The sequence below is a fragment of the Streptomyces sp. NPDC025784 genome, from assembly GCF_055558435.1.
This window is the reverse complement of record NZ_JBVHMN010000001.1, coordinates 1-57671: the sequence shown is the minus strand read 5'-3', so window position 1 is coordinate 57671 and position 57671 is coordinate 1. Positions and strand designations below refer to the sequence as shown.

45 protein-coding genes, 1 tRNA gene and 1 pseudogene (1 of these 47 running past the window's edge) are annotated in these 57671 nt (G+C 71.9%); 25 read left to right on the top strand and 22 right to left on the bottom strand.

Going from position 1 to position 57671, the window contains the following annotated elements; genetic code table 11:
* On the top strand, positions 1–1858 hold the 3' portion of the coding sequence (gene qcrB / locus ACZ4IF_RS00235) for a cytochrome bc1 complex cytochrome b subunit (RefSeq protein WP_467558170.1). 44 nt of this gene lie to the left of the window's left edge; only the last 1858 of its 1902 coding nucleotides appear in the window; the start codon falls outside the window, past its left edge; the stop codon is at positions 1856–1858.
* On the opposite strand, the gene ACZ4IF_RS00230 is transcribed toward qcrB, so the two are convergent.
* Both ACZ4IF_RS00230 and ACZ4IF_RS00225 read right to left on the bottom strand, forming a co-directional pair.
* Positions 1833–2852, bottom strand: coding sequence for an acyl-CoA dehydrogenase family protein (locus ACZ4IF_RS00230; RefSeq protein ID WP_467558168.1), 1020 nt, complete (start codon positions 2850–2852; stop codon positions 1833–1835). The genes qcrB and ACZ4IF_RS00230 overlap by 26 nt on opposite strands.
* A complete protein-coding gene (locus tag ACZ4IF_RS00225; protein ID WP_359491177.1) occupies positions 2852–3997 on the bottom strand; it encodes an acyl-CoA dehydrogenase family protein in 1146 nt (381 codons plus the stop codon). Before ACZ4IF_RS00225 ends, ACZ4IF_RS00230 begins: the two co-directional genes overlap by 1 nt.
* Positions 3998–4057: 60 nt before the next feature.
* On the opposite strand from ACZ4IF_RS00225, the gene ACZ4IF_RS00220 reads away from it, so the two are divergent.
* The 3 genes from ACZ4IF_RS00220 to ACZ4IF_RS00210 all read left to right on the top strand — a co-directional run bounded on the left by ACZ4IF_RS00220 (position 4058) and on the right by ACZ4IF_RS00210 (position 6749).
* Positions 4058–4849 carry an SDR family oxidoreductase gene (locus ACZ4IF_RS00220; RefSeq protein WP_467558165.1) on the top strand — a complete coding sequence of 264 codons (792 nt, stop codon included), beginning with the start codon at positions 4058–4060 and terminating at the stop codon, positions 4847–4849.
* 93 nt (positions 4850–4942) lie between these two features.
* A complete protein-coding gene (locus ACZ4IF_RS00215) occupies positions 4943–5554 on the top strand; it encodes a TetR/AcrR family transcriptional regulator (RefSeq protein ID WP_467558163.1) in 612 nt (203 codons plus the stop codon).
* Between the two features lie 37 nt (positions 5555–5591).
* A complete protein-coding gene (locus ACZ4IF_RS00210) occupies positions 5592–6749 on the top strand; it encodes an acetyl-CoA C-acetyltransferase (RefSeq protein WP_359491172.1) in 1158 nt (385 codons plus the stop codon).
* 130 nt (positions 6750–6879) lie between these two features.
* Here the strand turns inward: ACZ4IF_RS00210 and ACZ4IF_RS00205 are convergent, their stop codons facing one another.
* From ACZ4IF_RS00205 to ACZ4IF_RS00190, 4 genes are read right to left on the bottom strand one after another with little or no spacing between them, the layout of a single operon-like run.
* Complete coding sequence (locus ACZ4IF_RS00205; protein ID WP_345643887.1) at positions 6880–7944, bottom strand: NAD(P)H-dependent flavin oxidoreductase; 1065 nt, start codon at positions 7942–7944, stop codon at positions 6880–6882.
* The gene (locus ACZ4IF_RS00200; protein ID WP_467558161.1) at positions 7944–8693 is read right to left on the bottom strand and encodes a CoA-transferase subunit beta; all 750 of its coding nucleotides are present in this window, start codon (positions 8691–8693) and stop codon (positions 7944–7946) included. The genes ACZ4IF_RS00205 and ACZ4IF_RS00200 overlap by 1 nt, the downstream gene beginning before the upstream one ends.
* A complete protein-coding gene (locus ACZ4IF_RS00195) occupies positions 8690–9556 on the bottom strand; it encodes a CoA transferase subunit A (protein ID WP_467558159.1) in 867 nt (288 codons plus the stop codon). Before ACZ4IF_RS00195 ends, ACZ4IF_RS00200 begins: the two co-directional genes overlap by 4 nt.
* Positions 9553–10305 carry an enoyl-CoA hydratase family protein gene (locus tag ACZ4IF_RS00190; protein ID WP_467558157.1) on the bottom strand — a complete coding sequence of 251 codons (753 nt, stop codon included), beginning with the start codon at positions 10303–10305 and terminating at the stop codon, positions 9553–9555. The genes ACZ4IF_RS00195 and ACZ4IF_RS00190 overlap by 4 nt, the downstream gene beginning before the upstream one ends.
* Positions 10306–10397: 92 nt before the next feature.
* Between ACZ4IF_RS00190 and ACZ4IF_RS00185 the strand changes: the two genes are divergently transcribed.
* Together ACZ4IF_RS00185 and ACZ4IF_RS00180 are read left to right on the top strand one after the other, a co-directional pair.
* Positions 10398–11150, top strand: coding sequence for an SDR family oxidoreductase (locus tag ACZ4IF_RS00185; RefSeq protein WP_467559899.1), 753 nt, complete (start codon positions 10398–10400; stop codon positions 11148–11150).
* Positions 11147–12061, top strand: a complete 915-nt coding sequence (locus tag ACZ4IF_RS00180; RefSeq protein ID WP_467558155.1) for an SDR family oxidoreductase — start codon at positions 11147–11149, stop codon at positions 12059–12061. Before ACZ4IF_RS00185 ends, ACZ4IF_RS00180 begins: the two co-directional genes overlap by 4 nt.
* 756 nt (positions 12062–12817) lie before the next feature.
* Here the strand turns inward: ACZ4IF_RS00180 and ACZ4IF_RS00175 are convergent.
* Together ACZ4IF_RS00175 and ACZ4IF_RS00170 are read right to left on the bottom strand one after the other, a co-directional pair.
* Positions 12818–13546, bottom strand: a complete 729-nt coding sequence (locus ACZ4IF_RS00175) for an ankyrin repeat domain-containing protein (protein WP_467558153.1) — start codon at positions 13544–13546, stop codon at positions 12818–12820.
* A gap of 92 nt (positions 13547–13638) precedes the next feature.
* Positions 13639–14535 (bottom strand): hypothetical protein, encoded by an 897-nt coding sequence (locus ACZ4IF_RS00170; protein WP_345643904.1) that lies wholly within the window; start codon positions 14533–14535, stop codon positions 13639–13641.
* A gap of 221 nt (positions 14536–14756) precedes the next feature.
* Here ACZ4IF_RS00170 and ACZ4IF_RS00165 point away from each other — a divergent pair, with 221 nt between their 5' ends.
* The 3 genes from ACZ4IF_RS00165 to ACZ4IF_RS00155 all read left to right on the top strand — a co-directional run bounded on the left by ACZ4IF_RS00165 (position 14757) and on the right by ACZ4IF_RS00155 (position 19308).
* The gene (locus tag ACZ4IF_RS00165) at positions 14757–15539 is read left to right on the top strand and encodes a S1 family peptidase (RefSeq protein ID WP_345643907.1); all 783 of its coding nucleotides are present in this window, start codon (positions 14757–14759) and stop codon (positions 15537–15539) included.
* 109 nt (positions 15540–15648) lie between these two features.
* A complete protein-coding gene (locus ACZ4IF_RS00160; protein WP_467558150.1) occupies positions 15649–16122 on the top strand; it encodes a GNAT family N-acetyltransferase in 474 nt (157 codons plus the stop codon).
* A gap of 105 nt (positions 16123–16227) precedes the next feature.
* Positions 16228–19308 carry an endo-alpha-N-acetylgalactosaminidase family protein gene (locus ACZ4IF_RS00155; RefSeq protein ID WP_467558148.1) on the top strand — a complete coding sequence of 1027 codons (3081 nt, stop codon included), beginning with the start codon at positions 16228–16230 and terminating at the stop codon, positions 19306–19308.
* Here the strand turns inward: ACZ4IF_RS00155 and ACZ4IF_RS00150 are convergent.
* Positions 19194–21014 carry a glycoside hydrolase family 35 protein gene (locus ACZ4IF_RS00150; RefSeq protein ID WP_467558146.1) on the bottom strand — a complete coding sequence of 607 codons (1821 nt, stop codon included), beginning with the start codon at positions 21012–21014 and terminating at the stop codon, positions 19194–19196. The genes ACZ4IF_RS00155 and ACZ4IF_RS00150 overlap by 115 nt on opposite strands.
* Positions 21015–21110: 96 nt before the next feature.
* Between ACZ4IF_RS00150 and ACZ4IF_RS00145 the strand changes: the two genes are divergently transcribed.
* The 6 genes from ACZ4IF_RS00145 (at position 21111) to ACZ4IF_RS00120 (ending at position 28859) form a co-directional block, all read left to right on the top strand.
* Positions 21111–21995, top strand: coding sequence for a helix-turn-helix domain-containing protein (locus ACZ4IF_RS00145; RefSeq protein WP_345643919.1), 885 nt, complete (start codon positions 21111–21113; stop codon positions 21993–21995).
* A gap of 11 nt (positions 21996–22006) precedes the next feature.
* Positions 22007–22351 carry a chorismate mutase gene (locus tag ACZ4IF_RS00140; protein WP_095933631.1) on the top strand — a complete coding sequence of 115 codons (345 nt, stop codon included), beginning with the start codon at positions 22007–22009 and terminating at the stop codon, positions 22349–22351.
* 193 nt (positions 22352–22544) lie between these two features.
* A complete protein-coding gene (locus tag ACZ4IF_RS00135; RefSeq protein WP_467558143.1) occupies positions 22545–23084 on the top strand; it encodes a response regulator in 540 nt (179 codons plus the stop codon).
* Positions 23085–23200: 116 nt separating this feature from the next.
* Complete coding sequence (gene pepN, locus ACZ4IF_RS00130) at positions 23201–25690, top strand: aminopeptidase N (protein WP_467558141.1); 2490 nt, start codon at positions 23201–23203, stop codon at positions 25688–25690.
* 365 nt (positions 25691–26055) lie between these two features.
* A complete protein-coding gene (locus tag ACZ4IF_RS00125) occupies positions 26056–27444 on the top strand; it encodes a pyridoxal phosphate-dependent decarboxylase family protein (RefSeq protein ID WP_467558139.1) in 1389 nt (462 codons plus the stop codon).
* Positions 27441–28859 carry a lysine N(6)-hydroxylase/L-ornithine N(5)-oxygenase family protein gene (locus tag ACZ4IF_RS00120; RefSeq protein ID WP_467558137.1) on the top strand — a complete coding sequence of 473 codons (1419 nt, stop codon included), beginning with the start codon at positions 27441–27443 and terminating at the stop codon, positions 28857–28859. Before ACZ4IF_RS00125 ends, ACZ4IF_RS00120 begins: the two co-directional genes overlap by 4 nt.
* 120 nt (positions 28860–28979) lie before the next feature.
* On the opposite strand, the gene ACZ4IF_RS00115 is transcribed toward ACZ4IF_RS00120, so the two are convergent.
* Positions 28980–30782: a bifunctional metallophosphatase/5'-nucleotidase gene (locus ACZ4IF_RS00115; RefSeq protein ID WP_467558135.1), complete on the bottom strand. Its 1803-nt coding sequence runs from the start codon at positions 30780–30782 to the stop codon at positions 28980–28982.
* A 138-nt stretch (positions 30783–30920) separates the two neighbouring features.
* Between ACZ4IF_RS00115 and ACZ4IF_RS00110 the strand changes: the two genes are divergently transcribed.
* Both ACZ4IF_RS00110 and pyk read left to right on the top strand, forming a co-directional pair.
* Complete coding sequence (locus tag ACZ4IF_RS00110; protein ID WP_359491136.1) at positions 30921–31643, top strand: SIMPL domain-containing protein; 723 nt, start codon at positions 30921–30923, stop codon at positions 31641–31643.
* A gap of 188 nt (positions 31644–31831) precedes the next feature.
* The gene (gene pyk, locus ACZ4IF_RS00105; RefSeq protein WP_467558133.1) at positions 31832–33268 is read left to right on the top strand and encodes a pyruvate kinase; all 1437 of its coding nucleotides are present in this window, start codon (positions 31832–31834) and stop codon (positions 33266–33268) included.
* 314 nt (positions 33269–33582) lie between these two features.
* On the opposite strand, the gene ACZ4IF_RS00100 is transcribed toward pyk, so the two are convergent.
* Positions 33583–33657: transfer RNA gene (locus ACZ4IF_RS00100), tRNA-Leu, on the bottom strand.
* Positions 33658–33757: 100 nt separating this feature from the next.
* Here ACZ4IF_RS00100 and ACZ4IF_RS00095 point away from each other — a divergent pair.
* Positions 33758–34414: an ANTAR domain-containing response regulator gene (locus ACZ4IF_RS00095; RefSeq protein ID WP_359491132.1), complete on the top strand. Its 657-nt coding sequence runs from the start codon at positions 33758–33760 to the stop codon at positions 34412–34414.
* A gap of 118 nt (positions 34415–34532) precedes the next feature.
* Here ACZ4IF_RS00095 and ACZ4IF_RS00090 read toward each other — a convergent pair whose 3' ends face one another.
* The 6 genes from ACZ4IF_RS00090 to ACZ4IF_RS00065 all read right to left on the bottom strand — a co-directional run bounded on the left by ACZ4IF_RS00090 (position 34533) and on the right by ACZ4IF_RS00065 (position 41248).
* Complete coding sequence (locus ACZ4IF_RS00090) at positions 34533–35249, bottom strand: ABC transporter ATP-binding protein (RefSeq protein ID WP_028803100.1); 717 nt, start codon at positions 35247–35249, stop codon at positions 34533–34535.
* Positions 35246–36142, bottom strand: coding sequence for an ABC transporter ATP-binding protein (locus ACZ4IF_RS00085; protein ID WP_037765489.1), 897 nt, complete (start codon positions 36140–36142; stop codon positions 35246–35248). The genes ACZ4IF_RS00090 and ACZ4IF_RS00085 overlap by 4 nt, the downstream gene beginning before the upstream one ends.
* Positions 36143–36147: 5 nt before the next feature.
* Entirely contained in the window at positions 36148–37917 is a 1770-nt protein-coding gene (locus ACZ4IF_RS00080) for a branched-chain amino acid ABC transporter permease (protein WP_467559897.1), read from the bottom strand.
* A gap of 5 nt (positions 37918–37922) precedes the next feature.
* Positions 37923–38855: a branched-chain amino acid ABC transporter permease gene (locus ACZ4IF_RS00075; RefSeq protein WP_359491126.1), complete on the bottom strand. Its 933-nt coding sequence runs from the start codon at positions 38853–38855 to the stop codon at positions 37923–37925.
* A gap of 110 nt (positions 38856–38965) precedes the next feature.
* Positions 38966–40189: a branched-chain amino acid ABC transporter substrate-binding protein gene (locus ACZ4IF_RS00070; protein ID WP_199791461.1), complete on the bottom strand. Its 1224-nt coding sequence runs from the start codon at positions 40187–40189 to the stop codon at positions 38966–38968.
* Between the two features lie 396 nt (positions 40190–40585).
* On the bottom strand, positions 40586–41248 hold the full coding sequence (locus ACZ4IF_RS00065; RefSeq protein WP_467558129.1) for a hypothetical protein: 663 nt from the start codon (positions 41246–41248) through the stop codon (positions 40586–40588).
* 228 nt (positions 41249–41476) lie between these two features.
* On the opposite strand from ACZ4IF_RS00065, the gene ACZ4IF_RS00060 reads away from it, so the two are divergent.
* Positions 41477–42019: an RBBP9/YdeN family alpha/beta hydrolase gene (locus tag ACZ4IF_RS00060; protein ID WP_467558127.1), complete on the top strand. Its 543-nt coding sequence runs from the start codon at positions 41477–41479 to the stop codon at positions 42017–42019.
* Between the two features lie 238 nt (positions 42020–42257).
* On the opposite strand, the gene ACZ4IF_RS00055 is transcribed toward ACZ4IF_RS00060, so the two are convergent.
* Entirely contained in the window at positions 42258–42719 is a 462-nt protein-coding gene (locus tag ACZ4IF_RS00055; RefSeq protein ID WP_467558125.1) for a PaaI family thioesterase, read from the bottom strand.
* A 61-nt stretch (positions 42720–42780) separates the two neighbouring features.
* On the bottom strand, positions 42781–45057 hold the full coding sequence (locus ACZ4IF_RS00050) for an FdhF/YdeP family oxidoreductase (protein WP_467558123.1): 2277 nt from the start codon (positions 45055–45057) through the stop codon (positions 42781–42783).
* A gap of 172 nt (positions 45058–45229) precedes the next feature.
* Here ACZ4IF_RS00050 and polA point away from each other — a divergent pair, with 172 nt between their 5' ends.
* Positions 45230–47956, top strand: a complete 2727-nt coding sequence (polA, locus tag ACZ4IF_RS00045; protein WP_467558121.1) for a DNA polymerase I — start codon at positions 45230–45232, stop codon at positions 47954–47956.
* 624 nt (positions 47957–48580) lie between these two features.
* A complete protein-coding gene (locus tag ACZ4IF_RS00040) occupies positions 48581–49375 on the top strand; it encodes a hypothetical protein (RefSeq protein ID WP_467558119.1) in 795 nt (264 codons plus the stop codon).
* On the opposite strand, the gene ACZ4IF_RS00035 is transcribed toward ACZ4IF_RS00040, so the two are convergent.
* Positions 49278–50150, bottom strand: coding sequence for a DUF4184 family protein (locus tag ACZ4IF_RS00035; protein ID WP_467558117.1), 873 nt, complete (start codon positions 50148–50150; stop codon positions 49278–49280). The genes ACZ4IF_RS00040 and ACZ4IF_RS00035 overlap by 98 nt on opposite strands.
* A gap of 342 nt (positions 50151–50492) precedes the next feature.
* Between ACZ4IF_RS00035 and ACZ4IF_RS00030 the strand changes: the two genes are divergently transcribed.
* The 3 genes from ACZ4IF_RS00030 (at position 50493) to pgfA (ending at position 53545) form a co-directional block, all read left to right on the top strand.
* Positions 50493–52196, top strand: a complete 1704-nt coding sequence (locus ACZ4IF_RS00030) for a lytic transglycosylase domain-containing protein (RefSeq protein WP_467558115.1) — start codon at positions 50493–50495, stop codon at positions 52194–52196.
* A 139-nt stretch (positions 52197–52335) separates the two neighbouring features.
* Positions 52336–52470, top strand: a complete 135-nt coding sequence (locus ACZ4IF_RS00025; RefSeq protein ID WP_345643982.1) for an SPW_0924 family protein — start codon at positions 52336–52338, stop codon at positions 52468–52470.
* Positions 52471–52552: 82 nt separating this feature from the next.
* A complete protein-coding gene (pgfA, locus tag ACZ4IF_RS00020; protein ID WP_467558113.1) occupies positions 52553–53545 on the top strand; it encodes a cell envelope lipid trafficking protein PgfA in 993 nt (330 codons plus the stop codon).
* Positions 53546–53549: 4 nt separating this feature from the next.
* Here the strand turns inward: pgfA and ACZ4IF_RS00015 are convergent, their stop codons facing one another.
* Together ACZ4IF_RS00015 and ACZ4IF_RS00010 are read right to left on the bottom strand one after the other, a co-directional pair.
* On the bottom strand, positions 53550–56249 hold the full coding sequence (locus tag ACZ4IF_RS00015) for an ATP-dependent RNA helicase (protein ID WP_467558111.1): 2700 nt from the start codon (positions 56247–56249) through the stop codon (positions 53550–53552).
* 82 nt (positions 56250–56331) lie between these two features.
* Positions 56332–57288 (bottom strand): methyltransferase domain-containing protein, encoded by a 957-nt coding sequence (locus tag ACZ4IF_RS00010; RefSeq protein WP_467558109.1) that lies wholly within the window; start codon positions 57286–57288, stop codon positions 56332–56334.
* A 227-nt stretch (positions 57289–57515) separates the two neighbouring features.
* Between ACZ4IF_RS00010 and rpsA the strand changes: the two are divergent.
* Positions 57516–57671 (top strand): annotated as a pseudogene (gene rpsA, locus ACZ4IF_RS00005) (30S ribosomal protein S1); the annotation flags it as partial.

The following is a 57671-nucleotide window of genomic DNA, read 5'->3' as shown; positions in this document are numbered from 1 at the left end:
GGAGGTCGGGACACCACGCACCGGCGCGTCCGGGGCCGCGGGGTCGGGGCCGGTCGGCGCGGGGAACGGGACGGCCGGGTCCGCGACGCCAGGCACCCGGAACGGGGCAGCCGGGCCCACCACGGGCGGCACCCGGAACGGGGCAGCCGGGTCCACCACGACCGGCGCCGGGGACGGGACGGCGCGCGCCGCGACCGGGACGACGGCCTCCCGGCCCGTCGCGCCCGGAGCCGGCACCTCCCGGGCCGGGCGGGCGGCCGAGCCCGCCAAGGGCGAACGGCTCGCGGACTGGGCCGACGGGCGGCTCGGCATCTACGCGCTGGCCAAGGCCAACATGCGCAAGGTGTTCCCGGACCACTGGTCCTTCCTGCTCGGCGAGATCTGCCTCTACAGCTTCCTGGTGCTGATCCTCACCGGCGTCTACCTCACCCTGTTCTTCGAACCGAGCGGTGTCGAGGTCGTCTACCACGGCTCGTACGAGCCGCTCAACGGCGTCATCATGACGAGGGCCTACGAGTCCACGCTCGACATCAGCTTCGACGTGCGCGGCGGGCTGCTGATCCGGCAGATCCACCACTGGGCGGCGCTCGTCTTCCTCGCCGGAATGCTCGTGCACATGATGCGGGTGTTCTTCACCGGTGCGTTCCGCAAGCCGCGCGAGGTCAACTGGCTCTTCGGGTGGACCCTGCTGATGCTCGGCCTCATCACCGGGCTGACCGGCTACTCGCTCCCCGACGACCTGCTGTCCGGCACGGGCGTCCGGTTCGCGCAGGGCGCCATCCTCTCGGTCCCGGTCGTGGGGACGTACCTCTCCTTCTTCCTCTTCGGAGGGGAGTTCCCGGGGCACGACATCATCTCGCGCTTCTTCCCGATCCATGTGCTGCTGCTGCCCGGCATCATGCTCGGCCTGGTCGTCGCCCACCTGATCCTGGTCTTCTACCACAAGCACACGCAGTACCCCGGCCCCGGACGGGACGAGAAGTCGGTCGTGGGGATGCCCTTCATGCCCGTCTACATGGCCAAGGCCGGGGGGTTCTTCTTCCTCGTCTTCGGCGTGCTGTCGATCGTGGGCGCGATCGCGACGATCAACCCCGTGTGGGCCTTCGGCCCCTACCGCCCCGACCTGGTCACCACCGGCGCGCAACCCGACTGGTACCTGGGCTTCTCGGAGGGCCTGATCCGGGTGATGCCGGGATGGGAGATCAACGCCTGGGGACACACCCTCCAGTTGGGCGTCTTCATCCCCTTCATGCTCTTCCCGCTCATCATGACCGCGATCGCCGTCTACCCCTTCGTCGAGGCGTGGATCACCGGCGACAGGCGCGAGCACCACATCCTGGACCGGCCGCGCAACGTGCCCACGCGCACCGGGCTCGGCGTGGCCTGGCTGACGCTGTACGCGGTGCTCCTCGTCGGTGGCGGCAACGACCTGTGGGCCACCCACTTCCACCTCTCGATCAACGCGATCACCTGGTTCGTACGGGTGGCCGTCTTCGCCGGTCCCGTGCTCGCCTTCGTCGTGACCAAGCGGATCTGCCTGGGGCTGCAACGCCGGGACCGCGACAAGGTGCTGCACGGGCGCGAGTCCGGGACGATCAAGCGCCTTCCGCACGGCGAGTACGTGGAGGTCCACGAACCGCTCACGCCGGCCCAGCGGTTCACGCTCACCCAGCACGAACAGGCGCCGCCCTACGAGGTGGGGCCGAGTGTCGACGCGAACGGGGTCACCCGGCGGATCCCCGTCCCGCACCGGCTGCGGGCACGACTGGCCCGCGCACTGTACGGGCCCGGGACACGGATACCCAAGCCGACGGCCGAGGAGTACCGGGAGGTCACGAGCGGGGACCAGCACCACTGAGCCCGCGCAGGACCTCCGCGCGGCACTCGGCCGGAGTGCCCCACGCGGTGCGCAGCGCACGGGCCTTGGTCAGCCAGAGGGAGAGGTCGTACTCCGCCGTGTAGCCGATCGCGCCGTGCAGCTGCAGCGCGGACCGGGCCGTCGTCCAGGCCGCCTCGCAGGCCGTGACCTTGGCGGCCGCCACGTCCGCCGGGATCATCGACAGGGCGGCGCCGAACAGCAGCGGACGCGCGAACTCCAGGGCGATCCTCGCGTCCGCCAGCCGGTGCTTGACCGCCTGGAACGAACCGATGGGCACACCGAACTGGGTGCGCCGCCCGACGTGGCCGACGGTCCGGTCGAGGAGGGTCTGTCCGACGCCGAGGGCCTGGGCCGCGGTGGCGAGACGGGCCCAGTCGAGCGCACGGGCGGCCGCGTCGGCCACCTGGGGTCCGCCGGCGAGGCGTTCGCCGCCGGAGCGGGGGAGAGCCAGCCGGCGGGCGGGGTCCAGGGAGGTCCGCGTGAGGCCGGTCCCGGCGGCGGCCCGGGACGACCCCCGCAGCTCCGCCGCCGCGCCGGTGCCGCGCACCGTCAGGTGCAGGTCCGCCACGTCGCCGTCCAGTGCGAAGGGGCCTCCGCCCGGTAGGACCAGCGTCGTCATGGACTTGCCCGACACGATCGCCGGCAGGAGCCGCTCGGCCGGCCCCTCCTCGCCGAGAGCGGCGAGGAGGGCGGCCCCCGCCACCGTCTCGGCCAGCGGTCCCGGCACGGCGTGACGCCCGAGCTCCACGAAGGCGACGGCGATGCCGACGGGCAGCGGGCCCACCCCCTCGTACGCCGCGGGTGCCGCCAGCGCGAAGACCCCCGCGTCGGCGAGCCGGGACCACACGGCCCGGCCCGGTCCGTGGTCGCCCGAGGCCCAGGCGCGTACGACGGCCGGCGTGTCCGCGGACGACAGCATCGCGTCGAGCGAGGCGGCGAAGGCACGCTGTTCGGTGTCGAGCAGGAAGCGCATCAGCGGCGGCCCTTCGGCAGGCCGAGCAGCCGCTCGGCGATGATGTCGCGCTGGATCTCGTTGGTGCCCGCGTAGATGGGGCCGGCGAGGGAGAACACGAACCCCTCGGACCATTCGGTGTCCGCCTGCTCGCCGGCCGGGCCGAGCAGGTCGAGTGCCGTCTCGTGCAGAGCGATGTCGTACTCGGACCAGAAGACCTTGTTCAGGCTGGACTCCGGCCCGACGGTCTCGCCGTCGAGGAAGCGGGAGGCGTGGGCGTAGGTGAACAACTGGTAGGCGCGGGCGCCGATCACCGCGTCGGCCACCCGGTCGCGCAGGGCCGTGTCCGAGGGATCGGCACGGTCGCGCCACAGGCCCACCAGCCGGTCGGCGGCGGCCAGGAAGCGGCCCGGTGAACGCAGGGTCAGCCCGCGTTCGTTGCCCGCCGTCGCCATGGCGACCCGCCAGCCCGCGCCGGGCTCGCCGATCACGTCCGTGTCCGGGACGAACACGTCGTCCAGGAACAGCTCGGCGAAGGCCGGCTTGCCGTCCAGCCGGCCGATCGGGCGGACCGTCACCCCCGGCGCCCGTAGGTCGAACATCAGGTAGGTCAGGCCCTGATGGGGCTTCGGGGTGTCCGGTTCGCTGCGGAACAGGCCGAACGCGCGGTCGGCGAACGCGGCCCGTGACGACCACGTCTTCTGCCCGCGCAGCAGCCAGCCGCCGTCCGTGCGCACCGCGCGGGAGGTGAGCGAGGCCAGGTCGGAACCCGCCTCCGGCTCGGACCACGCCTGCGCCCAGACGACCTCGCCCGTGGCCATCGACGGCAGCACGCGCGCACGCTGCTCCGCCGTCCCGTGGTCGAAGAGCGTCGGGGCGAGCAGGCTGATGCCGTTCTGGCTCACCCGGCCCGGGGCGCCCGCGGACCAGTACTCCTCCTCGAAGACCAGCCAGCGCACCACGTCCGCGGCGCGCCCGCCGTACTCCTCGGGCCAGGACACCACCGACCAGCGGTCCGCGGCCAGTTCGGCCTCCCAGGCCCGGTGGGCGGCGAATCCCTCCGCGGTCTCCAGGGAGGGCAGGGGGACGGCCGGGACATGGGCGTCGAGCCAGGCGCGGGCCTCGGCGCGGAACGCCTCGTCGGCGCGGGAATGGGCGAGATCCATCGGCGGCACCTTCCGGCGGCAACCTTCCCTAACAAGTGTTTGGTAGGTTAGCGTGGAGCCATGAGCGACGTCGAGAGCCCGGCGTACGTCCCCGGGCACGGGCTGCTGGAGGGACGCACCGCCGTCATCACCGCCGCGGCGGGTGCGGGCATCGGCGGGGCCACGGCGCGGAGGTTCCTGGAGGAGGGGGCGCGCGTCCTGATCAGCGACGCCCACACGCGCCGGCTCAAGGAGACCGAGCAGGACCTCGCCGCGGAGTTCGGCGCCGATCGTGTCGCCGCACGGCCCTGCGACGTCAGCGACGAGACCCAGGTCCAGGCGCTCTTCGAGGCGGCCACGGACCTGCACGGAAGCCTGGACGCCGTCGTCAACAACGCCGGGCTGGGAGGCACTTCACCCCTCGTCGACATGACCGACGAGCAGTGGTCGAAGGTCCTCGACGTGACACTGACCGGCACCTTCCGGTGCACCAGAGCCGCCCTGCGGCTGTTCCGGGCGCAGTCCGGCGGGGGAGTCCTCGTCAACAACGCGTCCGTCGTCGGCTGGCGCGCCCAGGCCGGCCAGGCCCACTACGCCGCCGCGAAGGCCGGGGTCATGGCGCTCACCCGCTGCGCGGCGATCGAGGCCGCCGCCTACGGAGTGCGGGTCAACGCCGTCTCGCCGAGCCTCGCCATGCACCCCCACCTGGCGAAGGTGACCACCCCCGAACTGCTGGAGGAACTGACCGGACGCGAGGCCTTCGGGCGGTACGCGCAACCGTGGGAGGTGGCGAACGTGATCGTCTTCCTGGCCTCCGGCTACTCCTCGTACCTGACGGGTGAGGTCGTCTCCGTCAGCAGCCAGCATGCCTAGGCGCCGGCCCGACGCGATGCGTCGGACGGGCACCGCCCGCGCAGCGGTCCCCGGGGTGCGGGCCCCCGCGGCCCGCGGGACCACAATGGACCTGTGCCTACCAAGAAGAAGCCCCAGGTGACCGCGACACCGGAGCGGCGCCGCGAACTGCTCGACACCGCCGCCGAGGTCTTCGCCGAGCAGGGCTACAACGCCACCACCGTACGCAGGATCGCGGACGAGGCCGGGATGCTCGCGGGCAGTCTCTACTACCACTTCGACTCCAAGGAATCGATGTTGGAGGAGATCCTGCGGACCTTCCTGGACGAGCTCTGGAGCGGGTACGACGCCGTCCTGGACGCCGGCCTCGGTCCGCGCGAGACCCTGGAGGCACTCGTCACGGAGTCCTTCCGGGAGATCGACCGGCACCGGGCGGCCGTCGCGATCTACCAGAAGGAGTCCCGGCAGCTCGCCGCGCAGCAGCGCTTCGCGTTCCTCGCCGCATCGCAGCGCAACTTCGAGAAGGCGTGGCTGAGCACACTGGAACGCGGCGTCGTCGCCGAGGTCTTCCGGGCCGACCTCGACATCCGGCTCACCTACCGGTTCGTGCGCGACACCGTGTGGGTCGCCGCGTCCTGGTACCGGCCCGGAGGACAGCACAGTCCCGAGGAGATCGCCCGGCAGTACCTGTCGATGGTGCTGGACGGCATCTCCGTACGGGAGTAGCCGTACGCCAACACCCCCTGTCTGCCAAGGAGTCGCCATGGCCGAGGCCTACATCGTCGAAGCGGTCCGCACGCCCGTCGGGCGCCGTGGGGGAGGCCTGGGCGGTGTCCACCCGGCCGACCTCGGCGCGCACGTCCTGAAGGCCCTGATCGAGCGGTCCGGCATCGACCCGGCCGCCGTCGAGGACGTCGTCTTCGGCTGTCTGGACGCGGTGGGACCGCAGGCGGGCGACATCGCCCGCACCTGCTGGCTCGCCGCCGGACTCCCCGAGGAGGTGCCGGGGGTCACCGTCGACCGGCAGTGCGGGTCCTCCCAGCAGGCCGTGCACTTCGCCGCGCAGGCGGTGCTCTCCGGAACCCAGGACCTTGTGGTCGCGGGCGGAGTGCAGAACATGACCCTCATACCCATCGCCTTCGCCTCCCGGCAGGCCGCCGAACCGCTCGGCCTGACCGAGGGACCCTTCGCCGGCAGCGAGGGCTGGCGGGCGCGCTACGGCGGCCTTCCCGTCAACCAGTTCCACGGCGCCGAGTCGATCGCCCGGAAGTGGGGCATCGACCGGCGCGCCCAGGAGGAGTTCGCACTGCGCTCGCACCGACGGGCGGTTCGCGCGCTCGACGAGGGCCGCTTCGCACGCGAGACGGTGCCCTACGGAGAGGTGACGGCCGACGAGGGCCCGCGCCGTGACACCTCGCTGGAGAAGATGGCGGGACTGAAACCCGTCGTCGAGGGCGGCACCATCACCGCCGCCTGCTCCTCGCAGGTCTCCGACGGCGCCGCCGCGGTCCTGCTCGCCTCGGAGCGCGCGGTGCGCGAACACGGACTGACGCCGCGTGCCCGCGTGCACCACCTCTCCGTCCGGGGCGAGGACCCCATCCGGATGCTGTCGGCCCCGATCCCCGCGACGGCGTACGCCCTGAAGAAGACCGGCATGTCGCTCGACGAGATCGATCTCGTCGAGATCAACGAAGCCTTCGCCCCGGTCGTCCTCGCCTGGCTCAAGGAGACCGGAGCCGACCCGGACAAGGTCAACGTCAACGGCGGCGCGATCGCACTGGGCCACCCGCTCGGCGCCACCGGAGCGAAACTGATGACGACGCTCCTGCACGAGCTGGAGCGCACCGGCGGCAGGTTCGGCCTCCAGACCATGTGCGAGGGCGGGGGACAGGCCAACGTCACCATCGTCGAACGGCTCTGACCTGCCCGGAAGTACACCGAAGGCGCGTCACCCGGGCCGGGGCGGGCCGGGTGACACCCCAGCCGGGGTTCCAGCCGGACGCTTCCCGCACCGAAGACACCGAGGCCCCACGGCTCGTTGATCGACCGACTCACGCGGGCATTGAAGCACCGGGGTCCGGCAGGGCGCCGAGGGTTTCGTGCGCCTGGGCCATCACGCGGGTGACCAGCTCGGCGCACGACGGCAGGTCCTCGATGACTCCCGCGACCTGCCCCGACGCCATCACCCCCAGATCCGTGCGCCCCTCCACCATCGACGCCCGCAGCAGCATGGGGGTGTTGGCGGCGAGCAGGACCTGGCTCCATGTCAGGTCCCGGCCGTGCTTCATGGCCAGGCCGTCGCGGATCATCCGCGACCAGGACAGCCCGGACAGCCGCCGGAAGCCGGCCGCCCGGCGCACGGCCCGGACCAGCGTCCGGGCACGGCCGGACCGCTCCAGCGAGTCGACGAGCTCGCTGCGCAGCATGCGGTGCGGCAGACCGTCGACGGCCCTGGTCACCGTGACGTCCTTGACCGTCGCCGCCAGGTACCTCGCCTTGACCGCGTCGGGGACGGTGGAGTCCGAGGTGAGCAGGAAACGAGTGCCCATGGCGATGCCCGCCGCGCCGTACGCCAGCGCGGCCACCAGGCCCCGCCCGTCGTGGAACCCGCCCGCGGCGACGACCGGTATGCGGACCGCGTCCACCACCTGAGGCAGCAGCACCGTCGTCGCCACCTCTCCGGTGTGGCCGCCGCCCTCGCCGCCCTGCACGATCACGGCGTCCGCGCCCCACGCGGCCACCTTCTCCGCGTGCCGCCGGGCGCCGACGGACGGGACGACGACCACGCCGGCCTCCTTCAGCTCGGCGATCAGTTCGCGTGAGGGGGCGAGCGCGAAGGACGCGACGCGGACGCCCTCGTCGATGATGATCCGCACCCGGTCTCCCGCGTCCCCGGCGTCGGCGCGCAGATTCACCCCGAACGGCTGGTCCGTGCGGGACTTGACCTCCCGCACGGCCTCCCGCAGCCGGTCGGGTGTCATGGTCGCGGAGGCCAGGACGCCCAGCGCACCGGCGTTCGCCGTCGCCGAGACCAGTCGGGGGCCCGCCACCCAGCCCATCCCGGTCTGCACGAGGGGGTGGCGGACCCCGACGAGCCGGGTCAGCGCGGTCTCCATCAGCGCCCGCCCCGCCCCGCCGGGGGGACCTCGCGGTCCCGCGCCCCGGTCGGATCGATGACCTCGCGGATCAACTCCAGCTCCCGATCGGTCGGTTCGCGGGTGGCCGGCACCTCGTCGGGGACGGTCAGCGTGAAGCCCGTGGCCGCCCGCACCTCGTCGACCGTGACACCCGGGTGCACCGAGGCCAGCCGCATCGAACGGTCGGGCGTCGCGAAGTCGAGCACGGCGAGATCGGTCACCACGCGCGGCAGGCGGTGGTAGCGGGCGGCGCTCGGACCCGCGGCGGCGGCGCGGTCGTACCCCACGCCGCAGACCATGTCGACCCGCTCGACGAAGACGCGCGGGGAGTGCTTCGGGATCCAGTAACTCGTCGGGTTGTTCAGAGTGTTGACCGGGGCGCCGCGCACACCCAGCAGCTGGCGTGCGGGGCGCCCCGGGTCGCCGATGCAAGAGATGTTCTGGTTGCCGAAGCGGTCGATCTGGCTCGCGCCCATCATCACGTGACGGCGTCCGCCGGTGACCGCCGTCAGATGCCGGCGGTAGGGCAGCCAGCCCTCGGGCGTGCCGTCGGGGCCGACGAGCATGGCCTCGCCGTCGGTGAGCAGCAGGTCGGGCGAGAAGGTGCGCCGGGCGAGGCGGGCGGCGATGGAGGGGATCAGGCCCATGGGGCTGGCGAGCACCTCACCGTCTCCCCGCCAGGTCTCGGCGCAGGCGATCACGCAGTACTCGGCGCGGGTCGTCCTCACGGGGTCCCTTCCTTCTGCCAGGCCTGGACGGCGCGTTGATAGACGTGTTCGTCGCCGCTCAGGAAGCGCTCGGCGAACTCGGCGTGCCCAGAGGCCGCGTACAGCTTCTGGAAGGCCTCGTCGCGTCCGTAGTCGGGAGCGCAGGAGGTGAAGTGCGCGCCGTTCGGTGTCTCCACGACGCCCGTCACGCTCGACCGCTGGAGCAGCAGCGTCTGCGGGGCGGCCTCCTTGACGAGGTCCGCCGTGTCGACGATCCGCTCGCAGGAGACGTACGCCGCGTCCGCCGCCTCGCAGAACAGGTCGTCGAAGTACGGGTCGGGGCCCAGATACTGGCCGTTGCCCAGGCGGTCCGCGCGGTTCATGTGGACCAGGGCCGCGTCGAGGCGCAGCGCGGGCATGGCGACGAACTCCTCGCGCACTCCCGTGGACGGGTCGGCGTACGGCGAGGTGACCGTCCGCAGGCCCCGGTCGGCCCGCAGGACGTCCGAGCCGAGTCCGGCCCGCACCGGCAGGAACGGCAGCCGGTTCGCGGCGGCGTGCAGCCCCCACATGAACATCGCCTCGTCGACCTCCGTCAGCTCGATGGCGCCGCTCTCCCGCACCGCGCGGTAGTGCGGTTCCAGGGGGATCGAGTCGAGGGTGACGAAGGCGGTGACGAGCTTGCGGATACGTCCGGCGGCGGCCAGCAGGCCCACGTCCGGGCCGCCGTACGACACGACGGTGAGGTCCGTGACCTCGGTACGGAGCAGGGCTCTGACCAGAGCCATCGGCTTGCGGCGTGCGCCCCAGCCGCCGATGCCCAGGGTCATCCCGCTCTCCAGGCGGGCGACTGCCTGGTCCGCGGACATGGTCTTGTCGGTCACTGGACGGCCTCCTTGCCGAAGGTGCCGCGGACGCGGTCGGCCACCCCGCTCAGGTTGGCCTCGAAGGTGAAGCCCTGCTCGAAGCGGTAGCTGCGGCGCACGTCGACGGGGTCGATGCCGTTGATCGCGGCCTTGGCGAGGCGGATGAGCCGGCCGTCCTTGGCGGCTATCTCGCGGGCCAGCTCCAGCGCGGCGGCGCGCAGCCGCTCCCGCCCGACGACCCGCCACACGGAGCCGTGCGCGTGCAGTTCGGCCGCGCTCGCCGTGCGTGAGGTGTAGTACAGCGCGCGCATCAGATGCTGCGGGACCAGCCGGGCCAGGTGCGTGGCCGCGCCGAGCGCGCCCCGGTCCAGCTCGGGGAGGCCGAAGGTGGCGTCCTCGCTGGCCACGATCGCGTCCGCGTTCCCCACGAGGCCTATGCCGCCGCCCAGGCAGAAGCCGTGCACCGCGGCCACGACCGGGACCTCGCACTCGTACACCGCGGCGAAGGCCTCCGCACAGCCGCTGTTGGCGCCGAGGAGTGCGCTGTGGCCGTCCCGGTCGCGCTGCATCTCCTTGATGTCGACTCCCGCGTTGAATCCGCGTCCCTCGGCCGCCAGCACCACACAGCGATGGCCGGGGTCGCGACCCGCCGCGCGGATCGCGTCGGCCAGGGCGAACCAGCCGCTGACCGGCAGCGCGTTCACCGGGGGGAAGTCGACCGTGACGACGGAAATCCCCTTTTCCGGGGACGAGGTGGAGACACCCATGGGCGCATCAGCTACCTTTCCACCAAACGTTTGTTAGGTGCAATCTCGAAGCTAGCAGCGAATGCATCCGCGCGGGAGGCCCTGTGGACAACCTGGATCGCGACGGCAGGACGGTCGTCGTCACCGGCGGCACCCGTGGTGTCGGGGCCGGGATCGCGCGGGCCTTCGCACGGACCGGCGCACGGGTCGTGGTCTGTGCCCGCAGACCGCCCGAAGTCCCGCTGGAGAGCGCCGAGTTCGTCCCCGTCGACCTGCGCGACACGGCCGCCGTCCACGCCTTCTTCGACGCCCTGCCACGACTCGACGTGCTGGTCAACAACGCGGGCGGCGCCCCCTACCGGCCGCTGGCGCAAGCGGACGCGGCACGGCACGCCCGGGTGATCGAGCTCAACCTCACCGTGCCGCTCACCGCCTCGCTCGCCGCGTACGAGCACCTCAGGCGGGCCGGGGGCTGCATCGTGATGATCGGCAGCGTGAGCGGGACACGCCCGTCACCCGGCTCGGCGGCGTACGGCGCGGCCAAGGCGGGTCTGGAGAACCTCGCCCGCTCGATGGCCGTCGAATGGGCCCCCGACGTCCGGGTCAACACACTGGTCGTGGGCATGGTCCGTACCGAACTGGCCCATCTGCACTACGGCGGTGAGGACGGGGTCGCGGCCGTCGCCGGCACCGTCCCGCTGGGCCGCCTCGCCCGCCCGTCGGACGTCGGGGAGGCCGCCGTCTTCCTCGCGTCGGACGCCGCCGCGTACATCAGCGGGGCCTCGCTCCTCGTCCACGGGGGCGGGGAGCGGCCGGCGTTCCTGGACGCCGCGACGGTCAACAAGGAGAAGGGAGACGCGCGATGAGCGAACGGCCGCTGTGCGAAGGGCGGGTCGTCGTCGTCACGGGAGCGGGCCGCGGGCTCGGGAGGGCGCACGCCCTCGCGTTCGCCGCCGAGGGCGCCCGGATCGTGGTGAACGACCTCGGTGTCGGCCTCGACGGCACGCCGGGGGAGGGGGGCCCGGCCGCGCGGGTGGCCGAGGAGATCCGCGCGGCGGGCGGCGAAGCGGTGGCGCACGACGGCGACATCGCGACCGCCGGGGGCGCCGCGTCGCTGGTCCGTACCGCCCTGGAGACGTACGGCCGCCTCGACACCCTCGTCAACAACGCCGGGTTCCTGCGCGACCGGATGCTCGTCAACCTCGAAGAGGACGACTGGGACGCCGTGACGCGCGTCCACCTGAAGGGGCACTTCCTGCCGTTGAAGCACGCGGCGGCGCACTGGCGCGCCGAGGCCAAGGCGGGGCGGACGCCGGCGGCGCGCGTCGTCAACACCAGCAGCGGAGCCGGGCTGCTGGGATCGGTGGGGCAGGGCAACTACAGCGCGGCCAAGGCGGGGATCGTCGGGCTGACCCTCGTCGCCGCCGCGGAGCTGGGGCGCTACGGCGTCCAGGTCAACGCGATCGCCCCGGCGGCCCGTACGCGGATGACCGAGCGGACGTTCGCCGAGACCATGGCCGCGCCCGGGACCGGGTTCGACGCCATGGCCCCCGAGAACGTCTCGCCGCTGGTCGTCTGGCTGGGCTCGGCCGCCTGCCACGGGGTCACCGGCCGGGTCTTCGAGACCGAAGGCGGACGGATCACCGTGATGGAGGGCTGGCGGCCGGGCCCGAGCGCGGACAGGGGGGCGCGCCGTACCCCGTCGGAGGCGGGCGAGACGGCGCTGAAACTGCTGGCGGCGGCGGAGACGCCCGGCGCAGTGTACGGGGCGGGGTAGTCCGGCCCGCTCACGCGTCGTCGCCCAGCCTCCCGGGTGGGTGCGCGCCGTGGCCCGGCCTCCTGGGTGCGCCGTGGTCCGACCCTTGAGCGGACTGCGGCCCGGCCTCCCGGGCGCGGGGTCGTGTGCCGGTGTCGGGGGGCCCGGCCGCGCCGTCGTCCCGGGCGCGGCGACAGCGCCTGCGGCGGCCGTGCGGCCGGACACTACCGCGCGAGGCGGGCGGCGGCCTCTCCTCGCTGCTCATGGGGCCGGCGGTCCGTGTTCCTGGTGAACGTGCCGATCGCCGCGGCGACCCTGGTGGCCGGGTTCGTCCTCGTACCGTCCACGCGTGAGCGGTCCGCCGGACGGCCCGACGTGCTCGGCAGCGCGCTCCTCGCCGGCGGTCCGGTCGCGATCGTGCTTCCCCTGGTGCAGGGGCGCGGCAACGGGTGGCCGCTGTGGGGCTGGATCTGTCTCGCGGTCGGCGTGCGCGCCGCACGGGCCGACCGACGCGCTGACCTCGGCGACGCCCTGGGTGCTGGCCGGGTTCGTGCTCTGCGCCGGGTGGGGCGCGGCTCTGCCCCGCAGCGCCGTGGCCGGGCACGAGGCGTGACCTCGGGGGCCGGCGTGAAGCCGTGGCCACAAACGACGGAGGGGTCGGGGGCTCGCCGCGAGGGCGGGCTCCCGGCCCCCCGGGCGTCTATGTGGCCACCCGGTCACGGGGGTGGGCATCGGCGCGTGGCGCGCCGCCCTCGTGTCGCCTGTCCGCGCCGCCCGCTACGGGCCTTCCAGGAGGGCGGCGATCTCCGCGTGGCCCGTCTCGCGGTCGTCGCCGGCGAAGGGGTGGCCCTGCGCGTCGAGGAGCTGGACCTCGACGACCGTGCGGCCGTCCTGCCGTGAGAGGTGGGTGGTGGACGGGTGTCCCGCGCCGTGGGTCAGGGCCAGTCCCGCGAGGAGCTCGGCCGCCACGTCCAGGGTGAGCTGGCGGCGGGCCTCCGCCAGCGCCTCGCGCCTGGCCCCCGCGCCTCGCGCGATAAGAGCGCGGACGCAGCCGGGGGAGCCCCGGTGGGCGGCGGCCACCAGCGGCGCCTCGCCCTGGGGGCCGGGCCGGTCCGGGTCGGCACCCGCGGCGAGGAGGGCCTCGGTCACCGCGGAGTGGCCGCGCCTGAGCGCCCAGGTGAGGGCGGTGAATCCGAAGGCCTCCACCGTGTCGGGCCCGGCCCCGGCCGAGAGCAGGGCGCGCACCACCTCGGTGTGCCCGCCGCAGGCCGCGCCGCACAGCGGGGCGTCGGTGCCCTGACTCAGCCGGTCGGGGTCGGCCCCGGCCACGAGCAGCAGCCGTACGATGCCGGGCTGGTCGCTCACCGTCGCCAGGTACAGCGCCGTCTGACCGTCCTCGTCCACCGACTCGGGGCTCGCTCCGGAGCGCAGTGACCGTACGACCGCGTCCTCGTCACCCTCGTACACAGCGGTGAAGAGACGCGGCGCGGGGTCGTTCGTGCTCATCCCTCGACCCTCGCGCGCCAAGGAGGCGCGAGGCAAAGGCTTTTGAGGTGTTCTGTCTCACCTCTCGCTCTTCCACGCACGCGACTCACCCGTCACGTGTCGCACTCCAGCACCGTCCTGCACAGCGTGCAGCGGGCGCGTACCCGGCCGCGTACCGGGACCCTGATCCGCTGGTGGCAGGTCGGGCAGGGGAAGGAGACGCGCAGGGGGCCCCGGCTGTCGGGCGTGAAGGAATAGGGAGCGCCGGGCCGGTGGGCCGAGGAGTGATGGTCCTGGGCGTAACGGCGGTCCTTCGCGTAGCGGTGGCGGCCCGCCCAGCCGGCCGCGGTCAGCGGCGGCTGCTGCTCGTCGCGGCGGGCCTGCGCCATGCCCTTGGTGTACGCGGTGTAGGCCTGCGGGCTGGTGAACCAGACGGAGGGGTCCTCGCCGAAGAGGAGGGCGCGTTTGGCGAGGACGTATCCGAACTCCTCCGGGGTGAGGTAGCCGAGCTTCTGGGAGGACGCCGCGTCCTCGCGGTAGGCGTCGAGGAGGAGCCAGCCCGCTCCCAGGTAGGCCGCGGCCGTGTCGGTGAGGATCTCGTTGTCGCGGGTGCCGGGGAAGGAGAGGTCGAGACGGTGCAGATAGACGTGCATCACCTCATGGGCGAGCGCGGCCCCGATGTCCCTGCGGTGGGTGCGGAAGCGGTCGTTGAGGTCGACGAAGTACTCGGGTCCCGCGGCGAGCTCGACGTTCGCGGCGTGGGTCATCTCGCGGAAGCCGATGATCATCCGGGCGTCGGGCAGCCGGTAGTGCCGGACCATCTCGCGGGCCACGCGCTGCGCGCCGAGGTGCAGGTCGTCGGTGTCGGCGAAGGCGACGTCCGCGGGGGCGACGCTGGCCGCGAACGTGTGGATCGTGTCGTAGGAGAGCCTTCTGTAGAGCGCGGTGATCGACGCCCGCACCGTGTCCAGGTGCGGGTATCCGTGCTCGACGGGACCGCCGTTCGCCACGTCCGCACCCCCTGAAGACGCCGGAACCGACTTCCACTCTAAGCGGGGTCTCCTCCTGGTGGCGTGGGGTGCGCGGGCGCCCGGCGCCGTGTCTGGCCGGAATCCGGCCCTTGCCCCTGTCGTGTCCGGGTCCTCATAATCCGCACAGCTTGGCAGGAGCATGCCAGGACATTTCGGCGTGCCTTCCGCCCGGCGTTCAACCCCCCACGAAAGGAAGCGCGTTGAAGTCTCTCAAGAAGCACGGCGTCATCAGAAGACTGCTCGCCGTCGCCGCGGTGGCGCTCGCCGCCGCGTCCCTCCAGCCGCTGTCCGCCCAGGCCGCCCCCGCGCCCGTGGTCGGCGGGACCCGCGCCGCCCAGGGCGAGTTCCCGTTCATGGTCCGCCTGTCCATGGGCTGCGGCGGCGCCCTGTACACCAAGAGCATCGTCCTGACCGCCGCGCACTGCGTGGACGGCTCGGGCAACAACACCTCCATCACCGCCACCGCCGGGGTCGTCGACCTGCAGAGCAGCAGCGCGATCAAGGTCAAGTCGACGAAGGTCCTCCAGGCGCCCGGCTACAACGGCAAGGGCAAGGACTGGGCGCTCATCAAGCTCGCCAGGCCGATCGAGCAGCCCACCCTGAAGATCGCCACCACCACGGCGTACAACAACGGGAACTTCACCGTCGCGGGCTGGGGCGCCACCCGCGAGGGCGGCGCCCAGCAGCGCTACCTGCGCAAGGCCACCGTCCCCTTCGTCGACGACGCCACCTGCCAGCGGGCGTACGGCAGCGATCTCGTCCCCGGTGACGAGATCTGTGCCGGGTTCGTCCAGCAGGGCGGGGTCGACACCTGTCAGGGCGACTCCGGCGGGCCCATGTTCCGCAAGGACGACACGGGCGCGTACATCCAGGTCGGGATCGTCAGCTGGGGCCAGGGCTGCGCGGAGCCGGGCTACCCCGGCGTCTACAGCGAGGTCTCCACGTTCGCGGCCGACATAGCGCGCGCGGCATCCGGGCTGTAGCCGTCGTCGCACCTCGTGCGGTGCGGGCGCCCGTGACCAGGTCGCGGGCGCCCGTCCGGGAGCGAAAAGCGTTCGGTCGCCGCCCCCTCGCGCTGCGATACTCCCGGCCATGACCGCCCAGCAGCCCACCGGCTCCGCCCAGCAGCCCACCGCCACCGCGTCGTTGGAGGTGGGAGCCAAGGACGCTGCCCTGGAACAGCGGCTCGACGACGAGCTCACCGCGTTCAACGCGGAGGCGACCGGAGCCGGCACACCCCAGCCGCTCTCGGTCCGCGTCACCGACGAGGCCGGGGACCTCGTCGGCGGACTGACCGCCTGGGTCTGGGGAAGCTGCTGCGCCGTCGACATGCTCTGGGTGCGCGAGGACCAGCGGCACGCCGGCTGGGGCAGCAAGCTGCTGAGGGCCGCCGAGGAGGAGAGCACGCGACGCGGCTGCACCGAGGTGATCGTCTCCTCCTTCACCTTCCAGGCCCCCGACTTCTACCGCGGGCACGGCTACCGCGAGACGGGCCGCACGGAAGGCATCCCGGGCGGCCACCAGGACGTGCACTTCCACAAGGAGCTGAAGGCGCCGGTCGGTTAGTCCAACTCCTCTCCCTCCTTTGTCCATGGGCACGTTCACCTCACCCGGCGCAGGCTGACGGCACCGATCGCAGCCCCCAGGAGGAGTGCCTTGCAGCCCTCAGCCATGCCCTCGCCCGCATTCGCCCCCACGCGCCGCGCGGTCGTCGCGGCGGGCGCCGCCGCCGGAGTCGGGGCCGCACTCGGCGCGGCCGGTCCGGCCTCCGCCGAGGCCGCCGCCCCCGGTGCGGACCTCGTCCTGCGCTCCCGCGCCCTCGATGTCCGGGTCGCCGCCGGATTCCCGCGGATCGTCTCCTACACCGACCGCGCGACCGGTGCCGTCCTGCACGCCCAGGAGGACGAAGTCACCTCCGTCCTCGTCGACGGCACCGAGCGGACCCCGACGGTCACCGCCACGGCCGGCGGCGACTCGGTCGCGTACCGCCTCGTCTTCGACGGCGGCACCACGATCGACACCGAGATCGCCGTCACGGACCGGCGGGTGACCTGGCGGATCACGAAGATCACCGAGACCGCCGCGCTGTCCGTCGGCACCCTGCGCATCCCCGGCCTCGCCCTGCTCTCCGTCCGCAGCGACCAGCCCGGCGCGCAACTCCTCGCCGCCAGGATCCAGTTGGACAAGTCCAAGAGCGGCGACACGCTCGTCACCCCGGCCCGCGACACCCCCGCGGATGCGGCGACCGGATGCGCGTACGCCGTCGTCGCGCACCACGGCCTCGCGGGCGCCGTCGAGACCAACACGGTCTACGACAGACCCGACAGCACCAGTTCGTGGGAGAACGGCCGGCTGTGGCGGCAGACCGTCCGAAAGGAGCCGTCGGGCGGAGCCGACGGCTACGTCAAGGCCCAGCTCGTCCCCGGCGAGTGGACCCATCGGGCCGCGACGGCGACCGACACCGAACCGCTCCCGTACGCCACCGTGATCGTCACCGGCGACCGCAACGGCGACGGCGTGATCGACTGGCAGGACGCCGCGATCGCCTTCCGGGACATCATGGTCGACCCGCTCGGTGCCGACGGCACGTACCGCCGTGTCGTGCCGCACATCCCGTTCAACTTCGCCTCACAGGCCACCCATCCGTTCCTCGCCACACTCGACGACGTCAAGCGGATCTCCCTGGCGACCGACGGGCTCGGGCAGTTCACCCTCCTCAAGGGCTACCAGTCCGAGGGACACGACTCCGCCCACCCCGACTACGCGGGCAACCACAACAAGCGCGCCGGCGGCCTCGCCGATCTCAACACCCTGGTCGCCGAGGGCAGGAAGTGGAACAGCGACTTCGCGGTCCACGTCAACGCCACCGAGTCCTACCCGGTCGCCCACGCCTTCTCCGAGACCCTGGTCGACAAGACCGATGAGCAGTGGGACTGGCTGGACCAGTCGTACCGGATCGACCAGCGCCGCGACCTCGTCTCCGGCGACATCGTCAAGCGCTTCGCCGACCTGCGCGCGGAGACGCACCCGGCCCTCAACTCCCTGTACATCGACGTCTTCCGCGAGTCCGGCTGGACCTCCGACCGCCTCCAGCGCGCCCTGCGCGAACAGGGCTGGCACGTCACCTCCGAGTGGGGCCACGGCCTGGAACGCTCCAGCCTGTGGTCGCACTGGGCGACCGAGACGGACTACGGCCCGGACACCTCACGCGGGATCAACTCCCGGCTCATCCGCTTCGTCCGCAACCACCAGAAGGACGTCTTCGCCGACAAGTGGCCCACCCTGCTGGGCATCGCCCGCATGGGCAACTTCGAGGGCTGGACCGGCAAGACCGACTGGAACTCCTTCTACGCGCTGATCTGGACGCACTCCCTGCCCGCCAAGTACCTCCAGGCCCAACCGATCAGCACATGGGGCGAGCACACGATCACCTTCTCCGGGCCGGGCGGCACCTCGGTCTCCGACACGGACGGCGTACGCCGCATCACGACCGACGGCCGGGTCGTCTACGACGGCGGCGCCTATCTGCTGCCCTGGGATCCGAAGAAGCCCACGAAGCTCTACCACTACAACCCGGCCGGCGGCAGCGGCGAGTGGCGGGTGCCGCGCGACTGGGAAGGCCTCTCCCGGGTCGCTCTGTACCGGCTCACCGACCAGGGCCGGGTGTTCGTCGCCGACGTCCCCGTGCGCGACGGCCGGATCACCCTCGACGCCGAGCCCGCCCAGCCGTACGTCGTGTACCGCACCCGCGTGGCCGGGCCCCCCGTCCCCCGCTGGGGACAGGGCACCCCGCTGTACGACCCCGGTTTCAACTCGGGCTCGCTGAAGGGCTGGACGGTCAGCGGCCCGGCCTCCGTGGTGCGCAGCGACCTCGGCGACCACGAGCTGGTGATCGCCCCCGGCGGCGCCGCCACGGTCTCCCAGCGGCTCACCCGCCTCAGGCCCGGCCGGTACGCCGCGTCCGTGCAGGTCGAGGTCGGCGAGAGCGCCGACGGCACCCGCAGGGCGTCCCTCCGGGTCCGCACCGCCGACGGCGTCACCGCCGCCAACTGGACCGATACCTCGACCGCGGGCAACTTCGTCGCCGCCGACCGCAAGCACGGGACCCGTTTCCAGCGGATGTTCACCTGGTTCACCGTGCCCGAGGGCGGCGGGCCCGTCGAACTCGAACTGTGCGCCGCCGCCGGGCAGGCACGGGTGCGGTTCGACAACGTCCGGGTCGTGCCCGCCCGGCGTCCGGCGAAGCGCGGAACGCTGGTCTTCGAGGACTTCGAGAACGTCCCGCAGGGGTGGGGCCCCTTCGTGAAGGGCGACGCGGGCGGATCCACCGACCCGCGCACCCACATCGCCCAGCGGCACGCGCCGTTCACCCAGCGGAGCTGGAACGGCAAGGCGATCGACGACGTCGTCGACGGCTCCGAGTCGCTCAAGTCACGCGGCGAGAACGACGGTCTGGTCTACCGGACCGTGCCGCACACCGTCCGGTTCACGCCGGGGCGCCGCTACCGGGTCTCGTTCCGTCACGAGAACGAGAAGGCCGGCCAGTACGCCTGGATCACCGCCGTCGACCGGGGAGCGACGACGACCGAGCTCGAACGGACCGCCCTCCCCGTCGCCACCGAACCGACGCTGCACACCTACGAGTTCACGGCGCCCGCCGACGGCGAGGCCTGGGTGGGGCTGCGCAAGACCGGGGACGACGGCACGGCCGAGTTCGTGCTCGACTCGTTCGAGGTGAGCGAGGCCGGCTGAGCGGCCGCCTCCAGCTCCAGCACCCGCACCTCGTTCACCCCCTCCCGCAGCACGGGACCGGGCACGTACAGCTGGTGCTGCGGGCCGACGGACCAGTAGCGTCCCAGACAGAAACCGTTGACCCACACGAACCCCCGGGTCCAGCCCGGGAGTTCGAGGAAGGCGTCCCCGGCGCCGCGCACCTCGAAGATGCCGCGGTACAGGCCGGGGGCGCCGCCCGGGGGAAGCGGGCCGAACGGCACCCCCTCCACGTCGTCCAGCGCGTCCAGCCGCAGACCCCGCGCCCGCACACCGTGCAGATACTGCCGCTCGTGCAGCACGCCCCCCGTGATGCCCTTCGGCTCACCGGTGCGCGGCCCGTAGTTGACCCGCCCCAGCGACTCCACCCACAGCTCCACCCGGGCGGGCCCCGCGACCGGCTCCTTCAGCTGCGCGGAGTCCTCGCCGAGCACGCCGGCCGCCACCCCGTCGACGTACACCACCGCCAGGTCGCGCAGCCCGCGCACGGTCAGCGGGTACGGCTGGCGCGGGCCGGGCACGCCCACCTCGTACTTGACCAGCCCCTGGCCGACGCCCAGGTCCTCGAACGTGGGCGGCACCGCGTACTCGCCCCCCGCGCCGCCGAGCGTCTCCAGCAGCGTGTCCCGGGAGGCCCACTCCCCGAGGACGACCGGCGTGGCGGCACCGAGCGCCCCGGGGGCCGGGGGCACGTCCGGCAGCGGCCCGTCCGCGTAGGCGGCGAGGATCTCCCGGAACCGCCAGAACTTCTCCGTGGGGCGCCCCAGTTCGTCGACCGGTGCGTCGTAGTCGTACGAGGTGACGTCCGGCTCCAGCGGCCCGTCGTGCAGCGCGCCACCGCCCCGGTTGGCGCCCGCCCAGCCCGCGAAGCTGGTGCCGCCGTGCGCCATGTAGAGGTTGACCGAGGCACCGCACTCCAGGATCTCCCGCAGGGTGTCCGCCGCGTCGCCGGGATCGCGCACCACGTGCTCGGCGCCCCAGTGGTCGAACCAGCCGCACCAGAACTCCATGCACATCAGCGGACCCGTCGGCCGGTGCCGGCGCAGCGTCGCGAAGGCCTCCCGGGCGTGCGAGCCGAAGTTCGCGGTGGCCAGGACGCCGGGGACCGAGCCGCCGGTGAGCATGTGGTCCTCGGGGCCGTCCGAGGTGAACAGCGGGACACTCACGCCCGTGGCGCGCAGCAGGTCCGCGAGCCGGCGCAGATACACCTGGTCGGAGCCGTAGCTGCCGTACTCGTTCTCGACCTGCACCATCAGCACCGGGCCGCCGCGGCCGATCTGCCGGGACACGACCTGGGGCAGCAGCCGCCGGAACCAGCGCTCCACGTGCCCCAGGTACTCCTCGTCGCGGGTGCGGAGCCCGCCCGTCAGCCAGTGCGGCAGCCCGCCGTTGTCCCACTCCGCGCAGATGTACGGCCCGGGCCGCACGATCGCCCACAACCCGGCCCCGGCGACCGCGTCCAGGAAACGGCCCAGCTGCTCCACGTCCCGGAAGCCGCCGGGGCGCGGCTCGTGGAGATTCCACGGCACGTACGTCTCCACACAGTTCAGCCCCATCGCCCGCAGCATCCCCAGGCGATGCGCCCACTGCTCCTCGTGCACCCGGAAGTAGTGCAGTGCGCCGGACAGCAGCCGCACCGGGCGGCCGTCCAGCAGGAAATCCGTGTCCCCCACCGTGAACTCGCTCATGGCCACCACGATCAGCCCTGGCGGCAGTGGCGTCCATGGACAAAGATCGTCGCTGATTGGACGCAAGAGGCGGCCGGACAGGCGGGAGGAAAGCGGGTGTACCACACCTGGATGCGCTATTTCACCCCCGGCCCCGTCCACCACCGGCTCGGCCTCGCCTGCCTCGGCGTCGGCCTCCAGCACGGCGAGCTGCCGGCCGTCGGCCCCCGCACCCTCGACCATCACGTGGCCGTCGTGATCGGCGCCGGCAGCGGCTGGTACCGCACCCCCGACGGACACCGCCATCCCGTCACCGCGCCCGCCCTGATCTGGCTCACCCCCGGAGTGCCGCACCACTACGGGCCCGACCCGAGCTGGGACGAGTGCTTCGTCGACTTCACGGGACCCGCGGCGGCCACGTACACCGAACTCGGCTACATCGAACCCGGCCGGCCCGTCGTGCCCCTCTCCGACGCGGCCGCCGCCCGCGCCGTCGTGGGCCGGATCGCCCGCGCCGCCCGCCGCGGCAACCCCCTGCTGGAGGTGGAGACGGGCGCGGCCGTCCACGAGCTCCTCGTCGCCCTGCGCCGCGCCCGCGCCGACCTCGCCCCCGACGGCGACGAGGTCCTCCAGGCCCTCGCCCGCGACGCGTTCAAGGCGATGTCCGTGGCCGACCACGCCGCCCGGCACGGCATGACCCCCGCCGAACTGCGCAGCGCCGTGCGCCGCGGCGCCGGATGCAGCCCCAAGGACTACCTCCTCGGCATCCGCCTGGGACGCGCCAAGGAGCTCCTCGCCGCCACCGAACTCCCGGTCGCCGCCGTCGCCCGCCGCGTCGGCTACGACGACCCCGCGTACTTCTCCCGGCTGTTCACCCGGCGCGTCGGCATGGCTCCGGTCCGCTTCCGGGCCCAGCAGGGACGGACCGTCCCCGGTGGCTGGAGCGACCGGATCCCCGACCCCGACGATCCGCCCATGATCGAGCGGCCCGAGGCCACGTAGGGTGGGACCTCATGACCACGAGCAAGCCCCAGGAAGTCGACCCCGCCGTCAGCGCCGAACTCGCCCGGCTGCGCGACAGCATCGACAACATCGACGCCGCCGTCGTGCACATGCTCGCCGAGCGTTTCAAGTGCACCCAGCAGGTCGGACACCTCAAGGCCGCCCACCAGCTGCCGCCCGCGGACCCGTCCCGCGAGGCCCAGCAGATCGAGCGGCTGCGCAGGCTGGCCGAAAGCGCCAAGCTGGATCCGGCCTTCGCCGAAAAGTTGCTGAATTTCATCATTGCCGAGGTCATCCGGCACCACGAGCGCATCGCGGACGACGCGGGAGGCGCCGCGGCGGACGCGGGGGAGTGACACCGGGCGCTCCGAACGTGCATCCTGCCTGAACACTCCGTGCCGGGTACACGCCGGGCACATGCCGGGAACAAGAGCACGCGCCGAACACACGCCCAGCACGCCCTGCCGGGCACGCGCTGTCAGGCCACGGGCGCAGCCCGTGAGTCCGTACGGGCATAAGCTGTACGCCCAACCGAGGGGACGTCGGGCCATGCCGTCGGATGCCAAGATCCTCATCGTCGACGACCACGAAGACACGCTGTACGCGCTGGAGAGCGCCCTGGCACCGCTGGGTTACCAGGTGGCGCGGGCCACCAGCGGCGACGAGGCGCTCAAGGAAGTCCTGCGCGGTCAGGTGGGGCTGCTCCTCCTCGATGTGCGCATGCCCGGCGTCAGCGGCCTCGACGTGGTGCGCTACATGCGCCGGGTGGAGCAGACCCAGCACATCCCGGTCATCCTGCTCACCGGCTTCGGCCCCGACGCCGAACTCACCTCCACCGCCTTCGGCCTCGGCGTCGCCGACCTCGTCATGAAGCCCATCGACCCCTGGGCACTGCGCACCAAGGTCCGCTACCTGTTCGACAGCCACCGGCGCCACCGGGCCCTGGAGGAGGAGCTGCGCGAACTGCGCGCACAGGCCAAGGACGCCGGCCCGCGCGCCGCCGGCCCGGTCCTGCCCCGCCCGGACACCCGCTTCCCCGTCCAGCGCGAGCCCCGCAACGGCACACTGGAGCAGCGCCGCACCCCGTAGGGGCCCGCTCCGCGGGAGGAGGACCGCGGGTGGAGCGGGCCGCGAGTGGTGGGGTGCATATGCCGCGTACCGGACCACCTCTGTGCCCTGTCGGAGCCATCAGGCAGCATGTCCTCATGTCCGTACTGACGCGCGACGAAGCGCAGACCCGTGCCAAGCTCCTCGACGTCCACCACTACGGGATCGAACTCGACCTGACCCGCGGGGACGAGACCTTCGACTCCCGGACCGTCATCCGGTTCACCGCCCGCGCCGAGGCGGACACCTTCGTCGAGCTGAAGCCCGCAGAGCTGCGCTCCGTCACCCTCGACGGGCAGTCCCTCGACCCGGAGGCCCTGGTCGAGAACCGGCTGCCCCTCAAAGCCCTGACCGCGGGCGAGCACGAGCTGCGCGTCGACGCCGTCATGCGCTACTCCCGCACCGGCGAGGGCATGCACCGCTTCACCGATCCCACCGACGGCGAGACCTACGTCTACACCCAGCTGTTCATGGAGGACGTCCAGCGCGTCTTCGCCGCCTTCGACCAGCCCGACCTGAAGGCCGTCTTCGAGCTGTCCGTCACCGCCCCCGAGGGCTGGACCGTTCTCGCCAACGGCGTCACCGAGCACCTCGGCAACGGCCGCTGGACGGCCGCGCCCACGCCGCTGGTCTCCACCTACCTCGTCGCCGTCGCCGCGGGCCCCTGGCACTCCGTGCGCACCGAGCACCGCGGCCTCCCCTTCGGCATCCACTGCCGCCGCTCCCTCGCCCCGTACCTGGACGCCGACGCGGACGAGATCCTCGACGTCACCCGCGCCTGCTTCGACCGCTACCACGAGAAGTTCGACGAGCCCTACTCCTTCGACTCCTACGACCAGGCGTTCGTCCCCGAGTTCAACGCCGGCGCCATGGAGAACCCCGGACTCGTCACCTTCCGCGACGAATTCATCTACCGCTCCGCCGTCACCGACACGGAGCGTCAGACCCGCGCCATGGTCATCGCCCACGAGATGGCCCACATGTGGTTCGGCGACCTGGTCACCCTGCGCTGGTGGGACGACATCTGGCTGAACGAGTCCTTCGCCGAGTACATGGGCTACCAGACCCTCACCGAGGCCACCCGCTTCACCGACACCTGGACCGACTTCGGCGTCGCCCGCAAGTCCTGGGGCTACGACGCGGACCAGCGCCCCTCCACCCATCCCGTCGCCCCCGACCCGGACGCCGTCCCCGACACCGCGTCCGCCATGCTCAACTTCGACGGCATCTCCTACGCCAAGGGCGCCTCCGCCCTGCGCCAACTGGTGGCCTGGCTCGGCGAGAAGGACTTCCTCGCCGGCATCAACACGCACTTCGCCCGCCACAAGTTCGGCAACGCCACCCTCGCCGACTTCATCGACAACCTCGCCTCCGCCACCGAGCGCGACGTGCACGCCTGGGCCGACTCCTGGCTGCGGACCACCGGCGTGGACACCCTCGTCCCCACGATCACCGCGGCGGCCGACGGCGGCCATGCCCTCACCGTCGAGCACCGGGGCAGCCGCCCGCACCGCATCGCCGTCGGCCTCTACGACGCGGACCTCTCCGACGGGGGCCGCCTCACCCTCCGCGAGCGCCTCGAACTGGACGTGCCGCAGGCCGAGCCGGTGGCCATCGGCAAGCGGCCGGCCCTGCTCCTCCTGAACGACGGAGACCTCTCGTACGCCAAGGTCCGCTTCGACACCGAGTCGTTCCGGGCCGTGCGCGGCTCCCTGTCGGGCCTGCCCGACCCGCTCACCCGCGCGGTCGTGTGGAACGCCCTGCGGGACGCCGTGCGCGACGGCGAACTGCCCGCCATGGCCTACGTCGAGGCCGCCCGCGCCCACCTCCCGCACGAGACGGACCTCGCCCTCGTCCAGGGCGTCCTGTCGTTCGCTACCGCCCACGTCGCCGACCGGTTCGTGTCCGCCGAGGAGCGGCCCGCCGCGCTCGCCACCCTCACCGACCTGTGCCGTGACCTGATCCGCCGCACCGAGGACGGGTCCCACCCGGGGCTGCGCCTGACCGCCGTACGCCACTTCATCGACGTCGCGGCCCACCCCGACACCATCAGTGCCTGGTTCTCCGAGGGCACCGTGCCCGGCGGCCCGGAACTCGACCCGGAGCTGCGCTGGCGCATCCTCGGCCGACTCGCCGTGCTCGGCGCCGTCGACGACGCCGTCATCGACGCCGAACTCGTCCAGGACCCGAGCGCCACCGGCCAGGAGGGCGCCGCCCGCTGCCGGGCCGCGCTGCCCGACCCGGAGGCCAAGCGCAGGGCGTGGGAGGAGATGTTCACCACCGACGACCTGTCCAACTACCTTTTCACCGCCACCGCGCAGGGCTTCTGGCAGCCCGAACAGGCCGAGCTCGTAAGGGAGTACGTCGAGCGGTACTGGCCGGACGCGGTGGCCGTCGCCGGCCGTCGCGGTCCCGCGATCGCCGAGGCGGCGGGACGCTGGGCGTTCCCCGTGCACGCGATCTCCGACCGGACGCTGGCGCTGGGCGAGGCATGTCTGCGGGACGCCGAGCCCATTCCGGCGCTGCGGCGCAAGCTCGCGGACCAACTCGACGATCTCGCACGGGCGCTGCGGGTCCGCGAGGCCTGATCCCGGGACGTCCGTGCCCGCCCTCCGAGGGCGGGCACGGACGTCCCGTCCCCGGGTGCGGCGCGGGACGTCTCGTCCCCGCGCGCCGGACGTGCCGCTCCCCGGCCCGTCCGGCACCTGAGGAGCGCCGAGCACCGGACGGACCGGGGCGGCAGGGCACGCACGGCCCACGGGCGAACCGGGGCGGCGAGGCGCGCGGCGTCCGCGGGCGGACCGCGGCGCGTAGCACCCCGGCCGCCCCGACACATTTCCTCCGCACGGCAGTACCCCCTTTCGGGTCGGATCGTTGTCCCATACGGGCGCGCCGACCCGAAATGCGTACACCCTGGGAATCGCCCCGCCGCGCGCCCACCGGAGGACACCCCATGAGCACGCCGCCCCTCGCCTCAGGTCCCGAAGGTCCCGGCGCTCTGCGGCCACTGCTCGACACCGTCCTCGACGCCCTGCGCGAGGGCGCGGCGGCACGCGGGGGCCCGCTGCCCGCCGGAGGCCCGGAGGCGGTCGCGCGGCACGTGCGCGACGCGGTGGGCGAGGTGCTGCCCCGGGAGGGCCGCGACGACGCCCTGCGCGTCCTGGTGCACGCCCTGGCGGCAGGGTCGGCCGACCCCGCCGATCCGCTGTGCGCCGCCCACCTGCACTGCCCGCCCCTCGCCGTCGCGGCCGCCGCCGACCTCGCCGCCGCGGTCCTCAACCCGTCCCTGGACTCCTGGGACCAGGCGCCGGCCGCCTCCGCGCTCGAAGCCCTCGTCACCGCGGCCCTGGCCGCGGAGGTCTACTCGGGGGCCGACGAGCCTCCCGGACGGGCCGACGCCCTCGTCACCACCGGCGGCACCGAGTCGAACCAACTCGCCCTCCTCCTCGCCCGCGAGGCCCGTGGAGGCGTGCGGCTGGTCTGCGGCGCCAACGCCCACCACTCCCTGCACCGCGCCGCCTGGCTGCTCGGCCTGCCCGAGCCCGTCGTCGTCCCCGCCCCGGCCGGCACGATGGACCCGGCCGCCCTCGACGAGGCACTCACCGAACTCCCCGGCCCTCGCGGCTCCCTCCTGGTGGCCGCCACCGCCGGCACCACCGACGCCGGACTCCTCGACCCGCTGGCCGACATCGCCGACCTGTGCGCGGCGCACGGCGCCCGCCTCCACATCGACGCGGCCTACGGCGGAAGCCTCCTCTTCAGCGACCGGCACCGCGCGCGGCTCGACGGGCTCCACCGTGCCGACACCGTCACCCTCGACCTGCACAAACTGGGCTGGCAGCCCGTGGCCGCGGGACTCCTCGCCGTACGGAAGGCGAGCGACCTCGCCGTCCTGCGGTACAGCGCCGACTACCTGAACGCCGACGACGACACCGAAGCCGGCCTCCCCGACCTCCTCGGCCGCTCCCTGCGCACCACCCGGCGCCCCGACATCCTCAAGATCGCCGTCACTCTCGCCACGCTCGGACGGGCCGGCCTCGGTGCGCTCATCGACCAGGTCTGCGCGCATGCCGCCGGACTGGCCGACCTGATAGCCGCAGATCCCGGTTTCGAGCTCTACGACCGGCCGGTCATCAGCACCGTCCTTTTCCGGCCCACGGGCGCTTCCGACGCCGACGTCGCCGCGGTGCGCCGCACCCTCCTGCACGAGGGCCGCGCCGTCCTCGGCCGCGCCGCTCTCGACGGCCGCCTCTGGCTCAAGGTCACCCTCCTGAACCCCGACACCCGGCCGGGCGACCTGGCCACCCTCCTGAAACTGGTGGAAGGACACACACCGAGATGAGCCAGACGCCCACCCCCCCACGTCCCGCCGCCGAAGCACCCCGCGACCTGGTGGGCATCGGCATCGGCCCGTTCAACCTCTCCCTCGCCGCCCTCGCCCACCCCCTGGCCGAACTCGACACCGTCTTCTACGAACAGCGCCCCGGCTTCGACTGGCACCCCGGCCTGCTCATCGACGGCGCCACCCTCCAAGTCCCCTTTCTGGCGGACCTGGTGACCCTCGCCGACCCGGCGAACCCGTGGTCGTTCCTCAACTACCTGAAGGACCGCGACCGCCTCTTCCCCTTCTACTTCGCCGAGCGCTTCCACATCCAGCGCGCCGAGTACGACGCCTACTGCCGGTGGGTCGCCGACAGCATCCCCGGACTGCACTTCGGCCACCAGGTCGACGCCGTCCGCTGGAACCCCGAACGCGCCCTCTTCGAGGTCGACTTCAGCCGGCTCGACGCCGACGGGGAGGCCGAGGCGCTGGGCCGCTCGTACACGCGCAACATCGTGCTCGGCGTCGGCACCGCCCCGCACATCCCCGACCCCCTCAGAACCCTGGTCGAGGCACCCGGCGTGCCCGTCATCCACGCCGCGGACTACCTCCAGCACCGGGAGCGGTTCCTCACCGCCGAGCACATCACCGTGATCGGCGCGGGACAGTCCGGAGCCGAGGTCTTCCTCGACCTGCTGCGCAACCGCCCCGCCGGACGCGAGAAGATCCACTGGCTGGCCCGTACCGAGGCGTTCGCGCCCATGGAGTACTCCAAGCTCGGCCTGGAACACTTCACGCCCGACTACACCCGCTACTTCCACGCCCTGACCGAGCCGGTCCGCGACCGGCTCGTCGCCGCGCAGTGGCAGCTCCACAAGGGCATCGACGCCGACACCATCGCCGCCATCCACGACGAGCTCTACCGCCGCACCCTGCACGGCGGCTGGCCCGACGCCGTCCTCACCCCCGCCGTCACCGTGCGCACCGCGGGACGCGTCGCCACCACCAAGGTCGAACTCCACCTGGAACACGTCCAGCAGGGCGCCCGTTCCCGGCTCACCACCGACGCCGTCGTCCTCGCCACCGGCTACCGCGAACGCCCGCTCGGCCGCATCCTCGCCGGACTCGACCCCTACCTGCGCCGTGACACGGCCGAGCGGCCCCGGATCGACGACCACTTCCGCCTCGTGCTGGACCCCTCCGTCACGGGCCAGCTGTACGTCCAGAACGCCGAACTCCACACCCACGGTGTCGGTGCGCCCGATCTCGGTCTCGCCGCCTGGCGCAGCGCCACCATCCTCAACTCCCTCACCGGCAAGGACCCTTACCCGCTGCCCGGTCGCACCGCATTCACCACGTTCGGACTCGAGCAGCAGCAGGTCCCGGGCGCGCGCCGGGACGAGCTGACGCTCACCCCGCTCGTCGACGGGCGGTAGGCGAGGTGGCGCGCGCCCGCCGGAACGGTGACGGCGCCGACGCGGAGGCCGCGCCGGCGCCGCCGGTCCCGCAGGGAGCCAGGGGGCGGACCACCCGGACGTGAGGACAGGCCTCGTGGGCTAGAAGACGGGCGTGCCGTTCCGCGTCAGCTTCCAGTCCACGGAGGCGAACTCCTTCGGGTCCAGCGTGCCCTTGGCGGTCACCCACTCGGAGATCCGCGTGCGGATCTCCGTCGACTCCGACCACACCTCCGTGGCCGACGCGACGTGCGGGAAGGCGCCGCCACCGTTCGCGCGGTAGTTGTTCACGGCGAGCACGAACTGCTGGGCGTCGTCCAGTGCGGCCCCGTTGTAGGTCAGGTTCTTGATGCGCGAACCGGCCGCCTGCGCGACGTCGATGTCGTACTGGAGTCCCGACACGTAGTCGTAGTTGTAGTCGGGGCGGTTGTTCGCGTTGGTGAGCTTCTCCACGTCGACCGGCGCGTCGGCCGCCGTCTGCACGAAGTACTCCGCCGAGTACTCCAGGTACGCTCGGATCTGAGCGCCCGTCATCACCTTGGCGACCAGGGTGTTGTCGTACACGTACAGGCTCGACAGGTCGCGGATGGTCACGTCGCCGGCCGGGATCTCCGAGGTCCGTGAGAACGGCGACGCCTGCGCGATCACGGGCAGCGAGGCGTACGAGGTGCCCGCCAGCGCCGCCTTGACCACGTCCTCCTGCACCTTGGTGATCAGGTCGATGATCGGGGCGTCCTTGTAGCGCGCCTCGACGGTCGTCAGGGTGTCGGTCGCCGTGCCGACCACCTGGTTGACGTACTCCACGACCGCCGCGTGCTCGTCCTTCAGCAGCTTGGTGATCTTCGGGTCGTCGGCGACCGAGTTCGAGTTGCGGACCGATGACGCCACCGACTCGACCTGCCACCGGCCCTTCTCGAAGACCAGCTCGATGTCGAACACGGACAGCCGCTCGGCGAAGGCCAGCGGCTCCGAGAGGACGACCGTCTTCCCGGTGGCGGTGTTGGTGACCTTCAGCTCGGGGATCTCCACGTGCGCGTGGCCGACGAGGATCGCGTCGATGCCCGGCACCTGCTGGGCCACCAGGGCCGCCGAGTTCTCGACGTAGGGCAGCTGGTCACCGTACGAGGAGGTGCCGGAGGAACCGGAGTGCGCCGACACGACGACGACGTCCGCGCCCATGGAGCGCAGCTTCGGCACCCACTTGGCCGCCTGCTCCTCGAGTCCCGGGAACGTCAGCTTGCCCTGCACGTAGGCCTTGTCCCAGATCGCGATGCCCGGGTTCGTCAGACCGAGCACGGCCACCTTCACCGGCGCGGCACCCGGCACGTGGAAGGTCTTGATGAAGTACGGCGGGAAGGCGGGCTTCTGGGTCTTCGCGTCGAGCGCGTTGGCGCCGAGCAGCGGGAAGTGGCACTGCGACTCGAACTTCCGCAGCGTCTCGATGCCGTAGTTGAACTCGTGGTTGCCGAGGGCCGCCGCGTCGTAGCCGATCGCGTTCATCGCCTGCGCCATCGGGTGCACCGGACCACCCTTGGCGGTGATCAGGTCGACCTTCGCGTAGTAGTACGTCAGCGGGGTGCCCTGAATGGTGTCGCCCGCGTCGAGGAGGAGCGTGTTGCAGCGGCCCTTCTCCTCGCGGATCTGGTTCACCAGCGTCGAGATCCGGGACAGGCCCTGGGCGTTGCCCGCCGCGTCCTTGTACTCCGCGTCCTTGAAGTAGTCCCAGTTGAAGACGTGGCCGTGCAGGTCCGTCGTGCCCATCACCGTCAGGGAGTACCGCTTGGGCTTCTTGCCGCCCTTGGCCTCGGCGGCCTGCGCCGCCGGAGCCGCCGCCGCGCCGGCGAGCGCGACGCCCGCACCCGTGACGGCGGACTTCTTGAGGAACTTCCTGCGGTTCAACGGCATGTCTGTGGCTCCTAGGAAATGGGTCGACGACGCGCGTAGATTCTGGCCCACGCGCCACGGCGGCAACAGGTCCGTGAGGTTTCTTTCTGATGACCTGTGGGCGCCACAACCGGCCGTCCCGGTGACAGAGTGGGACGTATGGCCCCCAATGCAGACTCCGCCCCGGAAGAACCCCAACTCGCCGTCCCGTACGGGACGCCCGAGTCCCCGCGCATCGCCGTGCGTGGCGAGGCCCACCTGGAGGTCGATCCGGAGATCGCCCGGATCGGCGTCACCGTCGCCGCGCGCGGCAAGGACAGGCAGGAGGCGCTCGCCGACCTCACCCGCCGCAACGCCGCCGCCCTCGACCTGGTGAAGTCCTACGGAGACGCCGTCGAGCGCGTGGAGACCGGCGGGTTCTCCATCGCCCCGGAACTGACCCGGCACGGCCGCGGTGAACGTGTCCACGCCTACGTCGGCCGCGTCCGGATCGACGCCGAACTCACCGACTTCACCGCGCTCGGCGAGCTCACCACACGACTGGCGGACCTCCAGATCACCCGTGTCGACGGCCCCTGGTGGGCCCTGCGCCCGGATTCGCCCGAACACCGCAGGGCCAGGCAGCAGGCGGTCCGCGAGGCCGTGCAACGCGCCCGAGAGTACGCGGAGGCCCTCGGCACCACCCTCACGGCCCTGGTGGAACTGGCGGACATCGGCGCGGAGAACGTCCAGCCGTACGGTCTCGCCGGCGCCGCGCGTTCACGGTCCGTGTACGCCGCGTCCGCGGACGAGGAGGCCGCGCCCCTCGACCTCGAACCGCAGCGCCAGCATGTCTACGCCCAGGTCAACGCCCGCTTCACGATGGCGCCGCCGCGGTTGTGACCGCCGAATGTCCGGTATTTCGAATAGAGGGGCGAAGGATCCCTCGAATTGTTCCGGGGTGCTTCCGAATGCTCATCGGAGCGCCCCGGCGCACAATTCAACACTTGTCAATAACGCTTCACGCAAGCGTTGTTGAGTAGTCACACGCGACCAATTCTCTACCCGCCGGTAAGGCATACGCTCGAATCATGCGCCGAGCAAAGATCGTTTGTACATTGGGCCCCGCCACCGACTCGTACGACCAGATCAAGGCACTGGTCGACGCCGGAATGGACGTAGCCCGCTTCAACCTCAGTCACGGCACCTATGCCGAGCACGAGGAGCGTTACCAGCACGTGCGGAAGGCCTCCGACGAGACTGGCCGCAGCGTCGGCATCCTCGCCGACCTTCAAGGCCCGAAGATCCGGCTCGGCCGCTTCAGCGAAGGTCCCGTACTCCTTGAACGCGGAGACAGCTTCACCATCACCGTCGAGGACGGCTTCGAGGGCGACCGCCAGACCTGCGGTACGACCTACGGGGGTCTGGCCTCCGACGTCACGCCCGGTGAGCGCATCCTCGTCGACGACGGCAAGGTCTGCCTGGAGGTCACGGCCGTCGACGGCCCCCGCGTGCACACCACGGTCGTCGAGGGCGGCATGGTCTCCGACCACAAGGGCCTCAACCTCCCCGGTGTCGCCGTCTCCGTCCCCGCCCTCTCCGAGAAGGACGAAGCCGACCTGCGCTGGGCCCTGCGCTCCGGATTCGACGTCATCGCCCTGTCGTTCGTCCGCAGCGGCAAGGACATCGTGGACGTCCACCGGATCATGGACGAGGAGGGCCGCCGCCTCCCGGTGATCGCCAAGGTGGAGAAGCCCCAGGCCGTCGAGAACATCGACGACATCGTCGCCGCGTTCGACGGCATCATGGTCGCGCGCGGCGACCTCGGCGTCGAAATGCCGCTGGAGCAGGTGCCGATCGTCCAGAAGCGCGCCGTCAAGCTGGCCAAGCGGAACGCCAAGCCGGTCATCGTCGCCACCCAGATGCTCGACTCGATGATCGACAACTCCCGGCCCACCCGCGCGGAGGCCTCCGACGTCGCCAACGCCGTCATCGACGGCACGGACGCGGTGATGCTGTCCGGCGAGACGAGCGTCGGCAAGTACCCCGTCGAGACCGTGCGCACCATGGCGCGCATCGTGGAGGCGGCGGAGGAGGACATCCTCGCCAAGGGGCTCCCGCCGCTGACCGAGCGCAACAAGCCCCGCACCCAGGGCGGTGCCGTGGCGCGCGCCGCCGCCGAGATGGGCGACTTCCTGGGCGCCCGGTTCCTCGTCGCCTTCACCCAGTCCGGGGACACGGCCCGTCGGCTGTCCCGGTACCGTTCACCGATCCCGCTGCTGGCCTTCACCCCGGCCCAGGCGACCCGCTCCCAGCTGAACCTCACCTGGGGCGTGGAGACCTTCCTCGGCCCGCACGTCGGCTCCACCGACGCCATGGTGGAACAGGTGGACGAGCTGCTCCTGAAGTACGGCCGCTGCGAGAAGGGCGACATCGTCGTGATCACGGCGGGATCGCCGCCCGGGGTCTCCGGTTCGACCAACCTGGTCCGCGTGCACCACATCGGCGAGGACGACAGCCCCAAGTAGGCGGTACGGCGACGGGCCCCCGCGGAATCGTCCGGAGGGGCCCGTCGGTGTGCCACGACGCAACGGCCGGGTGGTGATCGGGCGGTGCTGTCGCAGGACGGGACGGAGCCCCAACGGGTACGCGTGGACAGTCCGGTTCACGGACGGGGGTGTGCTGCTGTCATCTTCCGGCACCCGGGGCGGATGCGCCGGGGAACCGATCGGCTGCGACGCGCGCGAAAGACGCGGATGTTCCGACGCGCGCGAAAGGCGCGGATGTTCAAGGGAAAGGAAACATCCACTTCTGGATGGCGACCTTGGAATCCAAAGAAAAGTGCCCCGGGTCGGACTCGAACCGACACTGTATGGGTTTTGAATCCATTGCCTGCTGCCAATTGGGCTACCGGGGCCCGCTGAATCGAAGGTTTACCCCGACCCGCTGCCTGACCACCATACCGCAGCTGGGTAGGCTCTTGGGAGCAGTACCCGCGCCCTGAACGAGGAGCCCCCGTGACCGCCCCCGAGTCGCCCCAGCCCGTAGACGCGCCCGACGACGACAAGTCGCACGTGCCTCCGCTGACGACCCGTGTCGTCATCGCTGAGGACGAGGCACTGATCCGACTCGACCTCAAAGAGATGCTGGAGGAGGAGGGCTACACCGTCGTGGGCGAGGCGGGCGACGGCGAGCAGGCCATCGAGCTGGCCCGCGAGCACAAGCCGGACCTCGTGATCCTCGACGTGAAGATGCCGAAGCTGGACGGGATCTCCGCGGCGGAGAAGATCGCCGAGGAGAGCATCGCCCCCGTCCTCATGCTGACCGCGTTCTCGCAGCGCGACCTCGTCGAGCGGGCCCGTGACGCCGGCGCGATGGCGTACCTGGTCAAGCCCTTCAGCAAGAGCGATGTGGTGCCCGCCATCGAGATGGCGGTGTCGCGCTTCACCGAGCTGAAGGCGCTGGAGAAGGAGATCGAGGATCTCACCCAGCGGCTGGAGACGCGGAAGCTCGTCGACCGGGCCAAGTCCGTTCTGCAGACGGAGTACGGGCTGACGGAGCCGGCCGCCTTCCGGTGGATCCAGAAGACGTCCATGGACCGTCGGATGTCCATGCAGCAGGTCGCCGAGGCGGTCATCCAGGACGCCGCGGAGAAGAAGGCCGCGAAGGGCTAATCGGCCGCACTCCTGCGGCCGGGCACGCGCCGAGCCCGTACCTTGCGCATGCGAGAGGCCCGCACCCCGAGGGGTGCGGGCCTCTTCGCGCGTCCGGGGACGTGCCGGGCGGGGTGCCTCAGTCCTCGCCCAGGTACGCCTTCCGCACCGACTCGTCGTGCAGCAGGTCCTGACCGGTGCCGGAGAGGACGATGCTGCCGACCTCCATGACGTGCCCCTGGTCGGCGAGCGAGAGCGCCGCCTGGGCGTTCTGCTCGACGAGCAGGATCGTCGTGCCGGCGGCCTTCAGCTCGGCGATCGTCGACATGATCTTCTGCATCATGATCGGCGAGAGGCCCATGGACGGCTCGTCCAGCATGAGCAGCTTGGGCTGGGACATCAGAGCCCGGCCCATCGCCAGCATCTGCTGCTCACCGCCCGAGAGGGTTCCCGCGGCCTGCTTGCGCCGCTCGCCCAGGATGGGGAACAGGTCGTAGGCCCGTTGGATGTCCTTCTCGATGCCCGCCTTGTCGCTCCGCAGGAACGCTCCGAGCTGGAGGTTCTCCGCGATGGTCAGACGGGGGAAGATGTGCCGGCCCTCGGGGGAGTGGGCGAGTCCGAGGGCGACGATCTTGTGAGCGGGGACGTTGGCGAGGGGCTGACCGTCGAAGAGGATGCGCCCGCCGCTGGGCTTGAGGAGCCCGGAGAGGGTGCGCAGAGTCGTCGTCTTGCCGGCGCCGTTGGTGCCGATGAGGGTGACGATCTGACCGGCTTCGACGGTGAAGGAGATGCCCTTGACGGCCTCGATCTTGCCGTAGGCGACCTTGAGGTCCTCGACCTCCAGCAGTGCGGTCACTGGGCGGTTCCTTCCTTGCTGGTGCTGCTCGACGCCTCGGCGGCCTCGGCGGCCTCGGCGGCTCCGGCTTCGGCGGCCTCGACCTCCGCGGCCTCCTCCTCGCCGGGGGCGCCCTCGAACGGCGTACCGAGGTAGGCGGCGATGACGCGCTCGTCGCCCTGGACGACCTCCGACGTGCCCTCGACGAGCTTCTCGCCCTGGACGAGACAGGCGACGCGGTCGCTCAGGTTGAAGATGAAGCGCATGTCGTGCTCGATGACGAGCACGGCGATGCCCCGGTCACGGATGGCGAAGACGAGTTCTTCCGTCGCCCGCGTCTCCTGCGGGTTCATGCCCGCGGTCGGCTCGTCGAGGAGCAGCAGACCCGGGTCGCTCGCCATGGCGCGGGCGATCTCCAGCTTGCGCTGCTCGCCGTAGGGGAGGTTGCGGGAGAGGTGGTCGGCCTTGTGGTCGAGGCCGATGAACTCCAGCAGCTCCATGGCGCGTTCACGGGACGCGGCCTCGGCCTTGCGGAAGCCCGGACCGCGCAGGAGCGCGGACCAGAGGCCTTCCTTCGTCCGGGTGTGCCGGCCCACGAGCACGTTCTCCAGAACGGTCATGTTGGCGAACAGCCGGATGTTCTGGAAGGTACGGGCGATGCCCGCGCTGGTGACCAGGTGGGGCTTGGGCGGGAGGACCTTGCCCTTGTACGCGACCTTGCCCTCGGTGGGGACGTAGAGGCCCGTCAGGCAGTTGAAGAAGGTGGTCTTTCCCGCGCCGTTGGGTCCGATGAGGCCGACGATCTCACCCGAGTTGACCGTGAGGTCGACGCTGCGGACGGCGGTGAGACCGCCGAAGCGCATGGTGACGCCGCTGGCTTCGAGCACCGGGGTGGGGGCTGTGGTGGTGGTCATGTGGGTCACGCCCCTGCCTTCGTGACGCCGACGGTGGTGTCGGGCAGGGCCTGCTCCGGAATGTCGAGCTGGCCGGTGTCGTGGAATTCGAGCTGGCGGCGGCGGTTGGCCACGATGCCCTCGGGGCGGAAGCGCATCAGGATGATGAGCGCGAGGCCGAAGGCGAGGAGCTGGTACTCCTTCAGGAAGCCGAGCTTCTCGGGGAGGAGGTAGAGCAGCGAGGCGCCGAGGATCGGGCCGTTGACGGTGCCCATGCCACCGAGGACGACCGCGGCGAGCAGGAAGGCGGAGTTGGGCGGCACCGAGCCGGCGAACTGATAGGGGGCCGGGTTGACGCTGTAGCCGACGTGGGCGCTGACGGTGCCGGCGAGGCCGGCGAGCGAGGCGCCCAGCGCGAAGGCGATGAGCTTGACGCGGAAGCCGTTGATGCCCATGGCGGTGGCGGCGGTCTCGTCCTCGCGGATGGCGATCCACGAGCGGCCGATACGGGAGTCGGCGGCGCGGTTGAAGACGACGACCACGATCGCCGTGATGATCAGCATCAGCAGGAAGTAGTTCGCGAACCGGCCGAGGGTGACCCCGACGACGTCGTGGCTGCTGCCGAAGTTGAACCCGAAGATGGTGAGGTCCGGGATCATGGAGATGCCGTTGGGGCCGTTGGTGAGGTTGGGCCCGGAGGAACCGTCCATGTTGTTGACGGAGATACGGAAGATCTCTCCGAAGCCGAGGGTCACGATGGCGAGGTAGTCACCGCGCAGGCGCAGGGTCGGGGCTCCGATGAGGACACCGAAGACGAGTGACGCGGCCATACCCGTCAGCATCGCGGCCCAGAAGGGGAACTGGACGCCGGAGAAGCGGGAGAACTCCGAGCCGGAGACGAGGGCCGCGGCGTAGGCGCCGACACCGAGGAAGGCGACGTATCCGAGGTCGAGGAGACCGGTGAGGCCGACGACGATGTTGAGACCGAGGGCGACGGTGGCGACGACGAGGATGTTCACGCCCAGGTTCGAGTTGTGCTCGTTGTTCTCGACGAAGGGGAACAGCGCCGCGGCCAGGAACGCCATCGAGGTGGCGAAGCCCTTGTGTCGGGCGTTGAGGGCGGCGAACCGGTCGAAGAGGCCCGCGGTCATCAGCGCCCAGACGCCGAAGATGACCAGCAGCAGATAGCCGAGGAACGTTTCGCTTGCCTCCGGGTCGACACCGACGCCGTAGGAGAAGATGATCAGTGCCGCGGCGGTGGCGCCGGTGATGACGAGGCGCTCGCCCCAGACCGGGAGCTTGGCGGCCGGCGGGATGTTCTCCGGCTTGGTGACGTAGTCCTTGAAGGTGTCGCCCGGCTTGGGCAGCGCGAGCGCTCCGAGGACCGCGATCAGGGAACCGACGGCGGCGATGTAGGCGCCGGGGTCCAGGGCGACCAGGCCTTTGAGGTCCACGGCGATGGCGATGGCGCTGAACCAGCTGACCGCGAAGGCGGAGCAGGACGCGAGGACGACGGGCTGGGTGGCGCCCGCCGGGTTGAGCCAGCCGAGGCCCCGCACGTTCCACAGGGTCAGCGCGAAGAGCAGGGTGACGGCGCCGGCGACGAGGTCGAGGATCTGCAGACCGGCCGGGGAGCCGTAGTACGTGAGGTCGCCGGGGAATTCGTCCGTGTACGTCCAGGACATGAACGTACTGGCGATGGTGGCGACGGCGCCGACCGCGACGAGGACGCGGGCGACGGCCTGCGGCAGTGCGATCAGCCCGCGCTCCGGGGCCGTGGTGTCGATGGATGCCATGGTGCTCACGCCCTGTCCGCGACGCGTTCGCCGACCAGGCCTTGTGGCCTGAACAGCAAGACGAGGATGAGGAGGACGAAGGCCCAGACGGAGGACCAGCCGCCGCCGCCGAGCTGCTGCATGCCCGGGATGCCGTCGATGTAGGAGGTGGCCAGGGTCTCGGCGAGGCCGAGGACGAGACCGCCGATCATGGCGCCGTAGATGTTGCCGATGCCGCCGAGGACGGCCGCGGTGAAGGCCTTGAGGCCCATCTGGAAGCCCATGTCGTACTTGATGGTGCCGTAGCGCAGGCCGTACGCGACGGCCGCGACCGCGGCGAAGAAGCCGCCGATGGCGAAGGCGATCACGATGATGCGGTTCGTGTCGATGCCCATCAGCTGCGCGGTGTCCGGGTCCTGCGCGGTGGCCTGCATGGCACGGCCGGTGCGCGACAGACGGACGAAGAAGGCGAGGGCGGCCATGCAGATCGGGGCGGCGACGATGACGAAGAAGGAGCCGCTCTGGATGCTGACGGAACCGATGTGCCAGGGCCCGAAGGGGAGTTGCGGGAACTTGAGGTCGTTCTTGGCGTCCGGGTAACCGTTGAAGACGACCTGCTGGAGCGCCAGCGAGAGACCGATGGCGGTGATGAGCGGTGCGAGGCGTGGTGCTCCGCGCAGTGGTCGGTAGGCGAAGCGTTCCGCCCCGACGGCGATGAGGACGGAGACGAGGCCGCCGCCTATCAGCATCGCTGGGAGGGCTATCCACATGGTGGTGCCGTCGGGCAGGACATACAGGTAGACCGTGAGCGCGCCGAAGCCGCCGGTCATGAAGATCTCGCCGTGGGCGAAGTTGATGAGCTGGACGATGCCGTACACCATCGTGTAGCCGATGGCGATCAGCCCGTACATCGAGCCGAGGAACAGCCCGTTGGCCAGCTGCTGCGGCAGGGTGTTCACCGCATGGCCTCCATGTGGTGGGGAGAGTTGAGCAGGGCGTATGAAGCGGGCCGCGCGGTGACGGGTGGTCTGGCCGCGCGGCCCTCGGATGGTGCTAGCGGCAGTGTGGATCAGCCGTTGAACGTGCCGCTCTTGACGGCCTTCCACTTGCCGTCGACGACCTGGTAGACGGTGAGCTGCTTGTTCGTGGTGTCACCGAACTCGTCGAAGGAGACGGGGCCGGCGATGCCGTCGAACTTGGTCTTCTGGACCTCGGCGACGATCTTGGCGCGAGCGTCGTCCGGGACCTTGCCGTCCTTCACGACGTTGCCGATCGCCTTGATGATGGCGGTCGCGGCGTCGTAGGAGTAGCCACCGTAGGTGCCGTAGTCGCCCTTGAGGCCGGAGGCCTTGTACTTCTTGATGAACTCGGCGGCGGAGGGCAGCGAGTCGACGGGCTGGCCGACGGAGGTCACGAGGTCGCCCTCGGACGTCTTGCCGGCGGTCTCGATGTAGGTCGGGGTGAACATGCCGTCACCACCGAACAGCGGGATCTTGGCTCCGCCGTCCTTGAGCTGCTTGGTGAGCTTCTCCGACTCGTCGTACTGGCCGCCGTAGTACACGAGGTCGGCCTTCGACTTCTTGATCTTGGTGACGAGGGCCGAGAAGTCCGTGTCGCCCGTGTTGACGTGGTCCTCGCCCGCGACCTTGCCGCCCGACTTGGTGAAGCCCGCCTTGAACAGCTTGGCGAGGCCGGCACCGTAGGTCTGCTTGTCGTCGACGACGAACACCTTGCGCTTCTTCAGCGTGTTGTAGGCGTAGTCGGCCGCGAAACCGCCCTGGAGGGCGTCGGTGGTGGCGGTGCGGAAGTACGTCTTGAACGGACGCGACTTCGACGTCTGCCAGTTCTTGCCCTGGGTCAGCTCGGGAGCCGTGTTGGACGGCGAGATCTCGACCAGGTTGGCCGTGGCGAAGACCTGCTGCATCTGCGTGGCGACACCGGAGTTGAGCGGGCCGACGACGCCGAGGACCTTGTCGTTCTGGACGAGCTGGGTGGCGTTCGACTGGCCCTGGGCCGGGATCGCCTTGTCGTCGAGCGCCTGGACCTTGAAGGTCACGCCGGGAACGGTGTTGTTCTTGTTGGCGTCGTTGACGGCGATCTGGACGCCGCCCTGGATACCGAGGCCGGTGGCCGAGTTCTGGCCGGTCAGCGGCGCATCGACGCCGATGATGATCTCGGTCTTCTTGCCGCTGTCCTTGCTGTCCCCGCCGTCGTCGCGCGAGCCGCAGGCGGTCAGCGTGAGTGCTCCGGTGGTGAGCACGGAGGTGAGTATGACCAAAGAACGGTGTCGCACGTTGATTCCTCTCCCTGGCGCGGCACCCCAAGGTGGGGGCCGTGAGTCTCGCCGGGCCGTACTGGGTGAAACAGGCCGTGCAGCAGACGCGCCCGGCGGCGCGGTGACTGGCCGTGACTCTAAGCGCAGGTAGGGGGCATGGGGAGGAGCGCGGGGAAGGCTGTGACGCTCTTGTTATGCGGGGACTGTCCCGGTGGGCGCAGGCCGGACGATCGGACTATTTGGGCACCGCGGTCCGGGGGCACCGTGTGTTCGCATGCTGAGAACGCCCTGTTCCGGTTCATGACGTCGGCCGGACCCGGCCGGCCTGGTGGGTGGGCGCCGCCTTCCGTGGGGCGAGATCCGGACACGGTCGCGGCCGGGCCATTGCTTCATTACGGCAGAGGTAACCCACTGTTACCTCCGCGTGAGGTCGCGGCGGGTGTCCCGGTGGGACGAAGTGGGCACGGGGGACATGGGGTTGGGGAAGCAGGCGGCGTGCAGGTCGGCCCACAGGTCCCGCGGGTAGGCGCCGCCGAACAGAAAGCTCTGCTGCTGCCGAGCGGTCCTGTTGCTGAGGAGCAGGTCGAGGTGCGGGAGGTCGAGGGCCGGCGGGAGCGCGTTGCACTTGTATACGGAGATGCGCACCGTGATGAGCCGGGGCGAGCCCGCCTTCACTGTCAGTGGCAGGCCGGGCGTCGTGGTGGCCCCCAACTCGGGCAGTCCTGCGCCCACTTGATGGACGGTGACCGGGCTGCCGCGCGAGACGTCGACCTCGAAGCGGAAGGTGGCGGGCGCCGGGCCCCGGCCCTTGTAGTACACGTTCGTGACGCCCGCCGGCCAGGGGTACGGGTTCGGGGTGGCCTCCGTGGCCGGGCCGGGGCGCAGCAGGAAGAAGGCGCCGGTGGCGGTCGCGGCGACCAGCAGGGCCTGGGCGAGACGCTGCCAGGAGCGCGGCAGGGCATCCCAAAGGGCGTGGGCGCGCGCTGAGTTCGACCACAGGAGGTCGGGTGGCGGGTCCTGGTGGGGGCCGTCGGGATCATCGGGGTGGTACGGCTCGACGGGCCCGATGCCGGTCATGCCTCACGCTAAGCCGGAGCCGGTGACTCCGCCAATGGGCCCCGCAGCACGAGGGGTTGGCCGCGCCCGCCGCCGGGCCGTCTTGGCATGCGGGCGGCAATGGCCCTTGATCGCCCCGGGTTGCTATAACGGCGGACGAGCCGGACGGACCGGGCACCGAACCCCGTCTCCGCACAAGGGCGTCGGCAGGGGAGCGCCGGCCAGGTCCCGCGCACACAGGAGGTGGGCATGGAACGGTCGGCGACGTGTGTGTTCCTCGCGGGCATCGGCAACTCCGGGCCGGAGCACTGGCAGTCCCTGTGGCGCGGCCGGCTCCCCGGCAGCGTCTGGGTGGAACACGGCAAATGGGACGAACCCGACCGTGACGCGTGGGTGCGCGACCTGGACTCCGCGCTCCGCTCGATCGCGGGGCCGAAGGTCCTCGTCGCCCACAGTCTCGGCTGTTCGGTGCTGGCCGAGTGGGCCGTCGGCCACGGGGACGAGGGCGTCGTCGGGGCGTTCCTGGTCGCCATGCCCGATCCGCACGGACCCGGGTTCCCCGCGGCGGCGGTCGGCTTCGACGCTCCCCGGCACGAGCCGCTGCCCTTCCCGGCCGTGCTCGTCGCCAGTGAGGACGATCCCTACGGATCCATGGAGTACGCCGTGGCGGCCGCCGGGCGGCTGGGTGCCCCGCTGGTGAACGTCGGCCCCAAGGGGCACATCAACGCGGAGTCGGGCCTGGGTGACTGGCCGGAGGGCTGGGCCCTGTTCACCGAGCGCTTCCCGGGCTGATCCGCTCCGCCGGGCGGATCGGCCCGATCGGACTGATCCGCTCCAACGGGCCGATCCGCTCCGGCGGCGTGCGTCGTCGGCGTGCTCCGGTGCGTCGGCCCGCGCGCCGCAGGAAGGGGCGCGCCCGCCCGTGGGGAGGGGCGCGCAAGGAGACGGCGCGCCGCAGGCCCGGCCGGGCGCGCGCCACGAAGAGGGTGCGCGCCCCTGGTCCGTCGTCGGGCGAGGGGCGCGGCCGTGATCAGGCGCCGGGTATGTCCTTGAGGATGCAGGTGAGCCGCGCGCTGCAGACGCGCTTGCCGTCCTCGTCCGTGATGGCGATCTCGTACGTCGCCGACGTGCGGCCCCGGTGCACGGGCGTGGCCACGCCCGTGACCAGGCCGGAGCGCACTCCGCGGTGATGCGTGCAGTTCAGGTCGACACCCACGGCGATCTTGGTGATGCCGCCGTGCAGCATCGCGCCGACGGAGCCGATGGTCTCCGCGAGGACGGCGGAGGCGCCCCCGTGCAGCAGACCGTAGGGCTGGGTGTTGCCCTCGACCGGCATGGTGCCCACGACCCGGTCCGCGGAGGCCTCGACGATCTGCACGCCCATCCGGGTGCCGAGGTGGCCCGCGGAGAACAACGCGGGCAGGTCGACGCCCAGGGCGGCGTACTCGTCGATGACCTCTTGCGGGAACTTCACGGGGTGCTGCTCGCCCATCGGGCCCGGCTCCGTTCGTCGTGGATCACGTCGTCGTGGATCACTGTGTCTGAGCAAACGCTCAGTCGGTTGCCGATTGTTCCAGACGGACGACGACGGACTTGCTGGCAGGGGTGTTGCTGGTGTCCGCGGTGGCGTCCAGCGGGACGAGGACGTTGGTCTCCGGGTAGTACGCCGCCGCGCAGCCCCGCGCGGTCGGATAGTGCACGACGCGGAAGCCGGGCGCGCGCCGCTCGCCGTCCTTCCACTCGCCGACGAGATCCACGTACGAACCGTCGGCGAGCTTCAGCTCCCGGGCGTCCTCGGGGTTCACCAGCACCACGCGACGGCCGTTCTTTATGCCCCGATACCGGTCGTCCAGGCCGTAGATGGTCGTGTTGTACTGATCGTGCGAGCGCAGGGTCTGGAGAAGCAGACGGCCCTCGGGGATCTCCGGGTACTCGACGGGCGCGGCCGTGAAGTTGGCCTTGCCGGTGGCGGTCGGGAAGCGGCGCTCGTCGCGCGGGGCGTGCGGGAGGGTGAAACCCCCGGGGTGCGCCACGCGGGCGTTGAAGTCCTCGAAACCGGGGACGACACGCGCGATGCGGTCGCGGATCGTCGCGTAGTCCTTCTCGAACTCCTCCCAGGGGGTGGCGCTGCGCTCGCCCAGCACCCGGCGGGCCAGCCGGCACACGATGGCGGGTTCCGACAGCAGCCGCGGGCTCGCCGGATCCAGCCGGCCGCGCGAGGCGTGCACCATGCCCATGGAGTCCTCGACGGTCACGAACTGCTCGCCGCCGCCCTGGAGATCGCGTTCCGTACGGCCCAGAGTGGGCAGGATCAGCGCACGCGCGCCCGTGACCACGTGCGAACGGTTCAGTTTCGTCGACACGTGCACCGTCAGCCGGGCACGGCGCATCGCCGCCTCCGTCACGTCCGTGTCGGGGGAGGCCGCGACGAAGTTGCCGCCCATCGCGAAGAACACCTTCGCCTCGCCGTCCCGCAGGGCCCGGATGGCGCGTACGACGTCGAAACCGTGCTCGCGCGGCGGCGCGAACCCGAACTCCTTCTCCAGGGCGTCCAGGAAGGCGGGGGCGGGCCGCTCGAAGATGCCCATCGTGCGGTCGCCCTGCACGTTCGAGTGGCCGCGCACCGGGCAGACACCCGCGCCGGGGCGGCCTATGTTGCCGCGCAGCAGCAGGAAGTTGACGACCTCACGAATGGTGGGGACCGAGTGCTTGTGCTGGGTGAGACCCATCGCCCAGCACACGATGGTGCGCCGCGAGGCGAGAACCATGCGCAGGGCCTCGTCGATCCGCTCACGGGTCAGGCCGGTCGCCGCGAGCGTCTCGTCCCAGTCCGCGCCGCCGGCGGCCGCGGCGAACTCCTCGTACCCGTGCGTGTGTTCCCGGACGAACTCCTCGTCGACGGCACCGTCCGTCTCCAGGATCAGCTTGTTCAGCAGGCGGAACAACGCCTGGTCGCCGCCGAGGCGGATCTGCAGGAACAGGTCGGTGAGCGCCGCGCCCTTGAGCATGCCCTGGGGGGTCTGCGGGTTCTTGAAGCGCCCCAGGCCCGCCTCGGGCAGCGGGTTGACCGTGATGATCTTCGCGCCGTTCGCCTTGGCCTTCTCCAGCGCCGAGAGCATCCGGGGGTGGTTCGTGCCGGGGTTCTGCCCGGCGACGATGATCAGGTCCGCCTTGTGCAGGTCGTCGAGCAGGACACTGCCCTTGCCGATGCCTATGGTCTCGGAGAGAGCGGACCCCGACGACTCGTGGCACATGTTCGAGCAGTCCGGCAGGTTGTTCGTGCCCAGCTCACGGGCGAACAGCTGATACAGGAACGCGGCCTCGTTGCTGGTGCGCCCGGAGGTGTAGAAGACGGCCTCGTCGGGGGAGCCGAGCGCGGTGATCTCCTCGGCGACGATGTCGAAGGCCCGCTCCCAGGTCACCGGTTCGTACCGGTCGGCGCCGTCCGCCAGATACATGGGGTGGGTGAGGCGGCCCTGCTGGCCCAGCCAGTAGCCGCTGCGGGTCGCGAGATCGGCCACGGGGTGCGCGGCGAAGAAGTCGGGGGTGACCCGGCGGAGCGTGGCCTCCTCGGCGACCGCCTTCGCGCCGTTCTCGCAGAACTCCGCCGTGTGCCGGTGTTCGGGCTCGGGCCACGCGCAGCCCGGACAGTCGAAGCCGTCCTTCTGGTTGACCCTGAGGAGGGTGAGCGCGGTACGCCGCACCCCCATCTGCTGCTGCGCGACGCGCAGGGTGTGCCCGATCGCGGGCAGCCCGGCGGCCGCGTGCTTCGGCTCGGCGACCTGCGGTGCGTCCTGGACCGGATCGCTCTTCGGAGGCTTGCTGGCCATCGCCCACCCCTTCACGTGCACAGTCGGCTGTACGACACCTCGTACCCCGGCCGAAATCCTCGCATGTCGTGCCGGCGGGGCCCCCGCCGGGCCCGCGGTGTCCGGCACCGCGGGCGCTCGTACCGGGCCGGGAGGGCTCTCGATGTCAGTGGGGCGTGGCAGGATCGGGGGCGTGGCAGAAACAGCATCGAAGAAGACCGAGAAAACCGCGGGTGCGGGTCGTCCGCGGCTGATGCTCATGGACGGGCACTCGCTGGCGTACCGCGCGTTCTTCGCGCTGCCCGCGGAGAATTTCACCACCGCGACCGGCCAGCCGACGAACGCAATCTACGGTTTCGCGTCGATGCTGGCGAACACGCTGCGCGACGAGGCGCCCACGCACTTCGCGGTGGCCTTCGACGTCTCGCGCAAGACCTGGCGCTCCGAGGAGTTCACCGAGTACAAGGCGAACAGGTCGAAGACCCCGGACGAGTTCAAGGGGCAGGTCGAGCTGATCGGAGAGCTGCTCGACGCGATGCACGTCCAGCGCTTCGCGGTCGAGGGCTTCGAAGCCGACGACATCATCGCCACGCTCGCCACCCGGGCCGAGGCCGAGGGCTTCGAGGTGCTGATCGTCACCGGCGACCGCGACTCGTTCCAGCTGGTCTCCGAGCACACCACCGTGCTGTACCCGACGAAGGGTGTCTCGGAACTGACCCGGTTCACCCCGGAGAAGGTCGTCGAGAAGTACGGGCTGACGCCGGCCCAGTACCCCGACTTCGCGGCCCTGCGCGGCGACCCGTCCGACAACCTGCCGGGCATCCCCGGCGTCGGCGAGAAGACCGCCGCGAAGTGGATCAACCAGTTCGGTTCGTTCGCGGACCTCGTCGAGCGCGTCGACGAGGTCAAGGGGAAGGCCGGACAGAACCTGCGCGACCACCTGGAAGCGGTGAAGCTCAACCGCCGCCTCACCGAGATGGTCAAGGACGTGGAGCTGTCCCGCACGGTCCCCGACCTGGAGCGCGCGGCGTACGACCGCAAGGCCGTCGCGATGGTCCTGGACACCCTGGAGATCCGCAACCCCTCGCTGCACGAGCGGCTCCTCGCCGTCGACCCGGGGGCGGAGGAGGCCGAGACGGCCCAGCCGGTCGCCGAGGGCGTCGAGGTGGACGGCACGGTGCTGGGTGCGGGCGAGCTGAAGCCGTGGCTCGCCGAGCACGGCACGGCGGTCCTCGGCGTGGCCACCGTCGACTCGTGGGGCCTGGGCACCGGCTCGGTGGCCGAGGTCGCGCTCGCCGCCGGCGACGGCGCCGCCGCCTGGTTCGACCCCTCCCAGCTGGACGAGGCCGACGAGAACGCGTTCGCGACATGGCTCGCCGACCTCGCCAAGCCCAAGATCATGCACAACGCCAAGGGCGCGATGAGGGTCTTCGCCGAGCACGGCTGGAGCATCGAGGGCGTGTCCATGGACACCGCGCTCGCCGCCTATCTGGTCAAGCCCGGCCGCCGCTCGTTCGCACTGGACGCGCTGTCCCTCGAGTACCTGGGCCGGGAGCTCGGACCCGCCGCCGCGGCCGACGGGCAGCTCGCCTTCGGCACCGACGACCGGGCCGAGGCCGACGCACTGATGGCACAGGCCCGCACGATTCTGGACCTGGGCGAGACGTTCGTGGGCAAGCTGGAGGAGGTCGGCGCCACCGACCTGCTGCGCGACATGGAGCTGCCCACGTCCGCGCTGCTCGCCCGCATGGAGCGCTTCGGCATCGCGGCGGACAGGGCCCATCTCGAAGCCATGGAGCAGATGTTCGCGGGCGCCGTGCAGCAGGCGGTGAAGGAGGCCCACGCCGCCGCCGGGCACGAGTTCAACCTCGGCTCGCCCAAGCAGCTCCAGGAAGTGCTCTTCGGCGAGCTGGCCCTGCCGAAGACCAAGAAGACCAAGACGGGTTACACGACGGACGCGGACGCCCTCGCGTGGCTCGCGACGCAGACCGACAACGAACTGCCCGTGATCATGCTCCGCCATCGCGAACAGGCGAAGCTGCGCTCGACGGTCGAGGGTCTGATCAAGACGGTCGCGGCGGACGGCCGCATCCACACCACGTTCAATCAGACCGTCGCGGCGACGGGCCGTCTCTCCTCCACGGACCCGAACCTCCAGAACATCCCGGTCCGCACGGACGAGGGGCGCGCGATCCGCCGGGGCTTCGTGGTCGGCGAGGGCTTCGAGTCCCTGATGACCGCGGACTACAGCCAGATCGAACTGCGCGTGATGGCCCACCTGTCCGAGGACGAGGGGCTGCTGGAGGCGTTCACCTCTGGCGAGGACCTCCACACCACCGTCGCCTCCCAGGTGTTCTCCGTGGAGCGGTCCGGAGTCGACGCGGAGATGCGCCGCAAGATCAAGGCGATGTCGTACGGCCTGGCCTACGGGCTGTCGGCCTTCGGCCTCTCGCAGCAGCTGAACATCGAGGCGGGCGAGGCCCGTGCGCTGATGGACACCTACTTCGAGCGCTTCGGCGGGGTGCGGGACTATCTGCGCCGCGTGGTCGACGAGGCGCGCGCGACGGGGTACACGGCGACACTCTTCGGCCGCCGCCGCTACCTGCCGGACCTCAACAGCGACAACCGGCAGCGCCGCGAGGCGGCCGAGCGGATGGCGCTGAACGCCCCGATCCAGGGCACGGCGGCGGACATCGTCAAGATCGCCATGCTGAATGTGGACCGGGCGCTGCGCGAGGCGGACCTGAAGTCCCGAATGCTCCTCCAGGTGCACGACGAAATCGTCCTGGAGGTCGCCCCGGGCGAGCGCGAGCGGACCGAGGAACTGCTGCGCCGCGAGATGGCGTCGGCGGTGCAACTCCGGGCTCCCCTCGACGTGTCCGTCGGCACCGGCACGGACTGGGAGTCGGCAGCACACTAGAGCCGTTCCTCGGTGTCCCCGCCGGGCTCCGGCGGGGACATCTGGTTTTCGGCGGTGCGCTCCGCTCATCGGGCGGCCGCCGGCCCCGGCGGGGGTGCTGTCTCCCGGGGGCCCTGTCTCCGGGCGAGCCGGTCTTCGGGGTCCGGTCCTCGGGGCCGGTCACCGGGAGGGGCGCCGCCCCTTGGGAGCCTGTCCTCGGGGTCGCCCCGGGGGAGGTCTGACGTCCCGAGGCCGGTGAACGCCGGGGGAGTGGTCCCCGGTGGGTCCAGCACCGGAGAGCGGGTGCGGGTGGTCCCACCGGGAGGGCTGGTACGGAGCAGGCCCGGCTGGGTGAGCCGGTGCTGGAACGTCCTGCCGGGACGAAGGCTGGTGCTGGAAGATCCCGCCGGGAGGACCGGCGTGGGGCAGGCGCGGCCCGGCGGGCCGGTGCAGGAGCGTGCCGCCGGGCGGACCGGCGCGGGCAGGCCCCGCCGGGGAGCCCGTACCGGATGGCCCGCCGGAAAGGCCGGCACCGTGGCGACCGGCCCGGCGGGGCAGGCGCGGGACCGCGTCGGCTCCGGGGTCGTCACCCGGGTGGCCCCCGCAAAGACGCCCCCGGGCCGGAGCGGCCGCAAGGATGCGGGCATGGGTATACGCATGCTCCACCGCCGTACGGTCATGGCCACCGCCGTCGTCTGTGCGGCCACGGCCGTCGTCCCGGCGCTGCTCGCGCCGATGCCCGCTGTCGCCGCGGGAGCCGGTACCGCCCAGGTGCCCGCCACGTACCGCACGCCCCGTGACCCCGAACGCGCCGCCCGGATGTCCCGCGACACCTGGGCGGCGCTGTCGTCCCGCGCGGGCACCGCCCCGGCGGCGGTCCACGAGGACGACACCGGGCTGAGCTGCGCCCGCGCGAGCGAGCGGCAGTGCGACGAGGTGAGCGGCGCCCGGGGCGTGCTCATGGAGGCCGTCCTGCGCCTCGCGGAGACACGGCTGCCGGGTGTCCTCACCGACGCCCGTTCCTTCCTGAAGACCCGCACCCACGGACTGATGCCGATCGGCCGGATCCGTGGCGACGGGCGGCTCCTGCCCTCGGGCACGGCGCGCCGGCCGGCGACCCACCCCGAGGACGGCCCGCTGCTCAGGACCCGGCACGGGTGGCGGGTGCACGGCGTCGGCGCGTTCAAGGGCACCCACCGCACCTACCGCATGGTGGTCCTGACCCGCGACAACCCGACGACGCCCTACCAGGTCCGCACCATCGGCCGGATCGCGACCATCGGGCGCATCGCGCAGGTCGTGCACCGCGGCCTCAACCAGGGCCGCGGCCTCATCCAGGGACTCAGCCCGCAGAGCGTGATCGGTCAGGAGCCGGACGGCCCGGTTCCGTACGAACCGCTGCCGGGCCGGGACGACCCGGAGCAGGACGCCACACCCTGATCCCGGCCGCGTACAGCGTGAGGCCGAGCGCCAGCCCGGCACCCCCGCCGAAGCACACCGTCGGGATCAGTTCCCAGGGCTTGGCGGTGGACCCCCAGTAGGCCCACCAGCGCGACGCCCGCTGCGCCGCGCCCAGCAGCGCGCAGCACCCGAGCACGGCGGCGGCGAGCCACCGGTCGGACGAGGACAGCACGGGCACCCCCACGGGCTCACCGGGGGGCGTCCGGCGCAGCGCGACGACCACGAAGACCACGAGCACGACCGCCGCCACGGCCGAACTGCCGTACTGCGCGTACCAGAACACCGGCGAGCCGCCCACGTCCCGCCCCAGGACGGGGAAGAGCCGTACGCCCCACCGGTCGTGATGCGTGAACGCGTCCCACACGACATGGGTCAGCCCGCCGAGCACCGCGGAGACGTACCACCACAGGGCCGTCGACCACCGGGGACGCGTACGGGCCGTGCCGCAGCGCAGCAGCCGGGCCGGACGCCCCTGCGCGGCGGCCGGCAGCAGCGCCACCAGCGGCTCGCGGAGCACCAGCCAGGCGGCCACGAGTGCCCACGCGACGAGCACGTCGAAGGTGAGGACACCGGGCAACGAGTGCGTGAACGTTCCGAAATCCATCGCCCCGGGCAGCACACTCGCCGCGTAGTAGGTCATGTCGGGAGCGAACGAGCCGGCCACCAGCACGGCGGGGACCAGCCTGCCGCGCCCCGTCCCGTCGTCGCGCACGCCCGGCAGTACCGCCGCCGCGTGGCTGAGAGTGAAGGGCAAGTCGTCCCCCTGCGGCTAGGGTTGGCCGAGCATGCCCGGCACGGTGATCACCGACGCCCAGTATGAGGGACGGCGGGACATGGCCAACCGGTGAAAAACGGGCGCGAACGGGTGCCCGCGCGACGGAAGTTGTCGTAGGGTCACCTGGGTTGCCGTACTGGGGGCACGGGAACGGTCGAACATCAGAGCAAAAGCGCGAAGCGGCCCACGAGGAACCGCCAAGCACAAGAGAATCTCTGAATACAAGAGAATCGCACAGCACAGACGCACAACCGCACAGACGCACAACCGCACAGCGGACCACAGGTGTACGGGCGGTCGTCCACGGGAGGGGTTCACTCGATGTCGGCGCAGGCGCATTTCGGCAGGAGGCTGCGCAAGGGAGCGGCCACCACCGCTGTGGCCGCGGTCGCGGTCGCGGCTCTGGCCGCGTCCCAGGCCCCGGGAGTGACCACCGACAACCGCGGCAGACAGACGACCGGCTCCGATTCCACGCCGAGCCCGGACAACGACGACACCGCGACCGGCAACTCGCGCTACTACACCGACCTTCCGCCGCTGGACAGCCCCAGCCCGTCGCCGACCGTCGGCACCCCGGCGCCCCGGGGCGAGGCCGAGGCGGGCATCCCCGCGACCGTCCTCGACGCCTACAAGAAGGCCGAGGCGTCCCTGCGCGAGTCCAAGCCCGGCTGCAACCTGCCCTGGCAGCTGCTCGCCGCCATCGGCAAGGTCGAGTCGGGCCAGGCCCGCGGCGGCCGGGTCGACGCCTCCGGCACCACGTACTCGCCGATCCTCGGCCCGGTCCTGAACGGCAACGGCTTCGCGAACATCAGCGACACCGACAACGGCGCGTACGACGGCGACAGCACGCACGACCGCGCGGTCGGCCCGATGCAGTTCATCCCGTCCACCTGGGAGTGGGCGGGCCGTGACGGCAACGCCGACGGCAAGAAGGACCCCAACAACATCTACGACGCGGCGCTCGCCGCCGGACACTACCTGTGCCGCTTCGACCACGACATGTCGGTCCAGGCGCAGATGAACGCGTCGATCCTCAGCTACAACAACTCGACGGCCTACCTCAACACCGTCCTGTCCTGGCTGGAGTACTACCGCAAGGGCACGCACGAGGTGCCGGACGGCACCGGCACGCTGCCGTCGCACGACAGCGACGACAGCTCCGGGAGCCTTCCGACGCCGACTCCGCCCGCCACCCCGGCGCCGCCGTCCAAGCCCGCCGAGCCGGGGAAGCCGGGCAAGCCGAAGCCGGGCGACGGCACGTCGAGCCCGACCCCGCCCACCTCGCCGCCGTCGACCACTCCGCCCCCGACCACGCCCACCCCGACGCCGACCCAGACGGTGGACCACCTGGAGGACGCGGGCACCGGGAAGCTCACCGCCATGGCGGGCGACTCCTTCGACCGGAAGGTCGCCGTGCGGACCGAGACCGAGGACGGCAAGGCCGTGGCGAAGGTCCGGGTGCGGTTCACCATCGTCGGGGACGCCACGGACGCCACGTTCAGCGGCGGAGAGACGGTCGCCACGGTGGTCACCGACAAGCTGGGCACGGCCACCGCGCCTGCGCTGGTGGCCGGCGAGAAGACCGGTGACTTCACGGTCCGCGCCACCGTGGTCGGCCGCGTCATGTCCGGCCTCGACTACACGGCGACCGTCACCGCGCGCCAGGCGGACACCCTCACCCGCACCGGCGACGCCGCGCTCACCTGCGTGCCGGGCGGCGAGTTCGCCGAGCAGGTCGAGGTGAAGGCCACGTACAAGGGAGCCGTCGCGGACAAGGTCGCGGCCACCGCGACCCTCGTCAAGTCGGCCGACGACGCCACCGTGAACGACAAGGGCCCCTACTTCAAGGACGCGGACGGCAAGACCGTACGCACCCTCACGGGCCTGACCACGGACACCGACGGCGTCCTCAAGCTCCCCAAGCTGTACGCGGACGACACCACCGGCACCTTCCTGCTCCGCATCGACACCGCGGGCGGCGCGACGCTGACCGTCGAGCTGAAGGTGGCGGCGGCCGCCTCGTAGGACCCGTTGCACCACGGCGCCCCTCCGGTTTCCTCCGGAGGGGCGCCGCCGTGTGTGTGCGACGTGTTCTCATCTCGCCCCGCCGTTGCTACGGTGCCGGACCTGACGGTGTATCAGCTCATGGTCCCGGGAGGCCCGTATGCGTGCCCTCATCGCCGCCGCGACCGGTCTCGCCGTGGCCCTCGCCCTGGTGCTGACCATCACCGCCATGGGCTCGCCGGCCGGCAGCACCTCACCGAAGCCGATGCTGACGACCGTGCCCGCACACCCGTAGCCCGCGGCCCGCGCCCGAGGCCCGCTTCCGGGCCACGAGGCCCGTGCCGGCCCGTCCGCAACACCCAGGGAGGGACGCCGAGATGCGCCGCAAGGCAAGCCTGATCCTGCTCGCCTTCGCCGTGTTCTTCACGGCGCTGTCCCCGCTGCTGCGCTGGTACGCCTTCCCGCGCCTGGCGAAGATCCCCGCCGGCCAGTACCAGGACATGGTCCTGGAGGCGAAGGACGCGACCCTCCTCGACTACGACACCATGAAGGCCAGGAAGGTCCCCAAGGTCACCATCGTGCAGACCCTGAAGGGCAACGTCGAAGCGTCCGAGAAGATCGAGAGGACCGCGGGCCGCGACGTCGTCGTCTGGGACTCCCTCTCCTACGTCCAGGGCCCCGACGGAAACATGGTCTCCAAGCTGCCCGAGCGCTACATCTTCGACGCGCACAGCCAGGAACCCGTCCACGCCACCGGTGAATCCGTCGACGGCGACCCCGTCACCCGCCAGGGCATCGAGTTCAAGTGGCCCTTCCAGACGGAGAAGCGGGACTACGAGTACTTCGACGCGCAGACCCGGACCTCGGCCCCCATCCACTACAAGGGCACCCGGACCTTCCGCGGCGTCAAGGTCTACTACTTCGAGCAGACCATCCCCTGGACCAAGGTCAAGTTCCCCAAGATCATGCCGGTCGAGGGCATCACCCCCGAGTCGGTCGCCAAGACGGGCACCACCCGCTGGTACACCACGGTCCGCAAGTTCTGGGTGGAACCGGTCACCGGAGCGCCCGTGTACGGCGAGGAGATCCACAAGGAGGAGCTCCGCGGCGGCACCCTGCTCGGCGACCGCGACAAGGTGACGGCGTTCGCCGGTCACGTGAAGATGCGCGAGGACTACATCGAGTACACGGTCGATCTGGTCGAATCCAACCGCACCCTGGTTCTCCTGATGACCTCCTACCTCCCGTGGGGCTTCCTCGTCCTCGGCGCCGGGCTGCTGTCCCTGTCCCTCTATCTGGAGGCCCGCAGCCGGCGGCCGGGGGACCCGGAACCCGCCGGGGTCACCGAACCGGAGCCGGTCGGCGCCTGACCGGTCACGTCCTGCGCAGCCGGGCGTTCGTGTGCCGGGTCGGCTCCGCCGTCGCCGGGTCCTCCGGCCACGGGTGCTTGGGATACCGCCCGCGCAGCTCGGCCCGCACCGCCCGGTAGCCGTCCTTCCAGAAGGAGGCGAGGTCCGCCGTGACGGCGGCGGGACGTCCGGCGGGGGAGAGGAGGTGCACGAGCAGGGGCACACCGGCGACCCGGGGCGTCTCGGCCAGCCCGAACATCTCCTGCAGCTTCACCGCCAGGACCGGACGCTCAGGGTCGGTGTAGTCGATCCGGATTCCGGACCCACTGGGCACCTCGACGCGCTCCGGCGCGAGCGCGTCCAGTCGCGCGGCGTCCCCGCTCGCCCACGGAAGCAGCCGGGTGAGGCGCTGTCCCGCGTCGATCCGCCCCAGATCGGCGCGCCGGCGCGCCTGGCCGAGCTCCGGCTCCAGCCACTCGTCCACGCGCGCGTGCAGGGCCTCGTCGGACACGTCGGGCCAGGGGTCGCCCAGATGCGCGTGCAGGAAGGCCAGACGCTGCCGCAGCGTCTCGGCGTCCCGCGTCCACCGCAGCAGCCCGAACCCCTCGGCGCGCAGCCCCTCCACCAGCGCCTCGCGTACGAGTCCGGAGCCGGCGTCGCGGACCGGACGTACCGCCAGTTCCACCGCCCCGAGCCGCTCGACCCGGCGCGCGACGACGTCGCCGTCGGCCCAGCCGACCTCGTCGCCCTCGGCGTACAGGTGCGCCGCTGCCCGCCGGGCCGTCTCCTCGTCGATGACGGCGCCGAGCCGCACGCGCGCGTGCCCGGCGCCCACAGGCCGGTCGGCCACGGCGACCGCGAGCCAGGGAGCGGCCCGCAGACCCGTGCCGTCCCCCAGCTCGGCCCGGGTCCCGGACACCATCAGATATGAACCGCCGTGCGAACGAGCGACGCGCTCGGGGAAGGCGAGGGCGGCGACGAGGCCCGCGACGTGGTCGTCCCCGGTCCGCGCCGCGCCGCCCCGCCCGGCGGCGGAGGACGACGACAGCCCCGGCGACGGCCGGGCGGACCCCTCCTGGGCGGCCCCCGGCGCCCGCCGGGCGGTCTCCTCCGGGGCGAGCTCCCGCGCCTGCCGAGTGGCCCCCTCCGGGGCGAGCTCCCGCGGCGGTCGGGAGGACCCCTCCGGGGTGGTACCCGGCTGCGAAGGCCCCGGTGCCGACATGGTCCGCAGCCGCTTCGCCTCCGACCGCCACCGTCCGGCGTAGGCGTCACCGCCACGCCGGGCGGCACGCCAGGCCGCGGCGAGATCGTCGCCGTACTCCCTCGGCGGCTCCTCGCTCAGCAGGGCGACGACCTCGGCGGCGCGGGCCGCGCCGACCTCGGGCGCCGCGTCCAGCAGGGCGCGGGCGAGCCGCGGGTGCAGCCCGAGCCGGGACATGCGGACACCCCGGTCCGTCGCCCGCCCCGAATCGTCCACCGCGCCCACCGCCGACAGCACGGCGCGCGCCGCGGCCATCGCCCCGCCCGGCGGCGCGTCCAGGAGAGCCAGTCCCGTCGCGTCCGGGTCGCCCCAGCAGGCTGCCTGTAGGGCGAACGCCGTCAGGTCCGCCACCTTGATCTCCGGTGCGGGGAAGCGGGCCAGCCGCCCGTCCTCCGCCTCCGTCCAGCACCGGTACACCGCTCCAGGAGCCTCACGTCCGGCCCGTCCGGCCCGCTGCCGCCCGGCCGCCTGCGAGGCCCGTACGGTCGTCAGGGCGCTCAGCCCGCGCGCGTGGTCCACACGCGGCTCCCGCGCCAGCCCGGAGTCGACCACCACCCGCACACCGGGCACCGTGAGAGAGGACTCGGCGACCGAGGTCGCGAGAACCACCCGCCGCCGCGCCCCCGGGGAGAGCACGGCGTCCTGCACTGCGACCGGCGCCCGCCCGTGCACCTGGAGCACGTCCACGTCGCCCCGGCCCGTCGGGTCCCCCAGCTGTCCCGCGACCCGCGCGATCTCCCCCACCCCGGGGAGGAAACACAGGACGTCCCCCTCGCGCTCCGCCAGCGCCCGCCGCACCACCGACGCCACGTGCGTCAGGAGCGCAGGATCCACCCGCATGCCGTGCGGCGGGCGGACGGGGCGGGCGGGCGGCGCCCAGACCACGTCGACCGGGTACGACACGCCCGCGGCCTCGACCACCGGCGCGTCGCCCAGCAGCCGGGCCCACCCCTGCGCGTCCGTCGTCGCCGAGGCCGCCACCAGCCGCAGTTCCGGCCGCAGGGCGGCCCGGACGTCCCACAGGAAGGCCGCCACCGTGTCGGCGTCCAGATGCCGCTCGTGGCACTCGTCCAGCACGACCACGTCGACGTCCGCCAGCTCCTGGTCCCGCTGGAGCCGCTGCAACAGCACACCGGTCGTGACGACCTCCACGCGCGTGTGACGGCCGACCACGCGCTCCCCGCGCACCGTGTAGCCGACGCTCTCGCCGACCTTCTCGCCGAGCAGCCACGCCATGCGCCGCGCGGCGGCCCGGGCCGCGATCCGCCGCGGCTCCGCGACGACGACCCGGCGCGCTGGCCGCCCGTCGTCCAGGAGACCGGCGAGCACGAGCGGCACCAGGGTCGTCTTGCCGGTGCCGGGCGGCGCGACGAGCACCGCGGTGCCGTGGCCCTCCAGGGCGTCGTCCAGGCCGGGCAGGGCGCCGCGCACGGGCAGCGCGTCCAGAGCGTCGTAGCGGATCACGCCCCCAGTCTCGTACGCGGGTGGAGGCGGCCTCCACGTGCGCGTGCCGTACCGGCGGCACAGGTGGCAGCCGCCGCCTGTGTCAGTCGCGCTCGCAGACGAAGATCGCCGTGCCGGGGATGAGGTTCCCGCGCAGCGGTGACCAGCCGCCCCACTCCTGGGTGTTCCAGGCGGGCCACTGCGGCTCGACGAGGTCGACCAGCCGGAAGCCGCCGGCCACGACGTCACGGACGCGGTCCCCGATCGTCCGGTGGTGCTCGACGTACACCGCGCGTCCCTCCTCGTCCTGTTCCACGTACGGAGTGCGGTCGAAGTACGAGGCGGAGACGCTGAGCCCCTCCGGGCCGGGTTCGTCGGGGAAGGCCCAGCGGATCGGGTGCGTCACGGAGAAGACGAAGCGGCCGCCCGGCCGCAGCACCCGGCGCACCTCCCGCAGGACCCGCACCGGGTCGGCGACGAAGGGCAGCGCCCCGTAGGCCGAGCACGCCAGGTCGAAGGAGCCGTCCGCGAAGGGCAGGGCGCCCGCGTCGGCCTCCACCAGCGGCACGGCGCCACCTATGCGCAGCGCGTGCTGGAGCTGGCGGTGGGAGAGGTCCAGGGCCACGGGCCGCGCCCCCTGCCCGGCCAGCCAGCGCGAGCACTGGGCAGCGCCGGCGCCGATCTCCAGGACGTCCTTGCCCTTGAGCTCCTCCGGCGGCCCGAGGAGCTCGGCCTCCACCTCGTCGAGGCCCTCGGGACCCCATACGAACCGGTCGTCGCCGAGGAACGTGCCGTGTTCGACCTGGTACTCGTCCGCGTTCCGGTCCCACCAGCCGCGGTTCGCGCGCGAGCTCTCCGCGGCGTCCGCGGTGCGACGAGTTGCTTCCGGTTCGAACGCTTCGGGCTCTTGGATGATCGGCTCCCTCGTAATAGTCTGCGGCCCACCGTCCGACCCGCCGGGGGTGTCACGACAGGGGTGCCCCAGGGCCCGCGTGGCCTCGTGTGACAGGTTTTGTGCCGGGTATGCGGCGATCCGCCCCGGGTGTGCGCCTTCGCGCATTGACCCTGCCCGGCTGCCCCCGTATGCTACAAGTTGCGCTGCGGGCCTGCGCTCCTCAGACGTAGCAGGCTGCGCTCGCATCTGTATGTATGTCCCCTCGGTTGTCGAGGCGCCCCCGGGTCACCGGGTTCGGCGCTTCCTTGGCTGTCCGGCTTCTGCAGAGCGAAACGGGCTCCCGGCGCAAGCAGTACCTACGACTCAATGTCCGTACCGGAGCCCTTTCCCACATGACGAGCAGCACCGAGACCACCGCCACCACCCCGCAGGTTGCGGTCAACGACATCGGTAACGAGGAAGCCTTCCTCGCCGCGATCGACGAGACGATCAAGTACTTCAACGACGGCGACATCGTCGACGGCGTCATCGTGAAGGTCGACCGGGAC

Bases quoted from the DNA above. Each gene is read 5' to 3' on its own strand.
- ACZ4IF_RS00230 (WP_467558168.1), bottom strand. From the start codon at position 2,852: ATGCGCTTCCTGCTCGACACCGAACAGCGTGCCTTCGCCGCCTCGCTC.
- ACZ4IF_RS00225 (WP_359491177.1), bottom strand. From the start codon at position 3,997: ATGGATCTCGCCCATTCCCGCGCCGACGAGGCGTTCCGCGCCGAGGCC.
- ACZ4IF_RS00220 (WP_467558165.1), top strand. From the start codon at position 4,058: ATGAGCGACGTCGAGAGCCCGGCGTACGTCCCCGGGCACGGGCTGCTG.
- ACZ4IF_RS00210 (WP_359491172.1), top strand. From the start codon at position 5,592: ATGGCCGAGGCCTACATCGTCGAAGCGGTCCGCACGCCCGTCGGGCGC.
- ACZ4IF_RS00205 (WP_345643887.1), bottom strand. From the start codon at position 7,944: ATGGAGACCGCGCTGACCCGGCTCGTCGGGGTCCGCCACCCCCTCGTG.
- ACZ4IF_RS00190 (WP_467558157.1), bottom strand. From the start codon at position 10,305: ATGGGTGTCTCCACCTCGTCCCCGGAAAAGGGGATTTCCGTCGTCACG.
- ACZ4IF_RS00180 (WP_467558155.1), top strand. From the start codon at position 11,147: ATGAGCGAACGGCCGCTGTGCGAAGGGCGGGTCGTCGTCGTCACGGGA.
- ACZ4IF_RS00175 (WP_467558153.1), bottom strand. From the start codon at position 13,546: ATGAGCACGAACGACCCCGCGCCGCGTCTCTTCACCGCTGTGTACGAG.
- ACZ4IF_RS00160 (WP_467558150.1), top strand. From the start codon at position 15,649: ATGACCGCCCAGCAGCCCACCGGCTCCGCCCAGCAGCCCACCGCCACC.
- ACZ4IF_RS00155 (WP_467558148.1), top strand. From the start codon at position 16,228: ATGCCCTCGCCCGCATTCGCCCCCACGCGCCGCGCGGTCGTCGCGGCG.
- ACZ4IF_RS00150 (WP_467558146.1), bottom strand. From the start codon at position 21,014: ATGAGCGAGTTCACGGTGGGGGACACGGATTTCCTGCTGGACGGCCGC.
- ACZ4IF_RS00140 (WP_095933631.1), top strand. From the start codon at position 22,007: ATGACCACGAGCAAGCCCCAGGAAGTCGACCCCGCCGTCAGCGCCGAA.
- ACZ4IF_RS00135 (WP_467558143.1), top strand. From the start codon at position 22,545: ATGCCGTCGGATGCCAAGATCCTCATCGTCGACGACCACGAAGACACG.
- pepN (WP_467558141.1), top strand. From the start codon at position 23,201: ATGTCCGTACTGACGCGCGACGAAGCGCAGACCCGTGCCAAGCTCCTC.
- ACZ4IF_RS00125 (WP_467558139.1), top strand. From the start codon at position 26,056: ATGAGCACGCCGCCCCTCGCCTCAGGTCCCGAAGGTCCCGGCGCTCTG.
- ACZ4IF_RS00120 (WP_467558137.1), top strand. From the start codon at position 27,441: ATGAGCCAGACGCCCACCCCCCCACGTCCCGCCGCCGAAGCACCCCGC.
- ACZ4IF_RS00115 (WP_467558135.1), bottom strand. From the start codon at position 30,782: ATGCCGTTGAACCGCAGGAAGTTCCTCAAGAAGTCCGCCGTCACGGGT.
- ACZ4IF_RS00110 (WP_359491136.1), top strand. From the start codon at position 30,921: ATGGCCCCCAATGCAGACTCCGCCCCGGAAGAACCCCAACTCGCCGTC.
- pyk (WP_467558133.1), top strand. From the start codon at position 31,832: ATGCGCCGAGCAAAGATCGTTTGTACATTGGGCCCCGCCACCGACTCG.
- ACZ4IF_RS00085 (WP_037765489.1), bottom strand. From the start codon at position 36,142: ATGACCACCACCACAGCCCCCACCCCGGTGCTCGAAGCCAGCGGCGTC.
- ACZ4IF_RS00080 (WP_467559897.1), bottom strand. From the start codon at position 37,917: ATGGCATCCATCGACACCACGGCCCCGGAGCGCGGGCTGATCGCACTG.
- ACZ4IF_RS00065 (WP_467558129.1), bottom strand. From the start codon at position 41,248: ATGACCGGCATCGGGCCCGTCGAGCCGTACCACCCCGATGATCCCGAC.
- ACZ4IF_RS00060 (WP_467558127.1), top strand. From the start codon at position 41,477: ATGGAACGGTCGGCGACGTGTGTGTTCCTCGCGGGCATCGGCAACTCC.
- ACZ4IF_RS00055 (WP_467558125.1), bottom strand. From the start codon at position 42,719: ATGGGCGAGCAGCACCCCGTGAAGTTCCCGCAAGAGGTCATCGACGAG.
- ACZ4IF_RS00050 (WP_467558123.1), bottom strand. From the start codon at position 45,057: ATGGCCAGCAAGCCTCCGAAGAGCGATCCGGTCCAGGACGCACCGCAG.
- ACZ4IF_RS00040 (WP_467558119.1), top strand. From the start codon at position 48,581: ATGGGTATACGCATGCTCCACCGCCGTACGGTCATGGCCACCGCCGTC.
- ACZ4IF_RS00030 (WP_467558115.1), top strand. From the start codon at position 50,493: ATGTCGGCGCAGGCGCATTTCGGCAGGAGGCTGCGCAAGGGAGCGGCC.
- ACZ4IF_RS00025 (WP_345643982.1), top strand. From the start codon at position 52,336: ATGCGTGCCCTCATCGCCGCCGCGACCGGTCTCGCCGTGGCCCTCGCC.
- pgfA (WP_467558113.1), top strand. From the start codon at position 52,553: ATGCGCCGCAAGGCAAGCCTGATCCTGCTCGCCTTCGCCGTGTTCTTC.
- ACZ4IF_RS00010 (WP_467558109.1), bottom strand. From the start codon at position 57,288: ATGCGCGAAGGCGCACACCCGGGGCGGATCGCCGCATACCCGGCACAA.